Genomic DNA, 56,846 nt, shown 5'->3' with positions numbered 1-56,846 from the left:
AGCTGAATTACTTCGTGTCGAAGACGGTGACGCTCTACCTGGCGGCCGGCTACGCGCACCGCGCCGCACTCGATTTCGACAACGACAACTACAGCTTTCTGCACTACTCGCTCGCCGCCGGCCGCACCGGCAGCACAGGCGTCGCGCTCGGCCTGCGCAAGGCGTTCTGACGCCGCCCCCTGTCCCCGCACCTGAAAACTTCGGAGTCCATCGCCATGAATCGCCGCCATTTCCTTTCCGCACTGACCGGCGCCGTCGTCGCGCTGCCGCTCGCTCGCGCCCACGGCGCCGAGGCCGCCTCGGCCACCCCGGCTGTCGACAACCGGGCCGGCCGGCCCGAACTTGCCCGGCAGCTCGCCGACTACGCGGCCGGGCTGCAGTATCGCGACCTCGATACCGCGACCGTCGAAACGATCAAGGCGCATCTGATCGACGCACTGGGCTGCGCGATCGCCGCGCACGACGAGGCCCCCGTACGCATCGCGCGCGACGCGGCGCTCGCGTCGGGCAGCGGCACCGCCACCGTGATCGGGACGAACCAGCGCACGAGCCCCGGTCTCGCCGCGTTCGCGACCGGCACGGCGCTGCGCTACTTCGATTTCAACGACGCGTATGCCGGCAAGGAGACCGGCCATCCGAGCGACAACGTCGCCGCGTGTCTCGCGGTTGCCGAAGCGCAGCACGCGACCGGCCGCGACCTGATCCTGTCGATTGCGATTGCGTACGAAATCGCGTGCCGGCTGATGGACGCCGCCGCGATCAGCCCGCGCGGCTGGGATCACACGTGCTACAGCCTGCCCGCCGTCGCACTCGCCGCCGGCAAGCTGATGCGCCTGCCCGCGCCGCAACTCGTGCAGGCGGTCAACCTGTCGATCAACAGCCATCTCGCGCTGAACCAGACGCGGGTGCAACAGTTGTCCAACTGGAAGGCGCTCGCCGACGCCGACGCGGCGCGCAACGCGGTGTTTTCGACCGAACTCGCCCGCGCCGGCCTCACCGGCCCCGCGCCGATCTTCGAGGGGACGGCCGGGTTCTTCGAGCAGGTGTCCGGGCCGTTCACGCTCGACACCGGAGCATTCGGCGGGCGCGGCGGCACGTTCCGGATCGGCAAATGCTTCGTGAAGTTCTACCCGGCGCAGGGGCTTACGCAAACGGCGATTCCGGCCGCGCTCGCGGTCGCCGCGCAGGTCGGCGACCTGCGGCGCATTCGCCGCATCGAGATCCACACGACCGAGGTCGGCTACGTGACGGCCGGCCGCGACCGGGAGAAATGGGCACCGTCGACGCACGAGACCGCCGATCACAGCCTGCCCTACATCGTCGCGCGGGCGATGCTCGACGGCGACATCACGACCCGCAGCTATACGAGCGCCGCGCTGCGCGACCCGGCACTGCGCGCGCTGATCGGCAAGATCACGGTCAGTGCCGATCCCGCGCTGACGGCGCGCTATCCCGCGCATGCGCCGAATCGCGTGACGGCCGTGTGCGACGACGATTCGATTCATGCGAAGCAGGTGGACGACCTGCCGGGTTCGCCGACGCAACCGATGCGGCGCGACGACTACGAAGCGAAGTTCACGAAGAATTGCCAGCCGCACTGGAGCGCGGCGCGCACGCGTGCCGCGCTCGACTACCTGTGGCGGCTCGATGAACAGACCGACGTCGCGACGCTGCCGCCGCTGTTCGTCGTCGGCTGACCCGTGCGCGGCCAGCGACCAGCGGCCGGCAACACACGGCATCGCACTCAGCCGACAACGCACGCGTCCGCCGTGACGTCGTCCGCGAGGAACTCCGCCGCCGCGATGATCGCGCGGCGCATCCAGCCGTGCGCGTTGCTCGCATCGTACCGTTGGTGCCAGTACAGCGACCACGTGACCGGCTCCATCGCGAGCGGCAGTTCGCGGATCACGAGACGCGAATCGCCGACGCTCAGCGCGTGCCGCTCCGACATGATCACTGCATACGGCAGCGCATCGAGCATGTTCGGTACGACGAGCCAGTGCGGCACGTTGAGCACGATGCGGCGCTTGCAGCCCATGTTCGCGAGCAGGTTGTCGATCAGGCTGTGGTCGACCGGGTTGATCGACACGTTGAGGAAGTCGAGCGCGAGGAAGCGTTCGAGCGTCAGCGGCTTGTCCGCATCGGGATGGTGGCGGCTCAGCACGCAGACCATCCGGTCGTGAAACACGGTTTCCGACGACAGCGTGCCGGCATGCTCGAGACCCGCGCTGATCGCCATGTCGAGCCGCCCCGCCTCGAGCGCCTCGGTCGTCTTGGCCGCGCTCGGGTGCACGACGTCCAGGCTGATGTTCGGCGCCGCCGTGCGCATGCGTCGCAGCAATGCGGGCAGCAAAAGCAATTCGGTGAGATCCGACATGCGGATCGTAAAATGCCGCTCCGATGTAAAAGGGTTGAATTGGTAATCCGATTCAAATAATTCTTCGATTTGTTGCACGATTTGCCGGACCGGCGCGATCAGCGCCTGGGCACGCGGCGTCAATTCCATCCCGATCGTGCTGCGCGCGAGGATCTCGTCCTTGAACAGATACCGCAGGCGCGACAGCGCATTGCTGACGGCCGGCTGCGTCAGGCCGACCTTCAGGCCGGCCCGCGTCACCTGTCTCTCCGTCAGGAGCGCATCGAGTATGACCAGCAGGTTCAGGTCGATCGAACGTAGATTCATGATTGTGACCATCCACTAAACGGGTTAATCGCCTCCCCGGTTCACGATTATCGCAATGGGGAAATCCCCCGATATTTAGTGCAATAACCGAGAATAGTCCAATCTTGACGTGCCTATATTTTTTCTATACCTGACGCCATTGAATCTGTTTCTGATTTAAATGACTCGATTTTCAGGTTTTTTTCCAAAAAACGAGTCAATCGAAATCGGAAATCGACGGGTGGAAACGGTTCACCCCGGCAATCGCACGCCGGCCCGCTCCACCCGTGCGTCAGACCGTCGCGACCGGATTCACCGGCGCACCGACCAGGCCCCGGATATGCAACGGCGGCGCGGTCAGCAGGAACCGGTTTCGCCGATGCGCACGCAACCAGTTCGCGAGCGGCGTCAGATGCCACAGCTCGCCGAGGTGGATGCCGAGCTTGAACAGGCACAGCTCGTGCAACGGCATCAGCGCACCCGGCTGCGCGAGCGGCTGCACATGCTGCGGCCGCTCCTCGATCGCATGGTTGTCGGCCACGAGCGCCGCGAGCTTCGACTCGTCGATCCACTGCAGCAGCCGGGCGTCGCTGCTGTCCAGCACGCACGCGCTCGCGACGGTCGCGGGCGACCCGCTCTCGTCGTTCAGCAGCAGATCGGCGAAACCGGTGTGAATGCAGACGATGTCGCCCTGCTCGACGTGCACGTCGTCTTCTTCCATCACGCGCATCAACTGCGCGAAGCCGACTTTCGTGCGGCCGTCGCCGAAGTGATGCCGCAGATCGATCAGCACGCCGCGCCCCTGCACGCCCGTCTGCGCCATCACCTCGATGCCGAGCGCCCGCGCGCCGCCGGTGGCGTCGCCTTCCTGCGGCACCCGCAGATGCTCGCCCATCCGGAAGCCGTTGTAGAACACGATTTCGGGCACGCCGTCGCCATCCGCATCGAATACGCCGCCGACATGGGAAAGACCGTCCCATTGCGTCGAGAACTGCGAATGCATGCAGAAGGAATCGTCGCAGACCACGTCGGTGGCGTTCGCCACCTGTTCGTCCGCGCGATAGCCGAAGTACGGCTTGTCGCCCAGCAGCGCGGGCATGATCGCCGGCGGCCGGCGGCGCGCGTTCAGCCCGCCGCCGCGCGGCACGTCGAGCGGCAGGCTCAGCGAGAACGACAGGCCTTCGCGCACCTCGGCGGTGCCTTGCCGCACTTTGTCGGCGGTCAGCCAGTTCAGCCGTCCCTTCTGGTCGTCCGGACCGAAATCGCCCCAGTTCGAGCCGGGCGGCCGCTTGTTCCAGCGTGGTGTGCTCAAGATGGATCTCCTCCTTTCGGGTTCGGATGCACGGCGGACGTCAACGCCGCCAGTGCATCGAGCGGCGCGTCGTCGGCGAGCGCCTGCACCGCGTCGCGCAGTTCGAGCGCGCGCGGCAAGCCGAGCGCCGAGCTCGCCGCGAGCACGAACTTCGCGACGAGTTCCTGTTCGGTCAGCGGCCGTGAATTGGTGCCCTTGCTCGACTCGACGCGCGCCTCGCGCACCTGTCCGTCGCGCAGCTCCACCCGCAGCACGGCGGGCAGGAAATGCGGGAATCGCGCGTCGCACCACGGATCGGCGACGCAGCGCACCTTCGCGGCCAGCGCGCGGCGCGCGGGATCGTGCACGAGCGTATCGTCGAAATCGTCGAACCAGACGCCGAGCCCGCCGCCGCCGAGCAGCGCGGCCGCGACGGTGTACGGCCCCGAGAACGCCGCCGCATAGCCGTTCGGCGGATTGGCCTTCAGCGCCGCGGGCTCGCCGATCGTGCGCAGCGTCGACGTCGCGACCCGCAGTTCGGCGGACACCACGTCGTCGGCCGTCACGCCCTGCGCCCTCAACTGCAACGCCGCGTCGATGCCCGGATGCGTGAAGTGGTTGCACGGATACGGCTTGAAGATGATCCGGCTCGTCTCCCAGTCGACACCGAGTTCGCGCAGCACCGCGTCGACGTCGGCCAGCTCGCCGCACCACGCGTGGAAAAAGCCGAAGCGGCCTTCGAGCGCAGTCGGCGGCGCGGTCACGCCCGCGCCCGCCAGTTCCGCCGCGCTCACGCCCGCATGCGCCGCCCAGCCGCAATGGATCCGCTTCACGGAGCCGCCGGTGCGGTTCGCTTCGAGCAGGCCCGCGCCCATGCTCGCGGCAATCCCGAGCGCGGCGGCGATCTGCGGGGCGTCGAGCCCGAGCAGCATCGCCGCAGCCGCGGCCGCACCGACCGTCCCGCAGATCGACGTCGCATGCTGGCCGCGCTCGAAGAACACCGAATTGCCGATCTCCTCGTTGTACGCGGCCACGCCGAGCCGGATGCAGATCTCGGTGCCGACCGTGATCGCATCGAGCAACGCCGCGCCCGACGCGCCGCTCGCCTGGGCGGCAGCGAGCGCGGCCGGAATCACCGACGCGCTCGGATGCAGCACCGACAGCATGTGCGAATCGTCGAAATCCATCGCATGCGCAAGCGTGCCGTTGACGAGCGCGGCGCTCGCGGCCGGCAGCCGGTCGGGCGCGCCGATCACGCTCGCGCGGCCGTTGCCGGCCCAGCGCCGCACGACCTGCAGCACGGACTGCGCGACCGGTTCATCGTGCGCGATCAGGCTGTTGCCGACCAGGTCGAGCACGCGGGCGGCCGCCTCGACGCGCAGCCTGCGGTCGAGCCCGTCGGCGCGTACCGCCGCCGCGAAGCGGCCGAGCGCGCCGACGATGCCGTCCGGGCTCGCGGGCCTGACGGCAGCGGCCGATGCCGAAAGCGTGGCGGGCGCGCTCATGCCGCCACTCCGTCGCGCCGGAGATGCGTCGCGAGCGCGAGCGTCACGCGTGCATTCGCGATCAGCGGCGGCGCCACCACGCGGCCGTCGGGCAGCACGAACACCGACGATTCGCTGTCCGCCGCGCCGACCGCCTCCAGCACGCGTTCGGCCGCGCGGATTTCCTCGTCCGACGGCGTGAACACCGCGTTGATGACCGGAAGCTGCGACGGATGGATCGCGAAGCGGCCGACGAACCCCATCGATTTCGCGCGCAACGTCGATTCCTTCAGGCCGTCGAGATCGCCCAGCGTGTGATAGACCGTCTGGATTGGCCCGTTCAGCCCGGCCGCGCGCGACGCCACCACGCAGCGCGCGCGACACACCTCGAGCGTGAAATTGTCGACGCCGATCCGCAGGTCGGCGCGCAGGTCGCTTTCGCCGAGCCCGATCCGTTCCAGCCGCGGCGACGCGGTCGCGAGCTGGTAAGCCGTCTCCACGCCATACGCCGATTCGATCAGGATCTGGATCCCCGCCTCGCTGCCGAGCGCATCGAGCCAGCCCGCGACCTCCTGGATATGCGCGGGGAAATCGCATTTCGGCAAACGCAGCGCCTGCAGCGCGGGCAGTGCGATCGCCTCGACGTCGTCGCGGCACCACGGGCTCCCGATCGGGTTGACGCGCACGTAGGTCGGCTTCGGCGGGCCGCCCGCGAGGATCGCGGCGGCGGCCTTGCGGGCCTCGACCTTGTGGCTCGCCGGCACGGCATCCTCGAGATCCAGCACGATCGCATCGGCCTCGCTCGCGTAGGCCTTCTCGACCACCTGCGTCTTGTGCACAGGCACGTACAGGTAACTGCGGCAGGTTGCGCTCTGTTTCAAATTACACCTCGTTCGGTCAGGTCGGCGAGGTCCTGCGGTTCCAGTCCCAATGCGCCGAATACTTCATCGTTGTGCGCGCCGCGCGACGGCCCGCCCCAGCGGATCTCGCCGGGGGTGTCGGACAGCCGGAACGGCACGTTGTGCGTGCGGAACGCGCCCAGTTCGGCGTCGGGCACCGAGACGACCGAACCGAGCGCCGCGTACTGCGGATCGTGCAGCACGTCGGCGACGTCGTAGATCGGCGCGATGGCCGCTTCCGCGCGTTCGAACGCGTCGATCACCTCGGCACGCGTGCGCTGCCCGATCCAGCCACCGACCGCCGCGTCCAGCTCGTCCGCGTGCTTCGCGCGCTCGACGCCGTTCGCGAACCACGGCTGGTCGATCAGGTCCGCGCGGCCGACGAGCCGCATCACGCGCTCCGCGATGCTGTGCGCCGACGTCGACAGCGCGACCCACTTGCCGTCCGACGTGCGATACACGCCGCGCGGCGAATTGTTCGGCGAGCGGTTGCCGGTGCGCTCGGGCACGCGCCCCGTCTGGTCGTAGCTCGCGATCTGTGCGCCCATCGCCGCGAGCATCGTCTCGATGATCGCGAGATCGACCACCTGCCCGCGTCCGGTGCGGTCGCGCGCCTTCAGCGCCGTCATGATCGCGAACGCGGCGGTCAGCCCCGCCACCGTGTCCGCCAGCGGAAACGACGGCAGCAGCGGCGGCCCGTCCGCCTCGCCGGTGGCGGCCGCCAGCCCGCTCATCGCCTCCGCGAGCGTGCCGAAGCCGGGCCGGCGCGCATACGGGCCGAACTGGCCGAAGCCCGTCACCCGGACGAGCACGAGCCGCGGATTGATCGCGGACAGCACGTCGTAGCCGAGCCCCCAGCGCTCCAGCGTGCCGGGCCGGAAATTCTCGACCACCACGTCGGCCTGCGCCGCCAGTTCGCGAAAGATCCGCTGGCCGTCGGCCGCGCCGAGATTCAGCGTGACCGCCCGCTTGTTGCGTGCGACCACCTTCCACCACAACGGCACGTCATCGCGGCGCGCGCCGTACTTGCGCGCCGGATCGCCCGTCGGATGTTCCACCTTGATCACGTCGGCGCCGTAGTCGGCAAGCATCGTCGCCGCGAGCGGGCCGGCAAACAGCGTCGCGGCGTCGATCACGCGGATGCCGTCGAGCGGCGCGCGGCTGGAGCGGTCCGACGCCGTGCCGGCGTCGACTTCCCCGGTTTCCACAGAGCTCATGGCGTTCTCCTGCCAGATAGGTTGCACGGCGCGCCGCACGCCGCTATCGTCTGCATGACTAAACGTTGCGGGACGATGCGGGTGCGGCGCGCGTCACGCGGCTCAGACCGCGTTGATCCGATAGATCGGGAAATACGTCTCGATCTTCCCGTTCAGGTAGTCGGACGCCAGCTTCGGCACGTCGTCGAAATCGAAGATCTCGGTCGGTTCCTGGCCGATCCAGCCGGTCGACTCCTGGAAGTCGCGGATCGTGATGCTGTCGTCGTAGCGCCACGCGTGCGTGTGGATGTGCAGGCGGCGGTTGATGCACTCCGTCGCGCGCAGGTTCCACAGGCGCATCCCGGTTTTCCAGCCGACCGTCGCGACGATGCCGGTGCGGCCCGTCACGCGCATCGTCGCGCGGTACAGCGCACCGCCGAGATTGTCGAGGAAGATCGAGACGCCGCGGCCGCCGCTCAGCTCGGCGATCGTCTCGGCGAATACGCGCTCCGACTCGCGGTAGCGCGCCTGGTATTCCGGATCGGAACGGTAGCGCGCCTCGTCATACGCGAGATCGGGAAACTTGCGGCGGTCCACCGGCGTGATGCCGAGCTTCGCGAGCTCCTCGAGCCTGCGGTCGTTGCTCGCCGTCATCGCGACGCGAAAGCCTTCGCGCTTCGCCAGCTGCAGTTCGGCGAGCGTCGTGCCGCCGCCCCAGCCGAACACCAGGTTGTCGGCCGGATCGACGTCCGGCAACTGCGAGCGCCAGCACGTCGACGCGACCTTCCAGTTGTCCCACGCGGTGAAGTAACGGCCGTAGGTCGCCCATTGCAGCAGCGAGTGGCGGCTGTCGGTCGGCACCGGCACCAGGTTGTCGGCGCGCATCTTGGTGCGCTGCGCCATCACGCCGATCGTGCCCGGCGCGTCGTACGCGTAGACGAGCTCGGCGAACCCGTATTCGTCGCGCTTGCCGAACGGCATCACCATGCAGATCTCGCCGTCCGTCAGTGTCTTGACCGCACTGCCGCGCTCCACGACGCGCACGAGCGCGCCGTTGCCCAGCACGATCTTGTCTTCGCGGCGCTGGCGGCAGATATCGACCGGATTGCGCGACAGCGCATGGTCGAGGTTCGCTTCCCACGATCCGTACAGCGGCTCGACGAGCACCTCGTCGGCTTCGAGACTGGAAAACTGGAAGGCTTCGCGGCGCAGTTCGCCCGCGACGGGCGGCTGCTGCCGGGTCGGTTCGGGTCCTGCGTAGAGAACCCATGCATCGGTCTTGATCATCGTCATTCCTCGGTAAACGACAGATATTTGAAAATGCGCGCCGAACGGATCGCCGGCTTCAGCGCGATTGAGCCTGCTCCAGTGCCGCCTCCACGTCTGCCGCCGCGGCGACCTGCCCGAGCTTCGGGAAGATCTGGGTCAGCGCGAACGTCTGCGCATCGGCCGACGAGGTGCTGACCGCGTCGCTCACGATGACGACGTTGTAGTTGTTTTCGTACGCCTGGCGCGCCGTCGATTCGACGCCGATGTTGGTCGCGATCCCCGTCAGCACGATGTCGGTGATGCCGCGGCGGCGCAGCTGCACGTCCAGGTCGGTGCCGGTGAACGCGCCCCACTGATGCTTCGTCACGACGATGTCGGACGGCTGCACGCCGAGCGCCGGCGCGAACGCGCTCCATTCGGGATCGAGATTCGGCGGCGACGACGGCACATCCGTCTTCACCTTCAGGGCGACGCCGCCGTCAGGCTGGTAGCTCGTGTGCACGTAGATGACGGGCAGCCCCAGCGCGCGGAACGCCGCCGCCAGCTCGACCGTCTTCGCGACGACCTGCGCGCCGGTATAGGGCGTGACGGGCAGCGAGACGATGCCGTTCTGCAGATCGATGGCGACGAGCGCGGCGGTGCGATTGAGCGTCGGAATGGACATGTAAAACCCTCACTTTTGTTGTGGAACGGAAGAAACGGCGGCGTCGAGGTGCCGGCTCGATACGGCATTGAGCAACAGCAGCACACTGATGACCGCCAGGACGACGGCGAGCTCGCGCAGGCCGTGATCGCTCGCCGGATGGCCGAGCGCGAGACCGACGAGTGCGAACGACAGGCTGCCGCCGACGTACTGCGCGGTGCGGTACAGCCCCGAGGCCGTGCCGATCCGGTCGTGCGGCGTGCTCTGGTAGAGCGTGGCCTGATTGCCGAGATTGTTGAAACCATTAGGAATACCGAACACGATGGACAGCAGGACGATCGCCGCGATCGGCAAGCTGCTCGTCATCAGGCTCATCACGAGGCTGCCGATGCAGAGCAGCGCGGAACCGATGACCAGCACCGGGCGCGCGCCGTGACGGTGCACGATGCGGGTCGCGAGCATTGTCGTGACCGTGCCGATGCCGGCGACCGGCAGCATCACGAGGCCGGCATCGGCGGCCGACAGCCCCCTCGCCTCCTGCAGCCACATCGGCAGCGCGTAGAAAATCGCGTAGAACACCGCATAGGTGCCGATGCAGCGCAGATACGTGCCGAGCAGCGGACGGTTGTCAGCCAGCATGCGAATGTCGATCAGCGGCGCCGCGGCCTGGCGCTCGCGGAGGATCAGCAGCGGCACCAGCACGAGCGTCGCGGCCAGCAGCAGCCAGTCGGGTTCGCGCGACACCGATTGCAGGAACAGCAGCAGGCCCGCCAGCGTCAGCACGAACAACGCGACACCCGGAAGATCCAGTTCCTTCAGCGTGCCGCGCAGCGTGCTGCGTGCCTGCGCGCCGCGATAGGCGGGATCGGCCGGGATCCACAGCCATGCGAACAGGAACGCGGCCAGCACGATCGGCACGTTGATCCAGAAGATCGCGCGCCAGCCGGCGAACTGCACGAGCGCGCCGCCGAGCGGCGGGCCGAACGCGACGGCCACCTGCGCCGCGATCGAAATCGCGCCCAGGCCGCCCGTCGGCGTCGCGCCGTTCGCGTGCTGCTGCGACCATCTACGAATCATCGCCATGCCGGCCGGATACGCGGCCGACGTGCCGATGCCGAGCGCGACGCGCGAGGCGATCAGCCAGCCGAGCGTCGGCGCGAACGGCGCGAGCGCCGATGCCAGCAGCACGATCGCGAGGCCGATGCAGAAGATCCGCTTCGCGCCGAAGCGATCGGCGAGGCGCCCCATCGTCGGCTGGCCGGCGGCCGTCGCGAGATAGAGGCCCGACACGAGCCACAGCGTATCGATGCGTTCCTGCGCGGCGCCGTGCGGCGCGAAGGCCTGCTGGATGCTGACGAGCGCGACCGCGATCATCGACGAGTTCAGCGCGTTGAGCAGCGTGCCGAGCACGATCGGACCCACCAGCTTCGCCGGCAGGCGCAGGCCTGCATCGCGTCGGTCGCCGCCGCCTTCGGGCGGGCCGCCGGCGGTTGGACGTGTCGCGTGACCGAGTCGATCGTGAGTCGTTTTCATGGCGTCTTCGCGTGATGGATGTGCGTCGGTCGATGAATATCGAACGTGCGTTCACCATACCGCTCCGGTCGCCGCGGATGAAATGGATTGTTGCGATGCACACATTCGCAACTTGAATGGGGGACGTGCGCGCGGCGCATCGGAACGGCAGCCGCCGATCAGGCGGCGCGCCATGAGAAACGCCCGTCAGCCTTGCGTGACGGGCGTATGAGGAGAATTCGGGGGGATGACTTCGATTGCATCCGGCAAGCCGCGTGCACCGTCGTCGCGCACGCGGGATGACCGTTTTATGCCGCAGTGCGATGCGAAATCAGAAGGCGGCCTCTACTGGAATCGCATTCGTGCCACTGGCGTGCAGCGGATGTCGCGGGCGGCATCGCAACGATGCGACACGCTGCGCGAGCTGTCGAAGCAGGCTCGACGCAGCGTCGCGGATTTCGCCGCCGCTGCGGCCGGTGCGGTGTTATCCGGTCAGTGAAGGCCGCCGCTCGCGACGAGGCGCTCGCCGGTCAGCCAGCGTGCATCGTCCGATGCGAGAAACACGGCAACCGACGCAATGTCGTCCGGCTCGCCGAGGCGGCCGAGCGGCGTCTCGCTGCGCACCTGCTTGTCGAGATCGGAGCCGATGATGCCCGCGCTGTGCGTGCCCTCGGTCACGATCATCCCCGGGTTGATCGCGTTCACGCGGATCTTGCGCGGGCCGAGCTCGAGTGCGAGCACGCCGGTGATCGCGTCGACCGCGCCCTTGGTGCCGCTGTACACGGCGCTGGCCGGCGGCGTGATGCTGGTCACCACCGAGCTGATGTTGATGATGCTCGCGCCTTCGCCGAGATGCTTGACGGCCGCCTGAGTGGTCAGCAGCACGCCGAACACGTTCGTGTCGAACTGCCGACGGTAGTGTTCTTCGGTGATCGCTTCGATCGGCGCGAATTCGTACACGCCGGAATTGTTGACGAGCACGTCGAGACGGCCGTACGTGTCGATCGCGGTATCGACGATGCGTTGCGCATCCGCCGCCTTCGACACGTCGCCGCCGACCGCGACCGCACGGCCGCCCGCTTCGGCGATCGCGCTCACGACCGCATCGGCGCCCGCCTTGCTGCTCGCATAGTTGACGACGACCGCCGCGCCTTCCGCGGCCAGTGCCTTGGCGATGGCCGCGCCGATGCCCTTCGAGGCGCCCGTGACGATCGCTACCTTGCCTGCCAGCTTGCTCATGATTTCATTCCTCAGTCAGAAGACCTTCGATGGATGGCGCCGGTTGCCGCGGCGATGCATTGATGCGCTGCTGCGGCAACCGGCCTGACTGGAAATTTACTGTGCGGCGCCGCAGCGATAAAGCGGCTCCAAACGAATTGACTGGCGGAGTTTGACGAACAATCGATCTCGCGCCGTCAGCCGGCGCTCAACCATGCGTTGGCGACCTCGCCGCCCAGGCCGTCCAGCGCGCCGTCATAGACGATCTGTCCGCGCCCCATCACCGCGACGCGCCGCGCGAGCCGCGGCGCGAACTGCAGCCGCTGCTCGATCAGCACGATCGCGACGCCGTCGGCCTGCAGCGCGGCGAGGCACACGCCGACTTCGTCGACCGCGAGCGGCGCGAGCCCTTCGGCCGGCTCGTCGACGATCAGCACGCGCGGGCTGCCGGCCAGCGCACGCACCAGCGCGAGCACCTGCTGCTCGCCGCCCGACAGCCGCCCGGCTTTCACGTCCGCACGCGCGGCCAGCAGCGGAAAGCGGTCGAGCAGGCGCTCGAGCGCCGCGCGCTCGGCCGATCCGCTCACGCCGCGCAATCCGAGCCGCAGGTTGTCACGGACCGTCAGCAGCGGGAATACATCGCGGCTTTCGGCCACGTAAGCGACGCCGCGCCGCGCGATCTCGAACGTGCGCGCGCCCACGCACTCGGTGCCGGCGATACGCACCGAGCCTGCCGTGCGAACGAGCCCCATCACGGCCTTCGCAAGCGTAGAGCGCCCCGAGCCATTGCGGCCGAGCAACGCGAGCGTCTCGCCCGGCGCGAGCGCGAGATCGACGCCGTCGAGCACGGGCTGCATCCCGTACCACGCGCGCAGGCCGCGGATGTCGAGCAGTGCGCTCATGTGCGGCCCTCGCCCAGATACGCGGCGCGCACGCGCGGATCGGCGCGGATCGCATCGGGCGCCCCGGTCGCGACCACCGTGCCGCGCACGAGCACCGTGATGCGTTCGGCGAAGCCGAACACCGCGTCCATGTCGTGCTCGATCATCAGCACCGTGCGGCCCTGCGTCGTCGCGCGGATCAGCGCGATCATCCGCGCGGCCTGCGCACGGCTCATGCCGGCCGTCGGTTCGTCGAGCAGCAGCGTGCGTGCACCGCTCGCGAGCGCGATCCCGAGATCGAGCGCGCGCTGCTCCGCATAGCTCAGTTCGCCGGCCGGCGTGTCGCGCCGCGCGTCGAGACCGATGTCGTGCAGCACGCGCGCGGCCGCGAGATCGACCGATGCCGATTCGCGCAGCCGGTTCCACCAGCGGCGCCGCTCGGCCGGCGCATGCAGTGCCGCGCAGCGCAGGTTGTCGAATACGGTCAGTCGCGCGAACGCGCTCGTCTGCTGGAAGCTGCGGCCGATGCCGAGGCGGCTCGCGACGACCGGCCCGCGTCCGCGCAGCTCGACGCCGTGCAGCACGACACGCCCGCGCGTCGGCCGCGTCGCACCGGCAATCACGCCGAACAGCGTCGACTTGCCCGCGCCGTTCGGCCCGATCAGCGCATGACGCTCGCCGGCCGCGATGCTCAGCTCGACACCGTCGAGCACCGTCTGCGCACCGAAGCGCTGCACGACACCGTGAAGCGCGATCGCATTGCCGTTCATCGCGCGTCCTCCCGCTTGCCGGCCTGCCCGCCGGACAGGAACCGCGCGCGCCAGCCCCACAGCAGCGTGCCGATGCCGGCCGCCGAACACGCGACGGCCCAGCCGGCCGGCGTATCGGCGTCGATGCCCCATGCGCCGAACGCAAGGCCCGTGCCGTCGTCCTGCGCGAAGCGCCACGCATAGCCGAGCTCGGCCGCGCAGACGAGCGCGACGGCCCAGAACACGCACGCGCCGATCGCGCACAGCATGCGCCACCGCTCGACGGCCGGTGCGCCGCGCCGCATCGCCTGCGCGATGCCCGCGATCCCGCGCGGCGCGGCCACGACGATCGCGACGAACAGCACGCCGAGATACAGCGCCCACGCGCGCGACACGCCCGCGACGACGATGCTCAGCGCGGTCAGCACGGCAGCGCCGGCCGCGGGCCCGAAGAACGCGCCGGTGCCGCCGATCACCGCGGCGATCAGCACGGTCGCCGAGCGCGCCATCGATACGCTGTCGGGCGTCGCGATCTCGACGTCGATCAGCGTCAGCGTGCCGGCGACGCCGGCGAAGAACGACGCGCAGGTGACCATCGCGAGCCGCACGCGGCGCGGATCGGTGCCGAGCGCCGCGACCCGCGCCGGGTTGTCGCGCACCGCGTTCGCGAGCCGCGCGAGCGGCGTGCGCGTCAGCGCGTGCATCGCCCACGCGGACACGACGCACCACGCGGCGATCACCGCATACGCGTGCACCGGCGCACCGAAATGCCAGTTGCCCCACGGCGTGCCGCTCGCGCGGTCGATCGGTACGCCGCCGAGGCCGCCGAACCACGCGGGCACGCTCCACGCGGCCGCCGCGACGCATTCGCCGAGCCCGAGCGTGATCATCGCGAACGCGGTGCCGGAACGGCGCGTCGCGAGCAGCCCCGCGACGAACCCGAATCCCGCGCCGGCCACGCCGCCGACGAGCGGCAGCAGCGGCAACGGGCCGCCGAGATGGTTGAACCAGTGCGCGGCCGCGAACGCGCCGAGCCCCGCGAACGCCGCGTGCCCGAACGACAGCAGCCCGGTCGTGCCGAGCTGCAGGTTGTACGACAGCGCGAGCACGACGAGCGCGGCCGTCTGCGCGAGATAGCCGAGCACCGCGCCATGCGGCCACAGCCACGCGGGCAGCACGAAGCATGCGGCGAACAGCGCCCAGCGCGCGCATCCGGCCAGCGCGCGGCTACGCATCGACACGCTCGCCGAACAGCCCCCGCGGCCGCGCGACCAGCACCGCGACGAGCAGCAGGTACGGCACCAGCGGCGCCAGTTGCGCGATCGACACCGCGGCGACGCTGTCGGGCAGCGCGATGCCGGCCCATTGCGCGAGGTCGCGCAGCGACGTGTCGCTCGCGGCCGCGAAGGTCTGCGCGAAGCCGACCGCGAGCGACGCGACGAACGCGCCGCCGAGCGAGCCGAGCCCGCCGATCACGACGACCGCGAACACGACCGACCCGACGGTCTCGGCCAGCGCGGGTTCGATCACCGCGAGCGGCGCGCCGATCACGCCGGCCAGCGCCGCGAGCGCGGTGCCCGCGCCGAACAGCGCCGTCATCACGCGCGGCACGTCGTAGCCGAGCGCCTCGACGGCCGCGCGATGCGTGAGCGACGCCCGCACGACGAGCCCGATGCGCGACACGCGCAGCAGCGCGCCGAGCGCGACCAGCATCGTCGCGGACATCGCCATCATGAACAGCCGGTAACGCGGCAACGCGAGACCGAAGACGGTCACGGGCCCGCCGTCGAACAGCGACGGCACGGGCGCCGGCAACGGCGCGAGACCCCACACGAGTTTCGCGCCCTCGCCGATCAGGTAGGCAAGACCGAACGTCAGCAGCAGCTCGCTCGTATGGCCGCGCGCCTGCACGCGACGCAGCAGCACGCGTTCGCAGCCGGCGCCGAGCAGCCCGACCGTGAGCGGCGCGAGCACGAGCGCCGGCCAGAAGCCCGCACCGGCCGCGATGCTGTAGCCGACATACGCGCCGAGCATGTAGAAGCTCGCGTGCGCGAAGTTGAGCACGCCCTGCACGCTGAAGATCAGCGTGAGTCCGGCCGACAGCATGAACAGCAGCAAGCCGTAGCTGAGGCCGTTGAAGGCCTGGAGCGCGAACGCGTGCACTGCGTAGCGTCAGGCCGTGAGCGGGTCGAGCGCGGCGCGCAGCGCGTCGGGCAGCGGCACCGGGCGGCGCGTGCCGCGATCGACGTACACGTGCACGAAATGCCCCTGCGCGGCCGGCGCCGCGTCGCCTTGCGCGAACAGCCCGACCTCGTAGCGCACGCTCGACGTGCCGAGCTTCACGACCCGCAGCCCCGCGTCGACCGATTGCGGAAACACGAGCGGCGCGAAGTAGTTGCACTGCGTCTCGACCACCAGCCCGATCGTCTGCCCGTGCTCGACGTCGAGCACGCCCGCGCGGATCAGGTACGCGTTCACGACGGTATCGAAGTAGCTGTAGTAGACGACGTTGTTCACGTGCCCGTAGACGTCGTTGTCCATCCAGCGGGTCGTGATCGGCAGGAAGTGGCGATAGGCGTCGCGCGGACGCGGCTGCGGCTTGTCGGACATGGCGATGGCGGTCAGGTCGATGGGAGCGATGGGAACGGTGAGGACGACACGCGGCGGCCGTGCAGCACGGCACGCCGGCAAGAGGCGGAACGCCGCGTCGCGATCGCTCGCGGCGCGGCGGACGACACCCTGCGGGCAGGCCGGCCCGTCACTGCCCCGGCCGGTCGACGAATTCGAAATCGAGGCCGCGCGCGCGCATCCAGTCGGCGAGCGCGACACCGGTGCCGGCGCGCCACGGGCGCAGCAGCGGCGGATCGACGAGTTTGTATTCGAGCAGTTCCGGCGACAGCGACACCGTGCCCGATGCGCGCACGTGGTACGCAATGATCAGCTCGTTCTTGCGGATGAATTCGTACACGCCGACGAGCGATACATGCTCGGCTTTCAGCGCGGTTTCCTCGAACACCTCGCGTGCGATGCCGTCCTCGGGCGTCTCGCCGTTTTCGAGGAAACCGGTGATCAGCGCAAACATGCCTTCGGGCCAGGCCGCGTTGCGTGCAAGCAGGATCTTGCCGTCGAGTTCGACGATCGCGGCGACGACGGGCAGCGGGTTGTTCCAGTGCACGTAGCCGCACACATCGTCCGGGCATGCCTGCCGGATGCGGCCGCCTTCATGTTCGGGATCGGCGCGCTCGGTCAGCGGGCTCGCGCAGCGCGGGCAAAAGCGGTAGTCGGCGGTGGTCATCGATGGGGATCTGGCGAGCGCCGGACGGCCGCCTGCCGGCTGCCCGCGCACCCGCTCGGCGCGGGAAAGGCTTCATTCTAGCGAGTTTGACCGCACCGCAGACGATCCGGCCCCGCCGATCTCAGGATGGCCGGCGTCCGTATGCGGCCGTTGCCGCGAAGCCGGCGGCGCCGATCAGCAGCGCGACCACCGCGACCCACAGCGCGGGCGTAAACGACCCGAAGCGCGCGGCCAGCGGCGCCGCGACGAGCGGCCCGAGTATCTGACCGACGCCGTACGAGGCGGTTGCATAGCCCATCAGCCCGGCCGCGCGCTCGCCGTGCAGGCGCCGTGCCTCGCGCATCGCGAACAGCGTGATCGCGGTGAACGGCAGCCCGAGCAGCGCGCTGCCGATCGAGAAACCGGCCGCGTTCGGCCACACGATCCCGGCCGCGATGCCGAGCGCCTGCGTCGCGCAGCCGGCCGCCAGCAACAGCCGGTTGTCCCAGTGCCCGGGCAGCCGCGCGGCGGTGATCGCGCCGACGATCAGCGCCGCGCCGAACATCGGCCAGAACAGGTCGGGCCACGGCGAACCGGCCGGCAGCGCGGCGCGCGCGATCACCGGCAGGAACGTCGCGGTGATGATGTAGCCGAAGCCCGGCGCGCCGTACAGCACGACGAGCCACGCGGCATCCGCGCGATGGTTTCGCTTGCCGGCCGGTGCCGTCGGAGCGGCCGGCGCGCCGGTCGCCGCGTGCGGGGCAGCAGCAGCCGACGGTGCCGCATGCGCCGGCGCCGCACCGAACGTGCGCCAGATCGCGACCGTCAGCACGGCCGACAGCGCCGCGAAGCCGAGCCAGCCCGCCGCCGCATGCTGGCCGGCCAGCGCACTGCCGATCAGCCCCGTCACGACGATGCCGACGCCCGGCCCTGCATAGATCACCCCGCTCCACTCCGGTGCGTACAGCTCGGCCAGGCGCCGCAAGCCCCATTGCGACACGAACACGAACGTCCAGGCACTGACGACGCCCGCGACGAAGCGCACTGCGAGCCACACCGGCAGCAGGTGGCCGACGCCCATCGCCGCGGTCAGCAGCACGGTGGCCACGAGCCCGAAGCGGACCATCCGCGCGGGCGCGACGCGCAGCGCCGCGCAACTGACCGCACCGACGAAGTAGCCCGCATAGTTCGCCGACGCAAGCCAGCTTCCGGCCTTCAGGCCGATCGAGCCGTCGGCGAGCATCAACGGCAATAAGGGCGTGAACGCGAAGCGGCCGACGCCGAGCACGACGGCGAGGCCGACCATGCAGGCCAGCGCGGCCGCGCGGGCACGGCGGTCGGCCTGATCGGACGAAAGCACGCCGGCAGTGGCGGTCGGGGCATCGAAGCGGGACATGGCAGCAGCAGCCGGCGCTCGACGCGCCGGCCGGATCGGAAATCGGAATGTTTCCATCCTAGCTTGACCAAACGTTCTCGAAAAATGAATAATTAAGAATCAATCCATCCCATGGAGAGAATCATGGATCTGGCGGCGCTGGCGATATTCCGGGCGGTCGTGCGAGAGAACGGCGTGACGCGCGCGGCGGCCAAGCTCAATCGCGTGCAGTCGAACGTCACGACGCGCATCAAGCAGCTCGAGGAGGAACTCGGTGCGGCGCTGTTCGTGCGCGACGGCCGCCGGCTCGTGCTGACGCCGGCCGGGCATACGCTGCTGCCGTATGCGGAGCGCCTGCTCGCGCTCGCCGACGAGGCCCGCGACGCGGTGCGCGAGGACACGCCGCGCGGCCGGCTGCGGCTCGGCACGATGGAGAGCACGGCCGCGAGCCGGCTGCCGACCATCCTCGCGCACTATCACCACGCGTGGCCCGACGTGTCGCTCGAACTGCTGACGGGCACGACGGGCTGGCTGATCGACCGGGTGCGCGACTTCGAGATCGACGCCGCGCTGTTCGCGCGCCCGCCCGAGCCGGATGCCCTGCCCGACACGTTCGAGACGGTGCCGATCTTCCGCGAGGATCTCGTGCTGTTGACGCCGCGCGGCCATCCGCCGGTGCGCACGCCGCGCGACGTGATCCTGCCGTCGCTGATCGCGTTCGAGCGCGGCTGCACGTATCGCAAATACGTCGAGCAGTGGTATGCGGCGCATGGCGTCAAGCCGGCGCGTGTGCTCGAACTCGGCTCGTATCACGCGATCGTCGCGTGCGTCGCGGCCGGCGCGGGCATCGCGGTCGCGCCGCGTTCGGTGCTCGATCTGCAGCCCCAGACCGGCAACATCGCCGCGCACACGATCCCCGAACTGGAAGGCATCGACACGCTGCTCGCGTGGCGGCAGGGCTATGCATCGGCGGCCCTCGCCGCGCTGCGCGATGCGCTCACGGAAGCCGCGCGGCAGCCTGGCGACGCGGCTAAACCGCCGGTGACCGTGCCGGCCTGACCGGTGTTCGCGCGCGGCCGCATCGATCGACGCGTACAAACGAAACGCCCCGACCGGCATCTGCCGATTCGGGGCGTTTTTCGATGCGTGCGATGCGCTCAGCGAGACGGCATCGCATCGGTCATGACGATCAGAGCCGCTCTTCGACCCAGCCCTTCACGCCGGCCAGCGCGCCCGGCAGGTTGGCCGGCTCGGTGCCGCCAGCCTGCGCCATGTCCGGACGGCCGCCGCCCTTGCCGCCGACCTGCTGCGCGACGAAGTTCACGAGCTCGCCGGCCTTGACCTTCTTGCTCGCGTCGGGCGTGACGCCCGCGATCAGGCTGACCTTGCCGCCTTCGACGGCCGCCAGCACGATCGCCGCACTCTTCAGCTTGTCCTTCAGCTTGTCGACCGTTTCGCGCAGCGTCTTCGCGTCGGCGCCGTCGAGCGTTGCGGCCAGCACGTACACGCCGCCGATTTCGACGGCCTGCTGCGCGAGCTCGTCGCCCTGGCTCGATGCGAGCTTCGACTTCAGCGCACCCAGCTCCTTCTCGAGCGACTTCACCTGGTCCTGCACCTGCGCGATGCGTTGCGTGAGTTCCGACGGCTGCGCCTTCAGCGCGGCGGCCGCTTCGTTCACGCATGCGTCGAGATCCTGCACGAAGCGCACCGCGTTGTCGCCGGTGATCGCCTCGACGCGGCGGATGCCGGCCGCGACGCCGCCTTCGACGACGATCTTGAAGAAGCCGATGTCGCCGGTGCGGTGCACGTGCGTGCCGCCGCAGAGTTCGCGCGAGAAGCCGAGGTCGAGCACGCGCACTTCATCGCCGTACTTCTCGCCGAACAGCGCCATCGCGCCGCCCTTCACCGCTTCGTCGTACGGCATCACGCGCACGATGCCCGGCGCGTTCGCGAGGATTTCGTTGTTGACGATCTGCTCGACGCGACGGATTTCGTCGTCGGTCATCGGCGCGTTGTGCGCGAAGTCGAAACGGGTCTTCTCCGCGTCGACCAGCGAACCCTTCTGCTGCACGTGCGCGCCGAGCACTTCGCGCAGCGCCTTGTGCATCAGGTGGGTGGCCGAGTGGTTGCGCTGCGTGCGGGCACGGCGATGCGCGTCGATTTCCGCGCGCAGCACGTCGCCGACCTTAAGCGTGCCCTGCTCGAGCGTGCCGTGGTGGCCGATCACGTCGGCCTGCACCTTCAGCGTGTCGGCCACCGCGAAGCGCGTCGCGGCGTTCGCGAGCACGCCCTGGTCGCCGACCTGGCCGCCCGATTCCGCGTAGAACGGCGTGTGATCGAGCACGACGACCGCATCCTGGCCGGCCTTCGCTTCGCTGACCGACGAGCCGTCGACGTACAGCGCGACGACCTTCGCGTCGTCGAACGCGATTTCCTCGTAGCCGTGGAAGGTGGTCTTCGCGCCCGTGTATTCGAGGCCTTGCGCCGCCTTGAACTTGCCGGCCGCGCGCGCCTGTTCGCGCTGGCGCGCCATCGCGTCGTCGAATGCCGGCTCGTCGACCGTCATCCCGCGCTCGCGGCACACGTCGGCCGTGAGGTCGAGCGGGAAGCCGTACGTATCGTGCAGCTTGAATGCGAGTTCGCCGTCGAGCACCTTGCCGCCCTTCGCCTCGACGTCGGCCAGCGCGGCTTCGAGGATCGACATCCCGTGCTCGATCGTCTCGAAGAAGCGCTCCTCTTCCTGGCGCAGCACGTCGGTCACGCGCCGTTCGGCTTCCTTCAGCTCCGGATACGCGCCCCCCATCTCGGCGACGAGGTCGGCCACCAGCTTGTGGAAGAACGAACCCTTGCGGCCGAGCTTGTAGCCGTGGCGGATCGCGCGGCGCACGATCCGGCGCAGCACGTAGCCGCGGCCTTCGTTGCCGGGGATCACGCCGTCGACGATCAGGAACGAGCAGGCGCGGATGTGATCGGCGATCACCTTCAGCGAGTTGTTCGTGAGGTCGCTGATCTCGGTCACGCGCGCGGCGGCCTTGATCAGGTTCTGGAACAGGTCGATCTCGTAGTTGCTGTGCACGTGCTGCAGCACCGCGGCGAGACGCTCGAGGCCCATGCCGGTGTCGACCGACTGCTTCGGCAGGCGCGTCATGTTGCCCTGCGCGTCGCGGTTGAACTGCATGAACACGAGGTTCCAGATCTCGATGTAGCGGTCGCCGTCTTCTTCAGGCGATCCCGGCGGGCCGCCCCACACGTCCGGGCCGTGGTCGTAGAAGATTTCGGTACACGGGCCGCACGGGCCGGTATCGCCCATCGTCCAGAAGTTGTCCGACGCGTAGCGCGCGCCCTTGTTGTCGCCGATGCGGATGATGCGCTCGGTCGGCACGCCGACTTCCTTCGCCCAGATGTCGTATGCCTCGTCGTCTTCCTGGTAGACGGTGACCCACAGCTTGTCCTTCGGCAGCTGGTAGACCGTGGTCAGCAGCTCCCACGCGAACTTGATCGCGTCGTGCTTGAAGTAGTCGCCGAACGAGAAGTTGCCGAGCATCTCGAAGAACGTGTGGTGGCGTGCCGTGTAGCCGACGTTCTCGAGGTCGTTGTGCTTGCCGCCCGCACGCACGCTGCGCTGCGCGGTCGTGGCGCGCGAATACGGGCGCGGGTCCGTGCCGAGGAAGACGTCCTTGAACTGGACCATGCCCGAGTTCGTGAACATCAGCGTCGGGTCGTTACCGGGCACGAGGCTCGACGAGCGGACGATCGTGTGGCCCTTCGATTCGAAGAATTTGAGGAATTTCTCGCGGATTTCGGCAGCTTTCATGGCGTGCGGGGACAGTCTGGCAAAGACGGCTTCAAACGCCGGCGCCCTTGGTGGGCGCGCGACGGCATGGATTCGGAAACGATCGATTATACGGGATCGGGGGCGGCTGCCGGGCAAAGCGCCGGCAAAGCGGCTCGGCCCTCCGGACGGCACGGCTGGGCCACCCGGATGGCCGATTCGCCTTAAGATGCTCGGCATGCCAATCGGCCTTGCCCGGCAAGGCAGGCCCGCCATGAAAGGAGACGAATCGACGATGGGTGCCCTGAGCCATATCCGCGTGCTGGACCTCACCCGCGTGCTCGCGGGCCCGTGGTGCGCGCAGACGCTTGCCGATTTCGGCGCGGACGTGATCAAGGTCGAGCGCCCGGGCGCCGGCGACGACACGCGCCACTGGGGGCCGCCGTACCTGAAGGACACGGACGGCGCGGATACCGCCGAAGCCGCGTACTACCTCGCGGCGAACCGCAACAAGCGCTCGGTGACGATCGACATCGCGACGCCCGAGGGCCAGCAGATCGTGCGCGAACTCGCCGCGCAAAGCGACGTCGTGCTCGAGAACTACAAGGTCGGCCAGCTGAAGAAATACGGGCTCGACTACGACTCGCTGCGCGCGGTGAAGCCCGACCTCGTTTACTGCTCGGTCACCGGTTTCGGCCAGACCGGCCCGTACGCGCACCGCGCGGGCTACGACTTCATCGTGCAGGGGATCGGCGGCTTCATGAGCATCACCGGCGAGCGCGACGGCGAGCCGGGCGGCGGCCCGCAGAAGGCCGGCGTCGCGATCGCCGACCTCGCGACCGGCCTCTATTCGACGATCGCCGTGCTCGCGGCGCTCGCGCACCGCGACCGCACGGGCGAAGGCCAGTACATCGACATGGCGCTGCTCGACGTGCAGGTCGCGCTGCTCGCGAACATGAACACCAACTTCCTCGCGAGCGGCAAGCCGCCGGTGCGCTGGGGCAATGCACATCCGAACATCGTGCCGTACCAGACGTTCCAGACGAGCGACGGCTGGATCATCGTCGCGGTCGGCAACGACGGGCAGTTCCGCAAGTTCGTCGAGGCCGGCGGCCGGCCCGAGCTGGCCGCCGACGAGCGCTTCACGACGAACCCGTCGCGCGTGCGCCACCGCGACACGCTGGTGCCGATCCTCGCGGAGATGGTGAAGGCGCGCGGCAAGGCCGACTGGATCGCCGCGCTCGAAGCGGCCGGCGTGCCGTGCGGGCCGATCAACGATCTCGACGAGGTGTTCGACAACGAGCAGGTGGTCGCGCGCGGCATGCAGGTATCGCTGCCGCACCCGTGCGGCGCGGACGTGAAGCTCGTGCGCAACCCGATCCGGATGAGCGCGACGCCGCCCGACGCACGCACGGCCCCGCCGCTGCTCGGCGAACAGACCGCCGACGTGCTGCGCGACATGCTCGGTTACGACGATGCGCGGATTGCGGCGCTGAAGGCGAAGCAGGCGATCTGAGGCGCCGGGCTCGCGCTGTGGCGGGCGCCCCGCCTACCGCGCGAGTGCGTCGAGCCAGCCGCGTGCGGCCGGCCAGTCGCCGAGCCCGCTGTCCGCGTTGATGTGACCGCGCGGGCCGATGTCGCGGAATTCACTGCCCCACGCGTGCGCGCAGCCGCGCGCGAACGCGACCGACCCGTACGGATCGTCGCTGCTCGCGACCACGCAGGTCGGAAACGGCAGCCGCTCGTGCGGCACCGGGCCGAAGCCATGGGCGTCGACGGGAAACGCCGGCCCGGCCGGATCGGGCAGCGCGACGAGCAACGCGCCGCGCACCTTCGCGAGCGCGGCCGGGCGCGCATAGCGCGTCGCCCACCATGCGGTGGTCAGCGTGCCGAGGCTGTGGCCGGCGATCAGCACCGGCCCGCGCGCGGCTTCGACCGCACGATCGAGCGCGAGACACCAGCCGTTGCGGAACGCACGGTCCCAGTCGGGCATCGCGACCCGCGAGAAGCGCGCATCGGCGCGCTCCCAGCGGCTCTGCCAGTGCAGCGGGCCCGAATTGGCATAGCCCGGCAGGACGAAAACGAGAGGGTCGCTCATGGAAGGGGGCGTCGACGAATGGAATCGTGAGGTGGCGTCGACGCAGTGTCGCACACCCGCCTCTCCCTGATGCTGCCTGTCGAAAACCGGGGGGATGTGCGTGGAATTCATGAAGGTCGTGACGCGTTCGATGCGGCGTCACGCCCGGCCGGCGTCAGGCACCCGCCACGCGGGCGCCGGCCGGCATCGATCAGCGTACGCCGGCGCCGACCAGGCCGCCTGCGGCCGCGCCGGCCACCGTGCCGACCGGGCCGCCCGTGATCAGGTAGCCGAGCGCGCCGCCTGCGGCCGCGCCGATACCGGCATTGCGTTGCGTATGTGTCATCGCGCAGGCGCCGAGTTGCGACAGGGCCGCGACGATCACCGCGGTACGAACGAGAAAAGTGGTCTTCTTCATCATGGTTGTTGGCTTCCTTCCGCCCGGAAAAAAATACGACTGGCGGCGTTGTATCGGTAAAGCCATCATAGGAAAACCCGAATGACGCGGGCAATCCGATTTACGTCGTGTTACAGCCGACACACAATCGATATATTGCGGTACGCATCGCGAACGCGCGGTGCCGGAGCCGCAAGCCGCGCGGGACGGACCCCGGTCAGGTAGAATTGCAGGATTAAACCGGCGCGACGCGCCGACACAACCTGACGCCATCCGCATGAGCACCGAACGCAACGACGCCCCCGCGGCTTCCAATTTCATCCGCAACATCATCGACGACGACAACCGCACCGGCAAATGGGGCGGCCGCGTCGAGACGCGCTTCCCGCCCGAGCCGAACGGCTATCTGCACATCGGCCACGCGAAGAGCATCTGCCTGAACTTCAGCGTCGCGCGCGACTACGGCGGCGTGTGTCACCTGCGCTTCGACGACACGAACCCGGAAAAGGAAAGCGTCGAATACGTCGACTCGATCGTCGACGCGGTGCGCTGGCTCGGCTTCGACTGGCGCAAGGACGCGGTCGACCATCAGTATTTCGCGAGCGACTACTACGACAAGCTGTACGAGTTCGCCGAGCTGCTGATCAAGCGCGGCCGTGCGTACGTCGACAGCCAGAGCGCCGACGACATGCGCGCGAACCGCGGCTCGCTGACCGAAGGCGGCAAGCCGTCGCCGTTCCGCGAGCGCACGCCGGAAGAAAACCTCGACCTGTTCCGCCGCATGAAGGCCGGCGAGTTCAAGGAAGGCGAGCACGTGCTGCGCGCGAAGATCGACATGGCTTCGCCGAACATGAACATGCGCGACCCGGTGATCTACCGGATCCGCTATGCGCACCACTACCGCACCGGCGACGCATGGTGCGTGTATCCGATGTACGACTACACGCATTGCATCTCGGATGCGCTCGAAGGCATCACGCATTCGCTGTGCACGCTCGAATTCGAGGATCACCGCCCGCTGTACGACTGGGTGCTGAACGAACTCGCGGAAGCCGGCATGTTCACGCGCCCGCTGCCGCAACAGATCGAATTCTCGCGCCTGAACCTCACGTACGCGATCACCAGCAAGCGCAAGCTGCTGCAGCTCGTCACCGAAGGCCACGTCGACGGCTGGGACGACCCGCGGATGCCGACGATCGTCGGCGTGCGCCGCCGCGGCTTCACGCCGGAGAGCATCCACCTGTTCTGCGAGCGGATCGGCGTGACGAAGATCGATTCGTGGATCGACATGAGCATCTTCGAAGGCGCGCTGCGCGACGACCTCGACGACAAGGCCGCACGTACCGTTGCCGTGCTCGATCCGCTGAAGCTCGTGATCGACAACTATCCGGAAGACCTCGAGGAAGCGTGCACGGCGCCCGTGCACCCGCACCACCCGGATCGCGGCGTGCGCACGTTCCCGATCTCGCGCGAGCTGTGGATCGAGCGCGAGGACTTCGTCGAGAACCCGCCGAAGGGCTATTTCCGCCTGTTCCCGGGCAACAAGGTGCGCCTGCGCTACGGCTACGTGATCGAGTGCACGGGCTTCGACAAGGACGCCGACGGCAACGTGACGGCCGTGCACTGCAACTACTTCCCGGACAGCAAGTCGGGCACCGAAGGCGCGAACACGTACAAGGTCAAGGGCAACATCCACTGGGTCAGCGCGAAGCATGCGCAGCCGGCCGAAGTGCGCATCTACGACCGCCTGTTCAAGGAGCCGCATCCGGACGCGGGCGGCGCGAACTTCCTCGAAGCGCTGAATCCCGATTCGAAGAAGATCGTGCAGGCGTACGTCGAACCGGGCAACAGCGACATCGCACCGGAAACGCGCCTGCAGTTCGAGCGCCACGGCTACTTCGTGGCCGACCGTGTCGATTCGAAGCCGGGCAAGCCGGTGTTCAACCGGATCGTCGGGCTGCGCGACAGCTGGGGCAAGCCGGCCTGACGGCTTGCGCCGCGCGCGGCGGCGGCTTCGAAGGCCGCTGTCGCGTGATCATGAAAAAACCGGCCCTCTGGCCGGTTTTTTTATTGCGCGTACCGAAGCGGAACGCAGCGGCGGAAACCGCCGCGCACGGTCACCCGCCCGACAAGCGCCGATGCAGGTCCGCCAGCGACAGCTTCGTGCGAAACAGCCGCGCGAGGCTGCGGCTCGCATACGCATCGATGTCGCCCGGCACGGTCCAGCGGTATGCATCCATCTCGGGAATCATCGAGCCGTCGCGACGGCTCGGGAACAGCGACGTACAGGTGCAGCGCGCGGGATCGACCTCGCCTTCCGCCACCCGCACCGCGAACAGGTGCAGGTCCTTGTCGTGCCGGTAAGCAAAGCGGCCCAGATCGAGCAGCCGGGCCGGCGCGAATGCGATGCCGGTTTCCTCGAGCAGCTCGCGCAGCGCGGCGTCGGCCGGCGTTTCGCCCGGCTCGCCCTGCCCCTTCGGGATGTCCCAGTGCGTGGTATCCGTCGCGTGCGCGAGAAACACGCGGCCGGCCCCATCGAGGATCACGACGCCGCACGATACCGTGCGCGGCGCGCCGCCCCGCTTCATCACCCGCGTGCTCAGCGCTTCTGCAGCTGCCACTTGCCCGCGGCCGTCTTGCAGTAGACAGGCTTGAGCGTCATCGTCTGGCCCTTCGCGGTGATGTCGGTGGTGATTTCGCGGCAGGTCTTGCCGTCTGTCTCGGTCGTGGCGGGCGTGAGCTTCGCGTCGATCTGCGTGCCGCGGCCGCTGCTCTGCCACGTCGTGACTTCGCCGTCCTTGCCTTCGTCGCGCACCTGCACGACCGCCTTGGAGAGCGACGCACGGTCGGTCTTGCTGAAATAGCTGATCGGCGTGTCGTTCAGGAAGTTCAGGTTGTTCTGCGCATGGGCAGGCAGCATCGCGGCTGCGCACGCGGCGCCGGCCAGCACGCGCGTGACGACGGAAAGGGATGCACGCATCGACATGTTGTTCTCCTTGGATGTTCGATCGAACGGCGCGGTGCATGCCGGCGAACCGGCACGCACACTGCGCCTGTCAGCGAGCGAGGATAGCATGCGTGCCGTCGGCACCGCCTTCTAGTGGCCGGCCGGTGCGGCCGTTTGCTGATATCCGTCAGTCAGCGTCCCCAGGAACGCGATCACGTCCTTGATCTCGGCCTCGTTCAGCGCCGGCTGCTCGCCGCGCTTGCGGTCGAACGGCGCTTCGCGGTTGATGTTCGGCCAGTAGTGCTTCGGCAAATCGTCATAGATCTGCACCTTGCCGTGCACGACCGGATAGAACTTCTCCGGATGGATGTCGCGCTCGACGTAAAAGCGCATCACGTCCTCGAGCGTGTGATACACGCCGTTGTGGAAGAAGGTCTTGCGCAGCGCGACGTTGCGCAGCGACGGCGTGCGGAACAGCCCGCAGAATTCGTCGCGGCCCTTCAGGTCGGTGCGCTCGGGGCCGCATGCGCCGAGATCGTAAAAGCGCGGGTCGCGATTGACCGGCAGCGCGCGGTTGCGCGGCACCGCGATCGCGATCAGCCCGAAATCGCTGAACTGCGGCGGCGTGCCGTCGAGCGCGCGCTGGCTGATGTGGCAGCTCGCGCAATTACCCTTCTTCTCGTCGTTGAACAGCTGCAACCCGCGCAGTTCGGCCGGCGTGAGCTGCGCATGGCCCGCGAGATACGCGTCGTATTTGCTCGTGTACGGCGAGAACAGTTCGGGCGTCTGTTCGAACGTTTCGAGCGCGCGCAGCACGGCCTTGAACGTGGCCGCGTCGTCGTCGAGCACCTTCACGCCGAATACCGAACGAAACTCGTCCGCATACGGCGCGGCCTTCACGGCCTGCGCCACCTTCGCGGGCGAGCTGTTCATCTCGAACGGCGACGTGAGCGGAATGCGCGCCTGCTCGGCGCCCGTGTCGACGCGGCCGTCCCACGTGAGGCCGCCCGTCGGACCGGCGTCGACGCTCTCGTCGCCTTCGTCGTCGGAATCGTGGAAGTGCTCGGTGAACTGCGGCACGCCCTGCAGGTACTTCAGCGACGGCACCGCGCGAAAACCCTGGCGCTTCATGTCGTCGCCGCCGAGCTGCACGGCCAGCGCATTGGGCGGTCCGAACGCATGATCGGGGCTGTGACACGACGCGCACGCCAGCTTGCCGGAACCTGACAGCGTAGGGTCAAAGAAAAGTTGCTTGCCGAGCGCCGTCATCCGGCGCACGCCTTCGTAAACTTGTGCCCGCGTCTGCGGCTGGTTCGTCGCGACTACGGCGCCGCTCGCGGCAACCGTTGCGGACGCAACCAGGTTCGCGGCGCCCGGGGCACTCGCCGCGCTTGCGGCCTGCGTATCCGTACCCGGCTGTCCGTCACAGCCGGCAAGGGTTACGAGCGTGGTGGCCAGCGCGAATGCGCCGGTCAGATGCAGCCACGAACGCGCGAACGCGCCGGCTGTCGGTTGGCGAGGCTTCATCGATTCGTCGGAAAGTGGGTTCATGAGCGGCCGGAGTTTATGTCAGCCGCATGACCGTTACATGACGACCAATCGACAGGTAAACGAAAGGACGCCTACACCTGCCTGTCAAATCGCGCCCTCAAAATGCGTGCTGCCGGACATGCCACGGTCACCCTCGCGAACCGGTGGGACACGCATGCGCCGGTTCCCCACGCGACGAGAGAGAGATAGAGAGTACAACGGATGAAAAACCACGCCTGGATTCGCTTTACGCCGATCGCCGTTGCCGCGGCCGCCGCCCTCACCGCCTGCGGCGGCGACGACGTGCAGCAGCAAGGCCTGTCGACGGTGAAGAACGTCGTCGTCATCTACGCGGAAAACCGCAGCTTCGACAACCTGTACGGCAACTTCCCGGGCGCGAACGGCCTGCAGAACGTGACCGCCGCCAGCGCACAGCAGAAGGACCGCAACGGCCAGCCGCTCGCGACGCTGCCGAAGGTCTGGGGCGGCCTGACCGCGAAGGGCGTCACGCCGGCCGTGACCGAGGCAATGACGGCTAACCTGCCGAACGCGCCGTTCGCGATCGACGACCCGAACGGTTTCAACACGTCGATGAGCGTGACGACGCGCGACCTGTATCACCGCTTCTACGAGAACCAGATGCAGATCAACGGCGGCAAGAACGACATGTTCGCCGCCTGGGCCGACTCGGGCGGCCTCGTGATGGGCCACTACACGCCCGACGCGACGAAGCTGCCGCTGTGGAAGATCGCGCAGCAGTTCACGCTGGCCGACAACTTCTTCATGGGCGCGTTCGGCGGCTCGTTCCTGAACCACCAGTACCTGATCTGCGCGTGCGCACCGTTCTACGCGAACGCGGACAAGAGCCCGGCCGCCGGTTCGATCTCGGCCGTCGCCGCCGACGGCAAGTCGCTGCAGCTCGCGAGCAACTCGCCGGCTTCCGCGCTCGACGGCATTCCGAAGTTCGTGAACTCGGGCAACCTGACGCCGGACTTCTACGCGATCAACACGATGCAGCCGCCGTACCAGCCGAGCGGCAACAAGGCCGCGTCGGGCGGCGATCCGAACCTCGCCGATCCGTCGGCCGCATCGACGCTGCCGCCGCAGACGCAACAGAACATCGGCGACCTGCTGACCGGCGCGGGCGTGTCGTGGGCATGGTACGGCGGTGCGTGGAACCAGGCGCTGCAGGCCGCGCAAAGCGGGACGGCGAACGTGATCTACGGCCCGAACATGACGGCGCCGAACTTCCAGCCGCACCACCAGCCGTTCAACTACTACGCGAATCAGGCACCGGGCAGCACGAGCCGCGCGCAGCACTTGCTCGACGGCGGCACCGACGGCAGCGAGTTCCTCAAGGCGATCGACGCGGGCACGCTGCCGCAAGTCTCGTTCTACAAGCCGCAGGGCAACCTGAACGAACACGCGGGCTACACGGACGTGTCGAGCGGCGACCAGCACATCGCGAACCTGATCGCGCACCTGCAGGCGAGCCCGCAGTGGAAGAACATGGTCGTGGTCGTCACGTACGACGAAAACGGCGGCTTCTGGGATCACGTGTCGCCGCCGAAGGGCGATCGCTGGGGCCCGGGCACGCGGATTCCGGCACTGATCGTGTCGCCGTTCTCGAAGAAGGGTTTCGTCGACCACACGCAGTACGACACCGCGTCGATCCTGCGCTTCATCACGCGCCGCTTCTCGCTGCCGCGCCTCACGGGCCTGCAGCAACGCGACGACGCACTGAAGGCGAACGGCGGGCAGCCGATGGGCGACCTGACGAACGCGCTCGCGCTGTCGCCGAACCTGTAACGGCATCGCGACGAACGGGCCGGCCGCGTTTGCCGGCTCGAACGAACGAAGGGCGGCCTCCCGGCCGCCCTTTTTCATGCAGGCGCGCGTTCGTTACCAGCCGTACTTCAGCTCGACGCCGACATAGTCGGCGTTGTGCCCGCCCGCCTGCCGGATCGCATCGCCGACCTGGAAATGCACCGCCTCGATCGCACCGATCAGGTTCGCGGCGATCGTCCAGTCCGCCCGCAGCTGCACGTACATTCCCGTCCACAACCCGCCCTTTCCCGCCGTACCCGGCACCACCGCGTTGCCCTGCTGGTAGACCGCGTCACCGGTCGTCTCGCGCCACTGGAAGCCGAGCGCGCCGAGCAGCGACAGGTTCGGCGACGGCTTCAGCGTGACGGACGGCTTCACGTGGATCAGGTTCGAATACCCGGTGTAGCCCGCGAGCGTGAAGTAATAGCCGTTCGGAAACAGCGGGTTGAAGGTTTCGACGCGGCCGTCGTTCGGGTGTCGGTCACCCGATGCCGCATCGACCTGAAGCGCGATACGCGGCGACCACGGCGCGTCGAGCCGGTAGCCGGCGATCGAACCCACCGCCCACGCGCGGATCGTGCTGCTGCCGACCGTGCCCGTCTGCAGCATCGTTTCGAGATCCCAGTCGAAGCGGCCCTGCGTGCCCGTATAGCGCAGGTCCCACACGTCGCGCCGCTCGGCGCCGCTCGCATCGAGAAAGCGCGCGTTGCTGCGGTTGTAGCGCGACCAGTAGCCCGACAGGTCGCCCGGCCCGACCGACTGCCGCTCGAAGCGCACGCCGCTGAACGTGAGGTCGCGGTTCGACACGTCGTCGAACGCGGACACGGTGCGGTTCTGCACGGGTTGCGTCGCGTACGCGATGAAGCGCCACTTCCGGTACTCGTAGTCGGCCCATACCGCATCGAACGCCTGCCGCACGTTCGGGCCGTCGCGCGCGGCGATGAAACGCTGCAGGTCGAACGCCATCTCCTGTCGGCCGACGCGGAACTTGAACGTGCCGCCGCCGAGTGCGCCCGTGTAGGTCGCGAACGCCTGTTCGAGATCGAGCGGATTCCTGTCGACGGGCGAGATCGTGTTCTTGCCGAACGCACGTGCATCCTGCAACTGCACGAAGAACTGCCAGTGCTGGCCGAGATGCGCATCGGCATGCACTTCGACGCGCTGGATCAGGTACGTATCCGATTGCGCGGAGCCGATCCCGAACAACGGCGCGTCGTTGGTCTCGAGGCGCTCGCGCAGGTTCACGCCGAGCGACAGATAGGATGCCGGATCCCGGCCGAGCGGCAGGTATTTCAACCCGTCGAACGGCGCGCGCGGCACGCACGGATTCGCGAGCACCGACCAGTCCTCCTGCCAGCGGTTGAACAGCACGGCCGGCCGCCTGGCCGTGCACGTCGATGCACTGCCCTCGGCGGCGGATGCCGGTGCAGCAGTCGCCGCCTGCGCAAACGCAGCGTCGGTGCCCGCAAGCAGCAACCCCGCGACGATCGATGCACGCGCCGTACGATCGAAGCGGCGACTGCCATGCGGTCCTGCCTGCTCCCGCGTCATGCATGCTCCTGCTTGACCGTGCCGGCCGCTTGCGACGCACCCAGCGCAAGCACGGCCAGCGCACCGACGGGGACGAGCAGCGCCAGGAACCCGACGGAGCGGAACCCGAGCGCACCGCACGCCGCGCCGAGCGCGAACGCGACGATTGCCGGCAGCATCTTCGCGAAGCGCGCACGTGCCGCGGCGCGCACGCTGTCGGCCGTGCCGGCGGACAGCAAGTCGACGACGTCGAGAATCGCCTGCGTGACGTTGCCGGTCATCACCGTGTTCGGCACACCGGCGCGCGGGATCACGCGCGGATGCGCGTTCTGCACGCCCATCGCGAACGTGCCGACGATGCCGGCCACGAGCGCCGGCAGGCTGTCGGGCTGCGTGACGGGCGTCGCCCACACGCCGGCCGCGCAAAAGCCGAGCAGCAGCACGGCCTGCACCGCATGCAGCGCCCGCGTGCCCTGCCACGCGGGCCGCGCTGACATCGACCGTGCGATCAGGCTGCTCGCGATCACGCCGCACACGAATGCGGGAAACACGCTGAGCTTCAGTACGACGCCCTGGCCGAAGCCCGCGATGCCCGCACCGATCAGCACGAAGTTGCCCGTCACGTGCGCGGTGAACAAGCCGAACAGCGCGACGAAGCTCAGCGTGTCGACGAAGCCGGCCACCGCGGCAAGGATCGTGTCCTCGTGCTTCATCGCGCCGCGCTCGCGTGAATCTCGGCGACGTAGCCGCCCGGGAACTGCACGAGCGCCGCGTCGCGGCCATCCGACGTGAATGCCGGCACGAGCACCGTCACGCCCGCGGCCTGCGCCTGCTTCAGCGTCGCGGCGAGATCGGGCACTTCGTAGCCGGTCATCTCGCGGCCGAACGGGTAAGGCAGATGGCCGTCGGTCGCGAGCACCGTCATCCTGCCGAAACCCGATTCGATGCGGATGCGGCGGTACGTGTCGTTCGGGCGGCCGATCTCGACACCCGGTGCACGGCGCACATCGGACACGACCTTGCCGTGCGAGAACGCGACGAAGTCGCGCACGAGCCGGTCGGCGCTTTCCGGCGACACGTACACGCGGTTCTCGGGCACCGTCTCCAGCGCGTCATAGTGCGGCGCGTCGGTGTGCCAGTACAGCTGCATGTTCACGCCGCCCGGCCAGCGGATGATCGCGTCGCGGCCGATCGGATCGGGGAACGTGTCGACGACCACGTCCGCGCCGTGCGCACGCGCCGATTTCATCGCGACGTCGAGATCGGTGACGAGATAACCGGTGCGCTCCGCGCAGAACGGATACGGAATCGGCGTCTTGAAGCCGAACACCGAGATCGTGCCGACCGGCGTGAGCACGAGCTGCGACATCGTCTGGCTCGGCGTGGGCGTGACCTGGAACACGCCCTGCTTCGACTTCTTGCCGCCGAACGTCGCGACGAAGCTGTCGGTGAAGCGGTCGAAGTCGTCGGGCGACACACATACATGCGTCGTGTCGTACTGCGGGCCGACCGCCACGGCCGGCGTCGCGACGGCCTTCGCGGCCGGCGTCTTCGCAAAGGCGACGGGTGCGACGGCGAGACCGCCCGCGACCATCGCGACGAGCAACACGGAACGAATCGTTTTCATGAAAGGCTTTCCTGGTGGGTTCATCGTCATCGGGTGTCGCGGCCGTCACCGGCCGCGTGCTGCGCATCGGCGAGCCGCGTCGCGAGCACGAGTGCCGCGATCAGCCCGAGATGCTCGAAAAAGCTGTTGAGCGCCATGAAATGTTCGGCGCCCGTACGGTTCCAGAAGTCGTTCGCCACCGCCATCGCGACCAGCGTCAGCATGCCGAGGCTGCCGGCGCCGAGCCACGTGAAGCGATTGAACGCCACGCACAGCGAGCCGGCGATCTCGACCGCGATCGCGAGCGCCGCCCACAGCGCGGCCGGCTGCAAGCCGAAATGCGCCTGCTCCGCGACGGCGCCGTCGAAATCCAGCGCCTTCGCGACGCCGCCGATCAGGTACGCGGACACCAGCGCCAGGCGTACCAGCGGCAGGACCCACGGACGAGCCAGCAGCGCGCGGACCCATGCCGGGTTGTCAAAGCCGCCGGAGCGGATCGGGGCCGCCATGTCAGACCGCCCAGCACGAACAGCCGAACGCGCCCCAGAAGCCCTTCGCATCCGACGTCGGCAACGCGCGGCCCCACGCGCCCGCATGCGCATGCCCGTGCACGTTGCACGCGCTCGAACAGCCGCACGCGGCGGCCGCCGCTGCCGTGCGCTGCAGCGGTGCGCCGTTGCGCTGCGTCGCCCCCCAGCCGCCATAGCCGCCGTACTCGCGCACCGGCGACCAGTCGGGCATCGCGGGCGGGATCGGCGCATCGTGCGACGCGAACGGCCCCGCGCCCCACACGATCTTGCCGCCGACCACCGTCAGCAGCGCGGACGTGTCCACGATATCGTCCTCCGCACACGTGAAGAAATCGCGATCCGGGACCATCAGGTCGGCGAGCTGCCCGACCGCGATGCGCCCTTTCTTCCCTTCCTCGTTCGAGAACCACGTCACGTACTCGGTCCACATGCGCAGCGCGGTCTCGCGATCGAGCAGGTTGCGCTGCGGATACATCCGCAGGCCGCCGACCGTCTTGCCCGTCACGAGCCACGCGAGCGACACCCACGGGTTGTACGACGCGACGCGCGTCGCGTCGGTGCCGGCCGACACCTTGAGCCCCTTGTCGAGCATCTTCGCCACCGGCGGCGTCGCTTCGGCCGCCTGCGCACCGTAACGCTCGACGAAGTATTCGCCCTGGTACGCCATCCGGTGCTGCACCGCGATGCCGCCGCCGAGCGCGGCGATCCGGTCCATCGATTTTTCGGAGACCGTCTCCGCATGATCGAAGAACCAGTTCAGCCCGTCGAGCGGAACGTCGCGGTTCACCTTCTCGAACACGTCGAGCGCGCGGCTGATCGTTTCGTCATACGTTGCGTGCATGCGCCACGGCCAGCGGTTCTGCGCGAGCACGCGCACGACGCCTTCGAGATCGTCTTCCATCTGCGCGGGCAGATCCGGCCGCGCGACGCGGAAATCCTCGAAATCGGCGGCGGAGAACACCAGCATCTCGCCCGCGCCGTTGTGGCGGAAATAGTCGGTGCCGTCGTGATACTTCACGCTCTTCGTCCAGTTCACGAAGTCTTCCTTCTCCGCATCCGGCTTCTGCGTGAACAGGTTGTAGGCGATCCGCACCGTCATCTCGCCCGCATCGTGCAGCTTGCGGATCACTTCGTAATCGTCGGGATAATTCTGCGAGCCGCCGCCCGCATCGATCACGCCCGTCACGCCGAGCCGGTTCAGCTCGCGCATGAAGTGGCGCGTCGAGTTGTACTGGTAGTCGAACGGCAGCTTCGGCCCTTTGGCGAGCGTCGCATAGAGGATCGTCGCGTTCGGGTTCGCGAGCAGCAGCCCGGTCGGGTTGCCTGCGTCGTCGCGCAGGATCGTGCCGCCCGGCGGCTCGGGCGTGTCCTTCGTGTAGCCGACCACCCGCAGCGCGGCCGCGTTCAGCAGCGCGCGGTCGTACAGGTGCAGGATGAACACTGGCGTATCGGGCGCCGCGGCGTTGAGTTCGTCGATCGTCGGCAGGCGCTTCTCGGCGAACTGGTGTTCGGTGAAGCCGCCGACCACGCGCACCCACTGCGGCGCGGGCGTGATCGCGACCTGGCGCTTCAGCATCTCCATCGCGACCGCGAGCGAACGCACGCCGTCCCAGCGCAGTTCGAGGTTGTAGTTCAGGCCGCCGCGAATCACGTGCGTATGGTTGTCGATCAGGCCCGGCAGCACGGTGCGGCCGTCGAGATCGACGACCCGCGTCGCGCGGCCCGCGAGCGGCACGATGTCCGCATTGCCGCCGACCGCGACGAAGCGGCCGTCCTTGATCGCCACCGCCGTGGCGACGGGGTTCGCACGATCGAGCGTCGTGATGCGCCCGTTGTGCAGGATGAGATCGGGTTGAATATCGGTTGCGCTCATGAAGTGTCCTCGATGCGGTCAGAAGCCGAGCCAGTGACGAACCGGCGCGATCGCCCGTGCGCCGACCAGCATGCCGGCGAGGCCGACCAGCGCGATCAGCGGCGGTGCGGGCGAGCGCACCTTGATCACGCTGTACACGACGCCGATCAGCACGCCGGCGCCCAACGAAAGTAGATAAGATTCCATAACGATTTTTCTCCCGGCCGGATTAGAATCACCTGCATCGCGTGCCCGCCTTCGCGGCGCATCGCATCCGTATCGCTTCCCTGCCCTTCATGCCGACCATGCAACACCTTCCTGATCTCGAAGCCTGGGCCATCTTTGCGCGCGTCGCGGAGACCGGCTCGTTCGCGAAAGCCGCCGATCTGCTCGGCGTGTCGCAGCCGACCGTGTCGAAAGCGATCGCCCGCCTCGAAAAGCGCCTCGGCGCGATGCTGCTGTACCGCACGTCGCGCAAGCTGTCGCTCACGCCGACCGGCGAGCTGCTGCGCGACCGCGCGATCCGCCTGCTCGCCGACGCGGAGCTGATCGAGAACGAAGCATCCGCGCAGGCGCTCGAACCGCACGGCCTCGTGCGCGTGAACGCGCCGATGTCGTTCGGGCTGCGCCACCTGTCGCCGGTGCTGCCCGTCTTTCTCGAACGCTATCCGCGCGTCGACATCGACCTCGTGCTCACCGATCACATCGTCGACATCGTGTCGGGCGGCTTCGACGTCGCGATCCGCATCGCCGAGCTGAGCGATTCGTCGCTGCGCTCGCGCAAGCTGTGCGCGGTCCGCCGGCCGCTCGTCGCGGCGCCGTCCTACCTCGACCGGCGCGGCCGCCCCGCGCATCCGGGCGACATCGAACAGCACGTGTGCCTCACCTACACGAACCTGCCGACACCCGAGCACTGGCGCTTCCGCCATCCGGCGTCGGGCGACGAAGTCGGCGTGTCCGTACACGGACGCATCCGCACCAACAACGCGGACGTGATCCTTCCCGCACTCGTCGCCGGTCACGGCCTTGCCCTGCAGCCCGAGTTCCTCGTATGGGAAGCGATGCAGCGCGGCGAGCTCGAGGAAGTGATGAGCGACTGGAAGATCGCGGACATCAACGTGAACCTCGTCACGCCGCCCGGCATGCTGCGCGCCGCGCGCGTGACGGTGCTGCTCGACTTCCTCGCGGAACACTTCGCCCACGCGCCGTGGGCGCTGCCCGTCGCCTGAATGCACGACGGCCGATGGCCGGGAACAGGCGATCGCCGCATCCGTCGCGACGATCGCGGCCGGCGATGCGTTACTTCGCCGGCACGGCCGCGAGCGATTCGTGCGGCGTCGCGGTGCGCTGCGCGGCCTTGTGGACCATCGTGTATGCGTAGTCGACCCCCATCCCGTACGCACCCGAGTGCTCGCGCACGAGCGACATCACCGCGTCGTACGTCTCGCGGCGCGCCCAGTCGCGCTGCCACTCGAGCACGACCTGCTGCCACGTGACGGGCACCGCACCGGCCTGCACCATCCGCTGCATCGCGAAATCGTGCGCATCCTTCGACGTGCCGCCCGATGCGTCGGCCACCATGTAGATCTCGTAGCCGCCTTCGAGCATCGCGCACAGCGCGAACGTCGTATTGCAGACTTCGGTCCACAGGCCCGAGACGATTACCTTCTTGCGGCCGTTCGCGGCGAGCGCGTCGCGCACCTTCTGGTCGTCCCACGAATTCATCGACGTGCGTTCGAGCAACGGCTGGTTCGGGAACACGTCGAGCAGCTCGGGGAACGTATGGCCGGAGAAGCTCTCGGTCTCGACCGTCGTGATCGTGGTCGGCACGTTGAACGCCTTCGCGGCCTTCGCGAGCCCGACGACGTTGTTCTTCAGCGTCTGGCGATCGATCGACTGCACGCCGAACGCCATTTGCGGTTGCTGGTCGATGAAGATCAGCTGGCTGTTCTGCGGCGTCAGTACTTCAAGTTTCGGATTGCTCATGGCGCTAGGTGTCCTGTGAACGAAAAAAGGGGGGCCTGCCTCGACCGTGAAAACGGGAGGAGCCTGGGGTGGGTCGGCGCCGGACCGTCATCCGGCTCGAAATATTTAAGCCGCAAACGCGCGGCGCGAACATCCAAGAAACGGAATCGATGTCATTCCGGAATCGATGCCCGATCGGGCCCGCCCGCCCTTTTTTTCTTCACGCAAACCCGATACGCTTTCACGACCCTGACGACGCGCACCGCGCCGCTCGTCGCCCATCACGGAACACCCACCATGAAACCGTATGTCCTGTCGCTGTTCGCCGGCATCCTCGCCGGCGTCATCTACGGCGCAATCGGCGTGAACTCGCCGGCGCCGCCGATCATTGCGCTCACCGGTCTGCTCGGCATGCTGGCCGGCGAACAGATCCTGCCCGTCGTGCGCCGGATGCTGGCGGGCCACCGGTTGAACACCGCCTGGCGCGACGCGCAGTGCAGCCAGCACATGTTCGGCGCGCTGCCGGGCGGCACCGCGAACGAACGCAAGCCTTCGTGACGCCATCGATCGCCGCCGGCCGCGCATGACCAACGTCGAACTGTTCCATTACCTGCTGCTCCTGATCTGCGGCGCGGGCGCACTCACGTGGCTCGCCGAGCGGATCTCGATTCCGCCGGCCGTCGTGCTGCTGCTCGGCGGCTGCGTGGTCGCCGTCGCCGGCAAGCGCGTGCCCGACATGGATCCGGCGCTGCTGCTCGCGGCCGTGTTGCCGCCGCTGCTGATGTCGAGCGGCTTCTACACCGCATGGAAGGAGTTCCGGCAGGAGCTGGCGTCGATCGCGTCGCTGGCGCTCGGCGCGGTGGTGTTCACGACCGTTGCGGTCGCGCTCGCCGTGCATGCCGCGAATCCCGCGCTGCCGTGGGCCGCGTGCTTCACGCTCGGCGCGATCGTGTCGCCGCCCGACGCGGTCGCCGCGAAGGCGATCCTGCAGCGCCACCCGCTGCCCGCGCGGCTCGTCGCGGTGCTCGAAGGCGAAAGCCTCATCAACGATGCGTCCGGCCTGCTGCTGTACCAGATGGCCGTATCGGCCGCGCTCGCCGCGTCGATCACGGCCGCGAGCGCCACCGGCCTGTTCTTTTCGCTCACGCTGATCGGCATCGCGGTCGGCCTCGCCTGCGGCCATGCGATGAGCTGGGTGCTGCCGCGCCTGCGCGACCCGATGCTCGGCATCGTCGTGACCTTCGCGATGGCATGGGGCAGCTACGGGATCGCGGAAGCCGTCGACGGCTCGGGCGTGCTGTCGGTCGTGACCTGCGGCCTCGTGCTCGGCGTGCGCCAGCATCGCGTGTTCGACGCCGACATGCGGATCAAGGCGAAGGCGACATGGGAAGCGATCGTGTTCGTGCTCGACGCGCTCGTGTTCATCCTGATCGGGCTCGCACTGCATGCGATCCTCGCGCGGGTGAACCATGAAGGCGCGGTGCTGATGGCCGGCCTGCGCGTCGCGTTGCCGGCGACGGCCGCCGCGATCGGTGCGCGCGTGGTGTGGGTGTTCGTCGCGATGTGGCTGCCGGGCCGCCTGCGTGCACCGCGCGCGGGCCACACGCCGTGGTCGTGGCGCGAAGCGGTCGTGCTCGGCTGGTCGGGCATGCGCGGCGTCGTGAGCCTCGCGGCCGCGATCGCCTTGCCGGCCGGTTTCCCCGGCCGCGACCTGATCCTGTTCAGCACGTTCCTGCTGATCATCGCGACGCTCGTCGTGCAGGGCGGCACGCTCGCGCCGCTGATCCGCGTGCTGAAGCTGCGCCCGGCCACGCGCCACACGATGTCCGAACACGCGGTGCGCGCACACACGTTCGGCGCGGCGCTCGCCGAGCTCGACGCACGCGAGCAACGCGGGTCGGACCTCGAACGCCCGTCGCTCGACCGCCTGCTCGCCGAATACCGCAACCGCGTCAGTTTCAACGAAAACGCGCACCGGCAAGGCGCCGAACCGGCCGGCGTGCGGGCCCGCATGCTGCGCGTCGAACTCGATCTTGTCGGTGTCTCGCGCCGCGCGCTGCTCGACCTGCATCGCGACGGCAAGGTCGACGACGCGGTGCTGCACCGCATAGAATCGGAACTCGATTTCGAGGAACTGCGGCTGCAGCGCCTGCTCGAACCGTAACGCCCGGCCCCGCCGCCGGCCCGCCCCTTCCCCACCTGGAACTGCAATGAGCGAACTGTCCGTCGAAGCGAGCATCGGCTCGGTCGATTATCTCGTCCACTTCAGCGATGGCGTCCACCAGTGGCGCGCCGACGAACCGGCGTCGCTCGGCGGCGGCGATGCCGCGCCGACGCCCGTCGCGCTGCTGCTGTCGAGCCTCGGTGCGTGTACCGCGATCACGCTGAAGATGTACGCTCAACGAAAAGGCTGGCCGCTCGCCGAAGTGCACGTGAAGCTCGCGCACGAATCCGGCAGCGCGGGCAGCACGATCGTGCGCCGCATCACGCTCGACGGCGACCTGACCGACGAGCAGCGCGAACGCCTGCTGCAGATCGCGAACGCATGCCCGGTGCACAAGATCCTCACGCACCCGATCACGATCGACACGGCGATCGCCTGACGCGTTGCGCATCGACCACGAGATTCCCATCATGTCCGCCCCGATCAGGACCCTGCTCACGCCGCGCGAAAGCGACATCGGCAACCTCGTCGTACGTCGCGTGCTGCCTGCGCGCGCCGCCCGCCTCGTCGGCCCGTTCATCTTCTTCGACGAAATGGGCCCGGCCGTGCTGCCGGCCGGCAGCGGCATCGACGTGCTGCCGCATCCGCACATCGGGCTCGCGACCGTCACCTACCTGTTCGACGGCTCGCTGATGCATCACGACAGCCTCGGTTTCCGGCAGAAGATCGTGCCGGGCGACGTGAACTGGATGACGGCCGGCCGCGGCATCGTGCATTCGGAGCGCTCGCCCGACGAGGATCGGCCGCGCGAGCAGCCGGTGCATGGAATCCAGACCTGGGTTGCGCTGCCGGTCGAGCATGAAGACGCCGCACCGGCGTTCGTTCACCATGCGGCCGACACGCTGCCGTCGTTCACCCGCGACGGCGCGAGCGTGCGCGTGATCGCGGGCACCGCGTTCGGGCTCGAGTCGCCGGTCGCCGTGTTTTCGCCGACGCTCTACGCGGTGGCGGAATTCGCGTCGAACGGCCGGCTGGCGCTCGATGCGGAGCATGAGGAACGCGGCGTGTATCTCGTCGACGGCGACCTGAGCATCGACGGCGTGCCGCTCGCCCCCGCGACGATGGCCGTGCTCGAACCGGGCGCGACCGTGGCGCTCGCGAGCGCGAACGGCGCACGCGCGATGCTGCTCGGCGGCGCACACCTGCCGGGCGAGCGTTTCATCGAATGGAATTTCGTGTCGAGCGATCGCGCGAAGATCGACGCGGCGCGTGCCGCGTGGGCCGACCAGACCTTCGGCAAGGTGCCCGGCGAAGAAGACGCCTGGACGCGTCAGCCGGAACGCAAGGCGCAGTAAGCGGGTTCGCCCGCCCCATCGGAAACGGCCGGCGCTCACGCCGGCCGTCGTCCGTTTACCGCTTCAACCCCATCAGCTTCGCGAGCGTCGGCCAGCGGTCGATCGACTCGTCGAACGCGCGGCGCGCCTGTTCGTCGACGTAACGCTCGGGATCAAGCGCGGGCAGATGCCGCGCAAGGCCGATCACGTCGTTCGGTTGCGACAGGCGATCGTCGTCGCCTTCGCCCGGCAGAATTACTGTTCGTCGATCCATACGCCGTCCGGAGTTTTCACCGCGTAGCCCGCGGCCGTCTGCATCGTCACCGTGCCTTCGTTCTCGCCGACCATCCGCGTGCGCGGCAAGTCGGCCGCGTATTGCGCGAGCGTCGTGCCCGGCTTGAACGGGCTGTTCGACACCAGGTTCGACAGCAACTGCGAAAGCGCGAGGAAGCTGGTCGGCTGGTCGATCACGGTCGTGGCGCCATGGTTGCCCGCAAAGCCGACGAGCCGCACGCCGACCGGCCCGTGCACGATGCGCGGCGTCGGGATCTCGCGCAGGCCGGCGACCTGGTTCTTGTCGCCGCGCAGCGCGGCGCCGTGCTCGGGCACGAACACGATCACCGCGCGGCGGCCCGATTGCGCGATCAGGTCCGCGAGACGATCGAAGTCGTTCATCAGCTTCGTCGCGCGCTGCGGATACGAGTCGATGCTCGTCAGCGAGCTGCCGACGATGCGGTTGCCGTCGTGCAGGCTGATCGTGTTGTAGTACAGCGCGACCGGCCCCGGCACCGACGCACGCTGCGTGTACCAGTTCGCGAGCGTCGAGTAGTCGTCCTTGATCGCCGAGCCGTCGAACGCGTGCATCGCGACGGGCGCGGCCGCGTTCGAGATCATCGGCGCGTCGGGCACGCCGATGTTGTCGTGGATCACCTGCAGGAAGTTGTCGAAATGGCCGTCGTGGTTCAGCAGCGACTGCACCGAGTAGCCGGCGCTCGCCAGTTGCGAGAACAGGTAGCACTGCTGCGGCGCGGGCTTGTACAGGTCGGCATGCGCTTCCTGCCCGCAGCTCGCGCGCAGCACGCGGATCGCCGCCGGGCCGCTGTAGCTCGCGGCCGTGCTGAAGTTGGTGAACAGGTAGTCGAAGTGACTGAGCATCGGGTGGTTGCGCACTTTCGCCGCATCGAGGTCGTCCCACGACAGCGAGCAGATGTGCAGCACGATCACGTCGAACTGCGCGGCCGGATCGTTGCCGAGATGGCCGAACGCCACCTGCCGCTGCGACTCCTGGGCACGGAACGTCGCGAGCGCAGCGTTGTGATCCTCGGGCTGGTCGGTGCGCGTGGCGCCTGTCGCGTTCGCCTGCTGCTGGGCCGGCGCGACGACGCGCGCCATCAGCCCGCTGCCGGCCTGCCACAGCGGCATCACGATCAGCACGGCCACCACGAACGTCGCGACGCGCAGCCAGCGGTTGACGATGAAATAGACGATCAGCGCGCCGATCACCGTCAGCACGAGCACGGGCGGCAGCAGGCGCGGCAGCAGCTCCATCCAGTAGTCGAAGCGGAACGTGCTCACTTCGCGCGCGGCCTCCGCGAGACGGGCGAGCGGCGGCGCATGCATTTCGCGTGCGAGCAGCGGTACCGCGATCACGATCGCCACGACCTGCCGGACGATCCGCCACACGCGCGACCGGATCGGCGCGCTCGCGACGAGCGCCACCGCGAACGCGAGGTTCGCAAGCCAGAACGGCTGCAGGCGCCCGGTCGCGAACAGCGCGAACTTCAGGATGAAATACAGATTCCAGAACGTCATCTAACCCACTCCATGATGAGCGCCGCGTCAGTCGCGCGCCCGATCGAGTTTCGGCGCCAGCATCGCCTGCAGGCCGCGCGCCGCACCCTTCCACATCCGTACGTAACCGTCCAGCCCGATCCGCAGCACTTCCTTCAGCCCCCCGAGCGGCGTGTCGAGCCGCTCGCCCTCATGCCAGTCGAGCCACGCATCCGCACGGCCGAACGTGCACTGCACGAGCTGACGCTCCTGTTCGAGCGAGAGCGCCTCGAAGCTCACGCCGACGTGGGTCGGCGTCGCGCGGGTCACGCGTATCGGGAACGGGAACGCGCGGTCGCCGCGCGTCACGCACACCGTCAGCGTGTCGCCGACGGCGAGCGGCAGCCCCGGCACCGCTTCGAGCCCGAGGCCGCCGGTCGAATAGTCGCTTGTGAAGCACGCGGCCGTCGAACCGTCGGCGAGCAGCAGCATCGCCGGCACCCGCATCGCGATCCGGTGCGTGACGCGCACCTGCTTGGTTTCGCGCGCAACGGCCAGCGCCGCGCCGAGCATCGCGAGGTTGTACACGGTCCAGCCGAGCGTGATCAGGATCGTCGACGCCTCGTCGCCCTGGTCGGCCACGAGCCGCCACAGGCCGGCGAGGATCGCGAGCACGTTCAGCCCGAACAGCACCAGATACGGTTTCGACGTCGACCAGTCCACGTAGCCTTCGTCGATCTTGCCGCCCTTGTCAGTCACGTTGAACTTGCCGTGCTTCGGGCTGAAGAACGCGACGGTGGTCGGCAGCGCGATGTACCACGCAAGCACCGATTCGTAGACCTCGGCCCAGAACGAATGGCGGTAGCGCCCCTGCATCCGCGAGTTCGCGACGTTCGCGAGCACGAGGTACGGGATCACGTAGCTCGCGAGCGCGAGCGACGACGCGTTAATGAAGTACAGGTGGAAGAACAGGTAGGCGAGCGGGATCGTCAGGAACACCAGCCGCGGAATCCCGTAGAAGAAGTGCAGCATCGCGTTGCCGTAGCAGATCCGCTGGATCAGGCCGAGCCCGCGCCCGAAGAACGGGTTGTCGATGCGGAAGATCTGCGCCATCCCGCGCGCCCAGCGCGTGCGCTGCTTCACGTGGCCCGCGAGGCTTTCGGTCGCGAGGCCGGCCGCCTGCACGGTCGGCAGGTACGCCGACGTATAGCCGCGCCGGTGCAGCTTGAGCGCCGTGTGCGCATCCTCGGTCACCGTCTCGACCGCGACGCCGCCGACCTCTTCCAGCGCGCTGCGCTTGAGCACCGCGCACGAGCCGCAGAAGAACGTCGCGTTCCACAGGTCGTTGCCCGACTGCACGAGGCCGTAGAACAGGTTGCCCTCGTTCGGGATCTCGCGGAACGTGCCGAGGTTGCGCTCGAACGGATCGGGCGAGAAGAAATGGTGCGGCGTCTGCACGAGCGCGCACTTCGGGTCGTGCAGGAACACGCCCATCGTCGTCTGCAGGAACGAGCGCGTCGGCACGTGATCGCAGTCGAAGATCGCGATGTATTCGCCGTGGGTCTTCGGCAGCGCGCGGTTGATGTTGCCGGCTTTCGCGTGACGGTTGTCGTCGCGCGTCAGGTAGTCGATGCCGGCTTCGGCCGCGAACGCCGCGAACTCGGGGCGCCGGCCGTCGTCCAGCAGGTACACGCGCAGCTTCGCCGACGGCCAGTCGATGCTCTGCGCGGCGAACACCGTCGGCTTCACGACCGACAGCGGTTCGTTGTAGGTCGGGATGTAGATGTCGACGGTCGGCCAGGTGTCGGGGTCGTCGGGCAGCGGCACGATCGGCCGGTCGAGCGGCCATGCGGTCTGGACGAAGCCGAGCAGCAGGATCATCCACGTATAGGCTTCCGCGCCGTACAGCAGGTAGCCCGCGACGGCCTCGACCGGGCCGCGGAAATCGAGCGTCTGCGTCGTGCGCCACCACACGTAGCGCACCGTCGCGAGCAGCGCAAGCGATGCGAGCGCGAGTGTCGGCAGATGGCCCGGCAGGCGACGCAGCGTGAGCGCCAGCACCGCGACGATCGCGAAGAATGCGAACTGTGCGCTCGGCATCAACGGCGACATCCCGGCCGCGGCCCACAGCACCGCGCCGGCCAGCAGCAGCAGCGGCGCGAGCCAGCGGTGCCGCCCCACGCCGTTCGCGCGCGCGTCGAGCCAGCCGCCCCAGCGCGCCCACGGCAGGCGCTCGAGCACCGCGTCGATGCGTCGGGCAACCGCGCGCCCGGCCACGTAGACGGGTACGACGTATTTGTCGAACCACGCAAGCGGATCGCGCACGGGCCGGCCGTCGGCCGCGCGCGGTGCACGCACGATCGCGCGCCACAGCCATTCGCGCACGCTCAGCGGCTGCAGCACGCCCCACTCGTGCGCGAGACGCAGGAACCCGACGCGCACCCAGCGGCGCACGTAATCGGGCCGGCCGGGCGGCGGTGCGTGGAACAACAGCCGCACGAACCAGTCGGCCAGCGTGCGTTCCGCCGGCAGCCCGATGCCGCGCGCGCACCAGTCGGCCGCCCGGCGGCCGAACGTGCGCAGTCGCGACGCGAACGCGGCGTTCATCGCGTCGCTCCGGCACGGCCGGCGGCGGCCGTCAGCCACGTATCGACCCAGTTCGCGACGCCGTTCAGGTCATGCGACGCCTGCGAATACGGCGCGTCGTCGAAGATCCAGCTGCCGCGTGCGAGCGCTTCGGGCACGGCAGCGTCGACATGGATGCGCTGCTCGAGCATCGCCCCCGGCCCCGCGACCGCGCGCAGCATCGCGAGCGCGTCGCGCTGCATGTCGCGCGCCGGATTCAGCCGGTTCACGATGATCTGCAGTTCGCCGCCGCCCGCCCGGAGCGCGCCGAGCCGCGCGGCCGTCGTCGCGCAGGCAATCGGCTCCGGCGGCACGACGACGAGCGTCAGGTCCGCGCGGCGAACCGCCTGCTCGGCCTGCGGCGACGGGTAGCGTGCGGTGTCGACCAGCACGACGCCGTCGGCCGGCAGCGCGATCTCGTCGAGCGCGCGCGACAGCCATGCGGGATCGGCCACGAGCCGCGCATCGCACGCGGCGGCGCCGGCCGCATCGACCTGCCCGTACGGCACGAACAGCACGCCATCGGCATTGCGCCACGTATGCGCATGCCACGCCTCGGCGCCGCCGAGCACGGTCTGCGCGAGGCCGTGCTCGGCCAGCGTGTCGAGGCCGAGCGTCGCGCCCATCAGGTTCTGCGCATCGAATTCGACGGCGACGACCGGGCGGCCGCGGCGCGCGAGCAGCACCGCGAGCGCGGCGGCCAGCGTCGTGCGGCCCGCGCCGCCCGTCGTCGACGTCATGGCGATCGTCTTCATCGCACCGCCTTGTCGCCGCCGGCGCCGGGCAGCAAGCGGCCGCGCAGCGCGACGGGCACGAGCTCGCACGGCACCGCATCGCGCCGGTCGAGGCCGCGCGGCGCATGGAAGCCGCGGCCGATGCCGAGGTGTTGCGCGACGATCCACACCGGCACCGCAACCACGATGCCGACGATGAAACCGATGACGAGTACGGCGATCATGCGCCCCCCTGCTTGCGCAGCGGCATCGCGCTGCGGGTAGCGCCGCGCGCACGCGCGGCGGGAATGACGGGATGCGGCGCCGGCGGCGCAGCGATCGCATCGAGTGCGACGATCGCATCGATGGCGTCGATCGCGTCGATCGCGTCGCTCACCTGGCTCGTGTCGACTACCGGCGCGCGCGCGGCGCCCCCCGGGTGCGTCGCCGCGAACAGGTCGCTGTAGTCGGCGATCGGTGCGCGCCGGTTCTCGGCCTTCAGCGCATCGAGCTCAGTGTCGATGCTGCCCTGCCCGAGACACACGACGCGGTCGGACAGCGTATCGACCGGCACGTCGAAGATGCGCGCGAGCGCGTCGTCGGCGTCGGCCGGCTCGCATGCGAACAGGAACACGAACAGGTGCCCGGGATCGGCCGTCACGACGTCGCCCGCGCGGCGCGGGCGGCAGTGCCGCAACGCGTCGACGTGCGACACGCCCGGCAGCAGCGTGATCTTCACGAGCGTGTGCGGCAGCGCGAGTACCGCGCCGCGATCGAGCACCGCGCGAATGCGCAGGCAGAACGCGCCGACCGGCAGATAGCCGAGCACCGAATCGCCGAGCGCGGCCGCAAGCGCCGCACGATAGTCGGGCGCGACGGGCCGCGCGTAGAGCTGGCCGCGCAGCGCGTGCACGGCGGCCTGCATCCGCGAGACCGGCAAGTCGCGCGCGACGACGCGGTTCGCGCCGACGCTCAGCACGAGCATTTCGAACTGCTGGCGCAGCACTTCGCCGCGCTCGACCACGGCGATCTTCAGCGCGCCGCCGCACTGCCGGCGCAGCGCGTGCACGTCCGCGCACAACCCTTCGAGCTGCGCATGCGAGCGGAACGCAAGCACCGCGGTCGCGGCCTGGGCGTGCGCGCACGCCGCGACGACGGCCGCATTGTCTTCGACGATTTCCCAGTCGCCGGGCATGCGATTGGTGCCTTCGAGCACCGCGCGGCTGACGACCACGCGATCCTCGTCGCTCGCGAGCTTCATCCGGTGCGCCGGCTCGGTCGCACCGCCGTCGATGCTCGCCGACAGCCGGCCGCCGGGCGCAAAGCGCAGCGGTCGCACCTCGCCGGCCGCAAGCGTGTCGCCCGCGCGCCAGAAATCGACGACCCACAACAGCTCGCCGTGCGTACGCTGCAACTGCGCGACGCCCGAGCAGATGCCGTGGAAGCCGCTGCGCGGCGTGCGATCCGCATCGCGCACGAGCGGTGCATCGTCGGTGCGCGCGTCGTCGCCAGCACGCGCCGCTTCGGGATCGAGCAGCAGCACGAGTGCGATCCGGCGCGTGCGGCACCAGTCGGCCAGCGCATGCGCTTCTTCCGCGAGTGCGGCCGGATCGTCCCAGCTGAACCAGCGCTGCGCACCCTCGACGAAATACAGCGAACGGGCCCGAAAACCATAGCGCTTCATCGCACGCAGGCCGCCGGTCAGCCGCGCGAACGGGCCCGGCGCCGTGCGACGCGGCGCACCGCCGGTCGCGCCGCCGCCGATATCGTCGGCGGCCGGCTCGGCTGCCGGCGGCATTGCCAGCACGTTCAGGTTGCGCGGCCAGCCGGCCGGCTGTGCGCCGCCCGCGAAACCGAGCGACGCCATCTGGTCGGCGACGCGTGCCGCATCGCGGGCAAGCACGACCGTCACGTCGCGCGTGCGCGCCTGGCGCGCGCTTTCCCATACCAGCGCATCGCACGCGGGCGTGGCGCCGGCCGCGTAGATCGCGTACAGGCCGCCCGCTTCGAGTTGCGTCCACGCATCGGGCAAGCCGTCGATCGCGAGCCGGCTCAGTACGCCGACACGGCCGCCGGCCGGCCCCGTGCGAAGCAGCGCACGCAGGCGGCCCAGCAGGCCGGCGGCGCCGAGCGCGGGGCGGGTGGCATCGATTTCCGTATTCACGACGTTCCCCTAGTAATCCGAATAGAGCCGAACCGGCGTCGGCGTGACGAGCCAGCTGCGTTGCGCACGGGCTTCGAACGCATAGCGCAGGTACACGAGCGCCGAGCTCGGCGCGTAGTCGTGCGACCGGTCGACCTGCAGTTGCGCGCCGATGCTCAGGTGCGGGTTCACGCGGTACTCGACGATGCCGTTGATGCCGTACGAGAACGACACGCCGCGCGTCGAGCTGCCCGCGTACACGAACCCGGCCGCCACCTGCGCCGCCCGCTGGTCCGAGAACGTCGGGTAGTACAGCGAATCCTTCTCGTAGCTGTTCGAGATCCCGCCCGTGAAGGTCAGGTCCCACGACAGCGCATCGTGCCGCCCCGCCCATTCGATCGGCACGCCGAGCGACAGGTAGCGCTGCGGGCTGTAGTAACCGCCCTGCCCGTACGTGTAGTAGCGCAGGTTCTCCGCGTAGTGCCACGCGTTGCCGACGAGCCCGGTGCTGACCTTCATCGTCGCGCGTTCGTACACGGGCACCGTGAAGCCGGTGCGCAGCGTGACTTCCGCGTTGCGCTCGACGTTGCGGCCGGACAGCACGCCCGCGCCGAGTTCCGCGAACAGGTTCGTGCGGCCGACGTCGACGGACGCACGCAGGTTCACGCCGTCGCGACGCACGCCGCCCCAGACGGCGCCCGACCACGGATCGCGCATCCCCGCGTACGACAGCACGCTGCTCGTTTCCGGGCGCCGCGACGCATTCACGCTGAAGCTCGCCGGGCCCGCGTCGAAGCGATAGCGCACGCCGCCGACGAGGTAGTGCACCGGGAACCCGAGCGGCGACGTGCCGAGATCGAAGCGCCACGCATCCGACAGGTAGCCGGCGCCGAGCGCGACGCCCGTCATCGACTGGTGCAGCGAACCCGGCGGATTGGCGATCAGCGCGGCGGCCGGCTGGGTCAGGTGGAACGGCGGCGGCAGCCCGTTCAGCGCCTTGAGCGCCGCGTAGGTGCCGAACGTCTGCAGCGAATACGCATTCGGGTCGCTCGTATCGAGCGTGCCCGGGTCGAGATGCACGGTGTCGATCTGCGCGAACACGTGCCCGTCGTAACGGATCGGCATCTGCATGTAGATCGGCACCTGCTGCGCGCGATACGACGAGATGCCTTCGTCGCCCGACTTGTACGCGGGCGTCCAGCCGGTTTCGATCTCGGGATTGCGGCGCTGCTCGAGATCCGCGAACGCGGCCTGCGCGGGCGTGAGCCCGTCGCGCCCCGGGCTCACGCCCGTCGCGCGCTCCTGCGACTGCGACATCCGGTACAGCGACGCCGCATCGTCATAACGGCCGCGCGCCTCGGCCACGCGCCCGGCGGCGACCGTCACGTCGGCGCGCTCCGGATACGCGGCATGCAGCCGGTCGGTCACCTGCGCGGCCTCCTCCGGACGGCGCAGCGCGTTCAGGCGGCGTACGGCCGACAGTTGCGTATCGACGTCGTCGTCCGGCGTGCGTGCCAGCACGGCCTGCACGCGGGCGAGCGCGGCGGCCCGGTTGCCGCTGTCCTCGTCGATCCGCGCGAGCGCGAGCTGCGTATCGGCATCGTCGGGCGACCGCGCCACGACTGGCGCGAGCGCGTCGCGCGCCGCGCCGTAGTGGCCCTGCGCGCGCTCGAGATCGGCCAGTTCGAGCGCATAGCGCTTGTCCGCCCGGCCGGCCGGGCTCGCGCGATCGAGCAGCTGGCGCGCCCGTGCGTAATCCTGTTGCGTGATCGCGTCGTCGGTCTGCCGCAGCACGAGCCGCAGCGACTGATCCTCGAGCCGCGTCGTCTGCGCCGGTGTCAGCGACGGTTCGCGGCGCAGCGTGTCGAGCCACGCGGCGAGCGCGTCGTCGCGCCCCGCGCTGCCGAGCAGGTCGCCATAGCGCAACCGCACGTCCGCATCGGCTTCGCGCGGATGCGCGGCGATCCAGTCGTGCAGCGGCGCGAGGCCGCGATCGGGTTCGCCCGCGTCGATCCACTGCGCGCCGATCGCGGCGAGCATGTCGGGATCGTCGGGCGCGCTCGCCTGCGCCTGGGCGAGCGCGGAGGCAAATGCCGTGCGGTCGCCGCGCGCGAGGGCCCCGCGTGCATCGGCCAGCGCGCGCTCGGCATCGAGCTTGCGCGCCAGCGCCCGCATGCCGTCCGAACGGTGCGCGTCGTCGACCGGGGCAAGCGCGGCCTGCGCGCCCGCGACATCGTCGAGCGAGTTGCGGTACAGCGCGGTCGCGTAGCGCATCTCGGGCGTATCGCTCTGCGCGAGCCCGTCGTCCATCACCGTGCGGCCGAGCTGCGGCAACCCCATGTCGCGATAGAGGCGCGCGAGCGCGAAGCGTGTCCACGCCGCGTCGGGCGCTGCGCGCACGGCCGCTTCATAGCGTTGCGCAGCCGGCCCACGCTCGCCCTTGTCGGCCAGCGCACGCGCCTGCCCCGCGAGCAGGTCGGCCCGCAGGCCGTCGAGCGCGCGGCGATCGTCGTGCCCGGTCACGCGCCCTTGCAGCGCGTCGAGCAGCGGGCCGATCCGGTCCGCGCGGCCGGTGTTTTCATACAGCGTGGCCGTGCCGCGTATCGCCGACAGGTTCGGCGAACGCGCCGCCAGCAATTCGCGCAACAACGGCTCCGCGTGCGCCCAGTCGCGCTGGGCGAGCAGCGCATCGGCAAGCTGCAGCTTCGCGTCCGGGTTGCCCGGCTGCATCGCGAGCGCCGCACGTGCCGCGCGCTCCGCATCCTGCGGCCGCCCCGCGTTGGCCGCCTCGCGGCCTTGCGCGAGCAGCCCCCAGAACTGCGCGGTGCGCGCGAGGCCTTGCCATTTGCCGCGCTGGTCGGACGAAAGCGACGCAGCCCGCGTGAACAGCGCACGCGCTTCGTCATGCCGGCCTTCGCGCAGGCGCAGCAGGCCGAGCCCGCCGACCGCATCGGCATCGTCCGCACGCGCACGCGCGGCGCGCGTGAGCAGCGGATCGGCAGCGGCCAGGTCGCCGCGCGACAGTGCCTGCAGCCCGCGCTGCTGTGCGATGTAGTCGGGATCGCGTTCGAGCCGGCGCTGTGCGTCGCGCTGCTGATCCAGTGCCGCGACGCGGTCGCGAAATTCGGTGTCGTCCGGCACGAGCGCGAGATACGCGTGCAAGGCATCGAGATACGCGGGATCGCTGCCGGCCGACTGCAGCACGCGCCGCCACAGCGCCATCGCTTCCGTATGGTCGGCGTCGGTGCGCTTCGCGAGCGACCATGCGATCCGGTTCGCTTCCGGACGCGTATCGGCGCGCTGGTTCAGCAACCGCGCGAGCGCGATCGACGCGCTCGTATCCTGCGGATCGGCCGCGACCGAGCGACGCAACGCGGCGATCGCCGGCTCGCGTCCGCCCGGCGCATTCGACACGATCTGGTAATACTCGGCGCCGAGCGCACCCGACGGCGCGCCGTTCGGGAACAGCGCGACGATCCGCCGTGCCGCCTCGTCGGTGCGACCGCTGCGCGCGAGCAGCCGGATCTGCGCCATCTCGCCGCGCCCGCTCGTCGCGACGCGGTATTCGTCGGCCACCCGCCGCGTCGCGGGCGCATTCGGCGACTGTGCCTGCAGCCGCGCGAGCGATGCCTGCGCGCCTTTCGCGTCGCCCAGCCGCAGCAGTACGCGAACCTGTTCGGCCAGCAGCTCGGGATCGCCCGGCGCGATCAGCAGCCCCTTGCGCAGCGCATCGCGCGCCAGGTCGTCGCGATGCTTGACGCCCCACATCCGCGCGGTGTCGAGCTGGCGCTGCGCATCGGCGGAAGCGGAAGTCGCCGGCGTCGCGGGGCTCGCCATCGCCGTGCCGGATACCGTGCCCGGCGCCGCCGCGCACACCGACGACGCGAGCCACGCGAATCCCGCGACGTGCGGCACGGCGCGCTTCAGCGGGCGGCGCACGAGCGGCCTCCCCAGCGGGCGTCGAGCGTGCCGTCCGCACCGAACCGGTAACGTCCGTCGCGCCAGCCGAGGCCGAACAGCGTCAGCACGCTGGTGTAGTAACCGGGCGCCGACTGGCCCGCGAGCGTATCGACGCGGGCGGCCTGCGCATCGGCGAGCGCGCGCTGGCCGCGCGCGTCGAGGAACGGAACGGCCGCCGCCGAGAACCCGCCGTTGCCGTCGTTCGGCCCGGCGACGCCCGTCGTCGTATCGACCTTCTCCGGCGGCGCGCCATGCGCGGCGATGTAGTCGGCGAACGGCGCGAAGCGCGCGAGCAGCGGCGCGGCGAGCGGATCGGCGCGATCGAGCATGCCGGCCCACAGGTACACGCGGATCGCGTTGTACGCACTCTCCGCGTGGGTCTCCGGATCGGGCCCGAAGCCGGTGCCCGCGCGATACAGCGCCCAGTCGGGCGAAAAGCCCTTCGGCGCCGTGTCGAGCAGCACGCGCCCGGTGCTGGATACCAGCGCGGCCCAGCGGCGGTCGTCGGGCAGGCGCGCGCCGAGCGCGCGGATCACCTGCGGCGGCGAATAGCTCGGATTCACGCGGAACTGGCCGTTGGCGAGCCTGAATCCGGTCGGCCCCGGCAGCAGCGTGAGGCCGAGCCCCGGCACGGTCGCCGTCTCGTCGTCGAGCACGCGCTTCGCGAGCAGCGCGCCGCGCGCCGTATAGCTGCGCTCGTGCCACAGCCGCCCGGCTTCGACGAGCGCATACGCGATCCACAGATCGGCGTCCGATGCCGCATTCGCGTCGAGCACGCGCCACGCGCCGTCGGGCGCACGACCCCACAGCCACGCCGGCAGATGTGCGCTCAGGTCGCCCTGCGCGAGGTTGTTCTCGGTCCATGCGAGGATCGTGTCGAACATGCGCCGGTCGTTCGCGACCAGCGCGAAGAAAAGTCCATACGCCTGCCCCTCCGACACCGTGCGCGAATCGGCCGAGCCGACGTCGATCACACGGCCGTCGGCCGAGATGAAATCGCGCTTGAACGCGTCCCAGCGCGGCCAGGCCGCGCTGCATCCCGCGGTGCCCGCATCGGTCGCGGCGGCCCCCGCGGCGTGCGCACGCGTGGCCATGCCGGCCGCCGCGCACGTCACCGCAACCGCCAGCGCGAGTGTCGCGCCGACACGCCGCGCCGGCTGCGCTGCCCGTCGCTTCGTCATTGCCCGCGCCATCCGTTACATCCCCCGTCGACGCGCGGCGATTCTCTGCAGCACGCTGAACACGCCGAGCGCGAGCAGCAGCCCCGCGACCACGCCGACCGCGCCGAGCACGACCGGATGCCGCGCCGCATGGGTCCACACGCGCGCATACCACGGCACGAAGCCGACCACGTAGGGCTCGCCGACCCGCAGGCTGTCGACCTGCCCCGGCCGCACGACCGCGAGGTCGCCCTGCAGCTGCGACACGAGGCCGCCGTTCTCGAACACGTCGAGCAGATCGCCGAGACGCGGCTGGTCGGTCGCCGTCAGCGCGACGACGCTGCGGCCGCGACTGCCCGGCAGCTCGAACCCGGCGAGCGCCGCGAGCGGGCCCGTCTGTTCGATATGCGCGCCGCCGTCGGCGAGACCGACGCCGTTGCGCCAGCGCTCCTTCACCGTGAACGCGACGCGCGTCGCGCCGCCGCCCGCACCGCCCTGCTCGCCGATCGCGAGCGGCAGCGCCGAGCGCCAGCGCGCGAGCAGCGGCGACGTGGGCGAGCCGTCGATCACGAGCAGATCCTTGCTGCCCGACAGCGCGGCGACGTCGCCGGGGCGCGCGACCTGCACGCGCAGCGCCGGGTAGCCGGTCCATTCGCCCATGTGGCCGAGCATCGTCAGGTAGGCCTCGAGTTCCTGCGGCGACGGCCGGTCGGGCAGCACGACGGCGGTCTGCGACAGGTCGGCGAAACGCGTGAACGGGAAACCGCTGTTCGCGAAGAACGCGAGGTTCGGCAGTTGCGCGTAGTGGACGAAGTGCGAGAAGTCGATCGTCGAATCGGGATCGATCGCCGCACGCTGCGGCTCGGTGGCCGTGCTCGAGCAGAGGCCCGTCTTCTGCGAGTCGAGCGTGAAGCGGAACTGCAGCTGGTTGCCGCTGCCGACGCGGAACGCGGGAATGTCGACGTCGCTCGTCACGCGCCCTTCCGGCACCGACAGCAGCGGCAGCTGCATGCGGCCGTGCGCGTCCTCGGCATGGGCCGGCCCGAGCCGGTACGACTTCACGAGCTGGTCGTTGATCTCGACGGCGAGCGTCGAGTTGTCCTGCACGGTCGGCGCCGTGTAGCGGTAGCGCAGCGTGATCGGCACGCCCGCGCCGTTCCACGAATGCAGATCGGCCGGCACGCGCAGGTTCAGCCGGATCGCGTCGGGCGTCGTGCCGCGCACTTCCAGCTGGCGCGGATCGTTCACGAGCTCGCGGAACGTGATCGGCCGGTTCACGGGCAGCCAGCGCGGCGCGTCGTACGGCTTGCGCGGCGCGCCGAGATCGACGTGCGCGACCGTCGCCGCCGGCCCCGACAGCACCGCACGGCCGAGCACGAGCGCCGCGACCGCGTCGTCGACCTCGGCCGCCGTGCGGCCCGTGACGACCAGCAGCTTGCGCCCCGGCGCGGCCGGGTTGTCGGCCACCGCGAGCAGCGGGCCGTTGACCGGCGGCAGCGCGAGGCCGGCCGGCAGCGTCGCGGCCGTGCCGACCACCACCGCCTGGTCGTCGGCCGGCAGCGCGGACGACACCGGGAAGCGCGCATGACGGTAGTCGGCCAGCGCGCCGAACCACGACGCGAGCACGCCCGCGCTGCGCAGCGTCGCCGAATCGGGCGTGGCCGGCAGCACGAACGGCAGCCGCACGCGGCCGTTGTCGCGCCGGTCGAAGAACGGCGCGGGCAGCAGCGCGAGATCGTTCGGCAGGCGCACCGGCGATTCGTCGAGGATCAGTTCGCTCGTCGGGCTCACGTCGGCCCACAGCGCCGAGTTCGCCGGATCCTCGCAATGGTCGAGCGTGTAATGCGCGATCAGGCGCAGGCCGATCTGGTTGAAATCGGAGAAGTAGCGCGGATCGATCGGGATCTCTTGCGTGACCGTGCGGCCCGCGCGCGCGGCGTCGAACGGGACGGTCGCGATCACCTCGCCGTTCACCGACACCTTCAGGTGCGACATCGGGAACACCAGCGACGGCGAATACGCGTAGGTCAGGCGCAATCGCGCGCCCGTGACCACGCGGTCGAGCCGCACGCCCGCGTTGATCGTGCGCGCGTCGTCGGCGCCGCGCAGGCGCAGCGGATCGAACGCACCGAGCGACGCGAACGGCAGATGCACGGTCGTCGCCGACAGGCCGGCGGCCGGCGTGCTGGCCGCCGCCGGCGCGGTCGCGAGCACCGGCGCGGCTGCGTCGCCTGGCGCCGCCGGACCGGCAGCGGGCGCCGAAGCGGCTGCCGGCACCGCCGGCATCGGCGCGGCCGACAACGCGGCCGCGTGGAAAGCGCCGACCATGGCGACCGACAGGACGAACAACGACGCGGCCGGCTTCATGCGCCGCTCCGTTGCGTCCGGATCTTCCGGATCTTCCGGTGGTCATCAATCGCGTCGAAATCGACGCGCGCAAAGCAGCTATGCCCGTGAGTGAACATCCCCACTGCTTCCCCTCATATATGAC

General features: G+C 69.4%; 49 protein-coding genes (1 of these 49 only partly in view). 11 read left to right on the top strand and 38 right to left on the bottom strand.

All coding sequences use genetic code 11. The features are described 5' to 3' along the window. Both AC5LXK_RS07400 and AC5LXK_RS07395 read left to right on the top strand, forming a co-directional pair. Positions 1-170, top strand: the 3' portion of a protein-coding gene (locus tag AC5LXK_RS07400; RefSeq protein WP_493390991.1) for a porin. The gene continues 913 nt to the left of window position 1, outside the view; the window shows 170 of its 1,083 coding nt (coding positions 914-1,083); its start codon lies beyond the left edge, outside the window; its stop codon occupies positions 168-170. 45 nt (positions 171-215) lie between these two features. Next, positions 216-1,697: an MmgE/PrpD family protein gene (locus tag AC5LXK_RS07395; protein WP_493390990.1), complete on the top strand. Its 1,482-nt coding sequence runs from the start codon at positions 216-218 to the stop codon at positions 1,695-1,697. A gap of 47 nt (positions 1,698-1,744) precedes the next feature. On the opposite strand, the gene AC5LXK_RS07390 is transcribed toward AC5LXK_RS07395, so the two are convergent. The 16 genes from AC5LXK_RS07390 to AC5LXK_RS07315 all read right to left on the bottom strand — a co-directional run bounded on the left by AC5LXK_RS07390 (position 1,745) and on the right by AC5LXK_RS07315 (position 18,474). After that, complete coding sequence (locus tag AC5LXK_RS07390; RefSeq protein WP_493390989.1) at positions 1,745-2,683, bottom strand: LysR family transcriptional regulator; 939 nt, start codon at positions 2,681-2,683, stop codon at positions 1,745-1,747. A gap of 271 nt (positions 2,684-2,954) precedes the next feature. Continuing rightward, complete coding sequence (locus AC5LXK_RS07385) at positions 2,955-3,974, bottom strand: cyclase family protein (protein ID WP_493390988.1); 1,020 nt, start codon at positions 3,972-3,974, stop codon at positions 2,955-2,957. Continuing rightward, complete coding sequence (locus AC5LXK_RS07380) at positions 3,971-5,458, bottom strand: MmgE/PrpD family protein (protein ID WP_493390987.1); 1,488 nt, start codon at positions 5,456-5,458, stop codon at positions 3,971-3,973. Before AC5LXK_RS07380 ends, AC5LXK_RS07385 begins: the two co-directional genes overlap by 4 nt. After that, on the bottom strand, positions 5,455-6,318 hold the full coding sequence (locus AC5LXK_RS07375; RefSeq protein ID WP_493390986.1) for an HpcH/HpaI aldolase/citrate lyase family protein: 864 nt from the start codon (positions 6,316-6,318) through the stop codon (positions 5,455-5,457). Before AC5LXK_RS07375 ends, AC5LXK_RS07380 begins: the two co-directional genes overlap by 4 nt. Continuing rightward, entirely contained in the window at positions 6,315-7,553 is a 1,239-nt protein-coding gene (locus AC5LXK_RS07370) for a CaiB/BaiF CoA transferase family protein (protein ID WP_493390985.1), read from the bottom strand. Before AC5LXK_RS07370 ends, AC5LXK_RS07375 begins: the two co-directional genes overlap by 4 nt. Positions 7,554-7,655: 102 nt before the next feature. After that, complete coding sequence (locus AC5LXK_RS07365) at positions 7,656-8,819, bottom strand: zinc-binding alcohol dehydrogenase family protein (protein ID WP_493390984.1); 1,164 nt, start codon at positions 8,817-8,819, stop codon at positions 7,656-7,658. A gap of 58 nt (positions 8,820-8,877) precedes the next feature. Further along, positions 8,878-9,465, bottom strand: coding sequence for a hydrolase (locus AC5LXK_RS07360; RefSeq protein ID WP_174972545.1), 588 nt, complete (start codon positions 9,463-9,465; stop codon positions 8,878-8,880). A gap of 9 nt (positions 9,466-9,474) precedes the next feature. Next, on the bottom strand, positions 9,475-10,977 hold the full coding sequence (locus tag AC5LXK_RS07355; RefSeq protein ID WP_493390983.1) for an MFS transporter: 1,503 nt from the start codon (positions 10,975-10,977) through the stop codon (positions 9,475-9,477). 471 nt (positions 10,978-11,448) lie between these two features. Continuing rightward, complete coding sequence (locus AC5LXK_RS07350; RefSeq protein WP_493390982.1) at positions 11,449-12,195, bottom strand: glucose 1-dehydrogenase; 747 nt, start codon at positions 12,193-12,195, stop codon at positions 11,449-11,451. Between the two features lie 176 nt (positions 12,196-12,371). After that, on the bottom strand, positions 12,372-13,076 hold the full coding sequence (locus AC5LXK_RS07345; RefSeq protein WP_493390981.1) for an ABC transporter ATP-binding protein: 705 nt from the start codon (positions 13,074-13,076) through the stop codon (positions 12,372-12,374). Beyond that, a complete protein-coding gene (locus AC5LXK_RS07340; protein WP_493390980.1) occupies positions 13,073-13,825 on the bottom strand; it encodes an ABC transporter ATP-binding protein in 753 nt (250 codons plus the stop codon). Before AC5LXK_RS07340 ends, AC5LXK_RS07345 begins: the two co-directional genes overlap by 4 nt. Further along, complete coding sequence (locus AC5LXK_RS07335) at positions 13,822-15,039, bottom strand: branched-chain amino acid ABC transporter permease (protein WP_493390979.1); 1,218 nt, start codon at positions 15,037-15,039, stop codon at positions 13,822-13,824. The genes AC5LXK_RS07340 and AC5LXK_RS07335 overlap by 4 nt, the downstream gene beginning before the upstream one ends. Beyond that, complete coding sequence (locus tag AC5LXK_RS07330) at positions 15,032-15,967, bottom strand: branched-chain amino acid ABC transporter permease (protein WP_493390978.1); 936 nt, start codon at positions 15,965-15,967, stop codon at positions 15,032-15,034. Before AC5LXK_RS07330 ends, AC5LXK_RS07335 begins: the two co-directional genes overlap by 8 nt. Before the next feature lie 9 nt (positions 15,968-15,976). Further along, entirely contained in the window at positions 15,977-16,414 is a 438-nt protein-coding gene (locus tag AC5LXK_RS07325; RefSeq protein ID WP_493390977.1) for an acyl-CoA thioesterase, read from the bottom strand. A gap of 148 nt (positions 16,415-16,562) precedes the next feature. After that, on the bottom strand, positions 16,563-17,099 hold the full coding sequence (locus AC5LXK_RS07320) for an NUDIX domain-containing protein (RefSeq protein ID WP_493390976.1): 537 nt from the start codon (positions 17,097-17,099) through the stop codon (positions 16,563-16,565). Between the two features lie 121 nt (positions 17,100-17,220). Then, the gene (locus tag AC5LXK_RS07315) at positions 17,221-18,474 is read right to left on the bottom strand and encodes a YbfB/YjiJ family MFS transporter (RefSeq protein ID WP_493390975.1); all 1,254 of its coding nucleotides are present in this window, start codon (positions 18,472-18,474) and stop codon (positions 17,221-17,223) included. Between the two features lie 123 nt (positions 18,475-18,597). Here AC5LXK_RS07315 and AC5LXK_RS07310 point away from each other — a divergent pair, with 123 nt between their 5' ends. Further along, the gene (locus tag AC5LXK_RS07310) at positions 18,598-19,512 is read left to right on the top strand and encodes a LysR family transcriptional regulator (RefSeq protein WP_493390974.1); all 915 of its coding nucleotides are present in this window, start codon (positions 18,598-18,600) and stop codon (positions 19,510-19,512) included. A gap of 130 nt (positions 19,513-19,642) precedes the next feature. Here AC5LXK_RS07310 and alaS read toward each other — a convergent pair whose 3' ends face one another. Beyond that, entirely contained in the window at positions 19,643-22,267 is a 2,625-nt protein-coding gene (gene alaS, locus AC5LXK_RS07305; protein ID WP_493390973.1) for an alanine--tRNA ligase, read from the bottom strand. A gap of 253 nt (positions 22,268-22,520) precedes the next feature. On the opposite strand from alaS, the gene AC5LXK_RS07300 reads away from it, so the two are divergent. After that, on the top strand, positions 22,521-23,741 hold the full coding sequence (locus AC5LXK_RS07300; protein ID WP_493391197.1) for a CaiB/BaiF CoA transferase family protein: 1,221 nt from the start codon (positions 22,521-22,523) through the stop codon (positions 23,739-23,741). Between the two features lie 33 nt (positions 23,742-23,774). On the opposite strand, the gene AC5LXK_RS07295 is transcribed toward AC5LXK_RS07300, so the two are convergent. Both AC5LXK_RS07295 and AC5LXK_RS07290 read right to left on the bottom strand, forming a co-directional pair. Continuing rightward, the gene (locus tag AC5LXK_RS07295; RefSeq protein WP_493390972.1) at positions 23,775-24,323 is read right to left on the bottom strand and encodes an RBBP9/YdeN family alpha/beta hydrolase; all 549 of its coding nucleotides are present in this window, start codon (positions 24,321-24,323) and stop codon (positions 23,775-23,777) included. A gap of 190 nt (positions 24,324-24,513) precedes the next feature. Beyond that, a complete protein-coding gene (locus tag AC5LXK_RS07290; RefSeq protein ID WP_006497729.1) occupies positions 24,514-24,723 on the bottom strand; it encodes a YMGG-like glycine zipper-containing protein in 210 nt (69 codons plus the stop codon). A gap of 253 nt (positions 24,724-24,976) precedes the next feature. Here AC5LXK_RS07290 and AC5LXK_RS07285 point away from each other — a divergent pair, with 253 nt between their 5' ends. Then, entirely contained in the window at positions 24,977-26,686 is a 1,710-nt protein-coding gene (locus AC5LXK_RS07285; RefSeq protein WP_493390971.1) for a glutamine--tRNA ligase/YqeY domain fusion protein, read from the top strand. A gap of 130 nt (positions 26,687-26,816) precedes the next feature. Here AC5LXK_RS07285 and AC5LXK_RS07280 read toward each other — a convergent pair whose 3' ends face one another. From AC5LXK_RS07280 to AC5LXK_RS07270, 3 genes are all read right to left on the bottom strand, one after another. Next, positions 26,817-27,287: an NUDIX hydrolase gene (locus AC5LXK_RS07280; protein WP_493391196.1), complete on the bottom strand. Its 471-nt coding sequence runs from the start codon at positions 27,285-27,287 to the stop codon at positions 26,817-26,819. Between the two features lie 11 nt (positions 27,288-27,298). Beyond that, complete coding sequence (locus AC5LXK_RS07275) at positions 27,299-27,685, bottom strand: hypothetical protein (protein ID WP_493390970.1); 387 nt, start codon at positions 27,683-27,685, stop codon at positions 27,299-27,301. A gap of 111 nt (positions 27,686-27,796) precedes the next feature. Continuing rightward, the gene (locus AC5LXK_RS07270) at positions 27,797-29,173 is read right to left on the bottom strand and encodes a cytochrome-c peroxidase (RefSeq protein WP_493390969.1); all 1,377 of its coding nucleotides are present in this window, start codon (positions 29,171-29,173) and stop codon (positions 27,797-27,799) included. A gap of 225 nt (positions 29,174-29,398) precedes the next feature. Between AC5LXK_RS07270 and AC5LXK_RS07265 the strand changes: the two genes are divergently transcribed. Then, the gene (locus tag AC5LXK_RS07265) at positions 29,399-30,985 is read left to right on the top strand and encodes an acid phosphatase (protein WP_493390968.1); all 1,587 of its coding nucleotides are present in this window, start codon (positions 29,399-29,401) and stop codon (positions 30,983-30,985) included. A 93-nt stretch (positions 30,986-31,078) separates the two neighbouring features. Here the strand turns inward: AC5LXK_RS07265 and AC5LXK_RS07260 are convergent, their stop codons facing one another. The 6 genes from AC5LXK_RS07260 to AC5LXK_RS07235 are packed head-to-tail and all read right to left on the bottom strand — an operon-like array spanning position 31,079 to position 36,728. Next, the gene (locus tag AC5LXK_RS07260) at positions 31,079-32,554 is read right to left on the bottom strand and encodes an alginate export family protein (protein WP_493390967.1); all 1,476 of its coding nucleotides are present in this window, start codon (positions 32,552-32,554) and stop codon (positions 31,079-31,081) included. Further along, positions 32,551-33,246 (bottom strand): YoaK family protein, encoded by a 696-nt coding sequence (locus AC5LXK_RS07255; protein WP_493390966.1) that lies wholly within the window; start codon positions 33,244-33,246, stop codon positions 32,551-32,553. Before AC5LXK_RS07255 ends, AC5LXK_RS07260 begins: the two co-directional genes overlap by 4 nt. Next, positions 33,243-34,160 carry a glyoxalase gene (locus AC5LXK_RS07250; RefSeq protein WP_493390965.1) on the bottom strand — a complete coding sequence of 306 codons (918 nt, stop codon included), beginning with the start codon at positions 34,158-34,160 and terminating at the stop codon, positions 33,243-33,245. The genes AC5LXK_RS07255 and AC5LXK_RS07250 overlap by 4 nt, the downstream gene beginning before the upstream one ends. Before the next feature lie 26 nt (positions 34,161-34,186). After that, positions 34,187-34,648, bottom strand: a complete 462-nt coding sequence (locus AC5LXK_RS07245; RefSeq protein ID WP_493390964.1) for a DoxX family protein — start codon at positions 34,646-34,648, stop codon at positions 34,187-34,189. A 1-nt stretch (position 34,649) separates the two neighbouring features. Next, positions 34,650-36,542, bottom strand: a complete 1,893-nt coding sequence (locus tag AC5LXK_RS07240) for an amidohydrolase (protein ID WP_493390963.1) — start codon at positions 36,540-36,542, stop codon at positions 34,650-34,652. Between the two features lie 18 nt (positions 36,543-36,560). Further along, positions 36,561-36,728 carry a DUF1427 family protein gene (locus AC5LXK_RS07235; RefSeq protein ID WP_493390962.1) on the bottom strand — a complete coding sequence of 56 codons (168 nt, stop codon included), beginning with the start codon at positions 36,726-36,728 and terminating at the stop codon, positions 36,561-36,563. Between the two features lie 98 nt (positions 36,729-36,826). Between AC5LXK_RS07235 and AC5LXK_RS07230 the strand changes: the two genes are divergently transcribed. Beyond that, on the top strand, positions 36,827-37,750 hold the full coding sequence (locus tag AC5LXK_RS07230; RefSeq protein WP_493390961.1) for a LysR family transcriptional regulator: 924 nt from the start codon (positions 36,827-36,829) through the stop codon (positions 37,748-37,750). Positions 37,751-37,820: 70 nt separating this feature from the next. Here AC5LXK_RS07230 and AC5LXK_RS07225 read toward each other — a convergent pair whose 3' ends face one another. Then, positions 37,821-38,507: a hydrolase gene (locus AC5LXK_RS07225; RefSeq protein WP_493390960.1), complete on the bottom strand. Its 687-nt coding sequence runs from the start codon at positions 38,505-38,507 to the stop codon at positions 37,821-37,823. A 276-nt stretch (positions 38,508-38,783) separates the two neighbouring features. Here AC5LXK_RS07225 and AC5LXK_RS07220 point away from each other — a divergent pair, with 276 nt between their 5' ends. Genes AC5LXK_RS07220 through AC5LXK_RS07205 form a run of 4 tightly spaced genes read left to right on the top strand, consistent with a single transcriptional unit; the run spans position 38,784 to position 42,005 of the window. Next, positions 38,784-39,044 (top strand): XapX domain-containing protein, encoded by a 261-nt coding sequence (locus AC5LXK_RS07220; protein ID WP_493390959.1) that lies wholly within the window; start codon positions 38,784-38,786, stop codon positions 39,042-39,044. A gap of 25 nt (positions 39,045-39,069) precedes the next feature. After that, positions 39,070-40,650, top strand: a complete 1,581-nt coding sequence (locus AC5LXK_RS07215) for a cation:proton antiporter (protein WP_493390958.1) — start codon at positions 39,070-39,072, stop codon at positions 40,648-40,650. 46 nt (positions 40,651-40,696) lie between these two features. Continuing rightward, on the top strand, positions 40,697-41,089 hold the full coding sequence (locus AC5LXK_RS07210; protein ID WP_059234854.1) for an OsmC family protein: 393 nt from the start codon (positions 40,697-40,699) through the stop codon (positions 41,087-41,089). A gap of 31 nt (positions 41,090-41,120) precedes the next feature. After that, complete coding sequence (locus AC5LXK_RS07205; protein WP_493390957.1) at positions 41,121-42,005, top strand: pirin family protein; 885 nt, start codon at positions 41,121-41,123, stop codon at positions 42,003-42,005. A 55-nt stretch (positions 42,006-42,060) separates the two neighbouring features. Here the strand turns inward: AC5LXK_RS07205 and AC5LXK_RS07200 are convergent, their stop codons facing one another. Genes AC5LXK_RS07200 through bcsB form a run of 9 tightly spaced genes read right to left on the bottom strand, consistent with a single transcriptional unit; the run spans position 42,061 to position 56,722 of the window. After that, complete coding sequence (locus tag AC5LXK_RS07200) at positions 42,061-42,258, bottom strand: hypothetical protein (protein ID WP_493390956.1); 198 nt, start codon at positions 42,256-42,258, stop codon at positions 42,061-42,063. Then, positions 42,240-43,796 carry a cellulose biosynthesis protein BcsG gene (bcsG, locus tag AC5LXK_RS07195; protein WP_493390955.1) on the bottom strand — a complete coding sequence of 519 codons (1,557 nt, stop codon included), beginning with the start codon at positions 43,794-43,796 and terminating at the stop codon, positions 42,240-42,242. The genes AC5LXK_RS07200 and bcsG overlap by 19 nt, the downstream gene beginning before the upstream one ends. Positions 43,797-43,823: 27 nt before the next feature. After that, positions 43,824-46,361, bottom strand: coding sequence for a UDP-forming cellulose synthase catalytic subunit (gene bcsA, locus AC5LXK_RS07190; protein ID WP_493390954.1), 2,538 nt, complete (start codon positions 46,359-46,361; stop codon positions 43,824-43,826). Then, positions 46,358-47,134 carry a cellulose biosynthesis protein BcsQ gene (gene bcsQ, locus AC5LXK_RS07185; protein ID WP_493390953.1) on the bottom strand — a complete coding sequence of 259 codons (777 nt, stop codon included), beginning with the start codon at positions 47,132-47,134 and terminating at the stop codon, positions 46,358-46,360. Before bcsQ ends, bcsA begins: the two co-directional genes overlap by 4 nt. Then, positions 47,131-47,337 carry a hypothetical protein gene (locus AC5LXK_RS07180; protein ID WP_493390952.1) on the bottom strand — a complete coding sequence of 69 codons (207 nt, stop codon included), beginning with the start codon at positions 47,335-47,337 and terminating at the stop codon, positions 47,131-47,133. Before AC5LXK_RS07180 ends, bcsQ begins: the two co-directional genes overlap by 4 nt. Beyond that, positions 47,334-49,256: a cellulose biosynthesis protein BcsE gene (bcsE, locus tag AC5LXK_RS07175; RefSeq protein WP_493390951.1), complete on the bottom strand. Its 1,923-nt coding sequence runs from the start codon at positions 49,254-49,256 to the stop codon at positions 47,334-47,336. Before bcsE ends, AC5LXK_RS07180 begins: the two co-directional genes overlap by 4 nt. Positions 49,257-49,265: 9 nt before the next feature. Continuing rightward, positions 49,266-53,174, bottom strand: a complete 3,909-nt coding sequence (locus tag AC5LXK_RS07170) for a cellulose synthase subunit BcsC-related outer membrane protein (RefSeq protein ID WP_493390950.1) — start codon at positions 53,172-53,174, stop codon at positions 49,266-49,268. Further along, on the bottom strand, positions 53,159-54,388 hold the full coding sequence (gene bcsZ, locus AC5LXK_RS07165) for a cellulose synthase complex periplasmic endoglucanase BcsZ (RefSeq protein WP_493390949.1): 1,230 nt from the start codon (positions 54,386-54,388) through the stop codon (positions 53,159-53,161). The genes AC5LXK_RS07170 and bcsZ overlap by 16 nt, the downstream gene beginning before the upstream one ends. 3 nt (positions 54,389-54,391) lie before the next feature. Then, entirely contained in the window at positions 54,392-56,722 is a 2,331-nt protein-coding gene (gene bcsB, locus AC5LXK_RS07160; protein WP_493390948.1) for a cellulose biosynthesis cyclic di-GMP-binding regulatory protein BcsB, read from the bottom strand. Between the last annotated feature and the right edge of the window lie 124 nt (positions 56,723-56,846).

The organism is Burkholderia pulmonis, from assembly GCF_984667975.1.
The sequence above is the reverse complement of the archived record's forward strand: the minus strand, read 5'-3'. Positions and strand labels throughout refer to the sequence as shown.

What these genes read in the sequence shown, in the direction of transcription:
- AC5LXK_RS07395 (WP_493390990.1), top strand. Translation starts at nt 216, where the DNA reads ATGAATCGCCGCCATTTCCTTTCCGCACTGACCGGCGCCGTCGTCGCG.
- AC5LXK_RS07390 (WP_493390989.1), bottom strand. Translation starts at nt 2,683, where the DNA reads ATGAATCTACGTTCGATCGACCTGAACCTGCTGGTCATACTCGATGCG.
- AC5LXK_RS07380 (WP_493390987.1), bottom strand. Translation starts at nt 5,458, where the DNA reads ATGAGCGCGCCCGCCACGCTTTCGGCATCGGCCGCTGCCGTCAGGCCC.
- AC5LXK_RS07370 (WP_493390985.1), bottom strand. Translation starts at nt 7,553, where the DNA reads ATGAGCTCTGTGGAAACCGGGGAAGTCGACGCCGGCACGGCGTCGGAC.
- AC5LXK_RS07365 (WP_493390984.1), bottom strand. Translation starts at nt 8,819, where the DNA reads ATGATCAAGACCGATGCATGGGTTCTCTACGCAGGACCCGAACCGACC.
- AC5LXK_RS07360 (WP_174972545.1), bottom strand. Translation starts at nt 9,465, where the DNA reads ATGTCCATTCCGACGCTCAATCGCACCGCCGCGCTCGTCGCCATCGAT.
- AC5LXK_RS07355 (WP_493390983.1), bottom strand. Translation starts at nt 10,977, where the DNA reads ATGAAAACGACTCACGATCGACTCGGTCACGCGACACGTCCAACCGCC.
- AC5LXK_RS07350 (WP_493390982.1), bottom strand. Translation starts at nt 12,195, where the DNA reads ATGAGCAAGCTGGCAGGCAAGGTAGCGATCGTCACGGGCGCCTCGAAG.
- AC5LXK_RS07345 (WP_493390981.1), bottom strand. Translation starts at nt 13,076, where the DNA reads ATGAGCGCACTGCTCGACATCCGCGGCCTGCGCGCGTGGTACGGGATG.
- AC5LXK_RS07340 (WP_493390980.1), bottom strand. Translation starts at nt 13,825, where the DNA reads ATGAACGGCAATGCGATCGCGCTTCACGGTGTCGTGCAGCGCTTCGGT.
- AC5LXK_RS07335 (WP_493390979.1), bottom strand. Translation starts at nt 15,039, where the DNA reads ATGCGTAGCCGCGCGCTGGCCGGATGCGCGCGCTGGGCGCTGTTCGCC.
- AC5LXK_RS07325 (WP_493390977.1), bottom strand. Translation starts at nt 16,414, where the DNA reads ATGTCCGACAAGCCGCAGCCGCGTCCGCGCGACGCCTATCGCCACTTC.
- AC5LXK_RS07320 (WP_493390976.1), bottom strand. Translation starts at nt 17,099, where the DNA reads ATGACCACCGCCGACTACCGCTTTTGCCCGCGCTGCGCGAGCCCGCTG.
- AC5LXK_RS07315 (WP_493390975.1), bottom strand. Translation starts at nt 18,474, where the DNA reads ATGTCCCGCTTCGATGCCCCGACCGCCACTGCCGGCGTGCTTTCGTCC.
- AC5LXK_RS07310 (WP_493390974.1), top strand. Translation starts at nt 18,598, where the DNA reads ATGGATCTGGCGGCGCTGGCGATATTCCGGGCGGTCGTGCGAGAGAAC.
- alaS (WP_493390973.1), bottom strand. Translation starts at nt 22,267, where the DNA reads ATGAAAGCTGCCGAAATCCGCGAGAAATTCCTCAAATTCTTCGAATCG.
- AC5LXK_RS07300 (WP_493391197.1), top strand. Translation starts at nt 22,521, where the DNA reads ATGGGTGCCCTGAGCCATATCCGCGTGCTGGACCTCACCCGCGTGCTC.
- AC5LXK_RS07295 (WP_493390972.1), bottom strand. Translation starts at nt 24,323, where the DNA reads ATGAGCGACCCTCTCGTTTTCGTCCTGCCGGGCTATGCCAATTCGGGC.
- AC5LXK_RS07290 (WP_006497729.1), bottom strand. Translation starts at nt 24,723, where the DNA reads ATGATGAAGAAGACCACTTTTCTCGTTCGTACCGCGGTGATCGTCGCG.
- AC5LXK_RS07285 (WP_493390971.1), top strand. Translation starts at nt 24,977, where the DNA reads ATGAGCACCGAACGCAACGACGCCCCCGCGGCTTCCAATTTCATCCGC.
- AC5LXK_RS07280 (WP_493391196.1), bottom strand. Translation starts at nt 27,287, where the DNA reads ATGAAGCGGGGCGGCGCGCCGCGCACGGTATCGTGCGGCGTCGTGATC.
- AC5LXK_RS07275 (WP_493390970.1), bottom strand. Translation starts at nt 27,685, where the DNA reads ATGTCGATGCGTGCATCCCTTTCCGTCGTCACGCGCGTGCTGGCCGGC.
- AC5LXK_RS07270 (WP_493390969.1), bottom strand. Translation starts at nt 29,173, where the DNA reads ATGAAGCCTCGCCAACCGACAGCCGGCGCGTTCGCGCGTTCGTGGCTG.
- AC5LXK_RS07265 (WP_493390968.1), top strand. Translation starts at nt 29,399, where the DNA reads ATGAAAAACCACGCCTGGATTCGCTTTACGCCGATCGCCGTTGCCGCG.
- AC5LXK_RS07260 (WP_493390967.1), bottom strand. Translation starts at nt 32,554, where the DNA reads ATGACGCGGGAGCAGGCAGGACCGCATGGCAGTCGCCGCTTCGATCGT.
- AC5LXK_RS07255 (WP_493390966.1), bottom strand. Translation starts at nt 33,246, where the DNA reads ATGAAGCACGAGGACACGATCCTTGCCGCGGTGGCCGGCTTCGTCGAC.
- AC5LXK_RS07250 (WP_493390965.1), bottom strand. Translation starts at nt 34,160, where the DNA reads ATGAAAACGATTCGTTCCGTGTTGCTCGTCGCGATGGTCGCGGGCGGT.
- AC5LXK_RS07245 (WP_493390964.1), bottom strand. Translation starts at nt 34,648, where the DNA reads ATGGCGGCCCCGATCCGCTCCGGCGGCTTTGACAACCCGGCATGGGTC.
- AC5LXK_RS07240 (WP_493390963.1), bottom strand. Translation starts at nt 36,542, where the DNA reads ATGAGCGCAACCGATATTCAACCCGATCTCATCCTGCACAACGGGCGC.
- AC5LXK_RS07235 (WP_493390962.1), bottom strand. Translation starts at nt 36,728, where the DNA reads ATGGAATCTTATCTACTTTCGTTGGGCGCCGGCGTGCTGATCGGCGTC.
- AC5LXK_RS07230 (WP_493390961.1), top strand. Translation starts at nt 36,827, where the DNA reads ATGCAACACCTTCCTGATCTCGAAGCCTGGGCCATCTTTGCGCGCGTC.
- AC5LXK_RS07225 (WP_493390960.1), bottom strand. Translation starts at nt 38,507, where the DNA reads ATGAGCAATCCGAAACTTGAAGTACTGACGCCGCAGAACAGCCAGCTG.
- AC5LXK_RS07220 (WP_493390959.1), top strand. Translation starts at nt 38,784, where the DNA reads ATGAAACCGTATGTCCTGTCGCTGTTCGCCGGCATCCTCGCCGGCGTC.
- AC5LXK_RS07215 (WP_493390958.1), top strand. Translation starts at nt 39,070, where the DNA reads ATGACCAACGTCGAACTGTTCCATTACCTGCTGCTCCTGATCTGCGGC.
- AC5LXK_RS07210 (WP_059234854.1), top strand. Translation starts at nt 40,697, where the DNA reads ATGAGCGAACTGTCCGTCGAAGCGAGCATCGGCTCGGTCGATTATCTC.
- AC5LXK_RS07205 (WP_493390957.1), top strand. Translation starts at nt 41,121, where the DNA reads ATGTCCGCCCCGATCAGGACCCTGCTCACGCCGCGCGAAAGCGACATC.
- AC5LXK_RS07200 (WP_493390956.1), bottom strand. Translation starts at nt 42,258, where the DNA reads ATGGATCGACGAACAGTAATTCTGCCGGGCGAAGGCGACGACGATCGC.
- bcsG (WP_493390955.1), bottom strand. Translation starts at nt 43,796, where the DNA reads ATGACGTTCTGGAATCTGTATTTCATCCTGAAGTTCGCGCTGTTCGCG.
- bcsA (WP_493390954.1), bottom strand. Translation starts at nt 46,361, where the DNA reads ATGAACGCCGCGTTCGCGTCGCGACTGCGCACGTTCGGCCGCCGGGCG.
- bcsQ (WP_493390953.1), bottom strand. Translation starts at nt 47,134, where the DNA reads ATGAAGACGATCGCCATGACGTCGACGACGGGCGGCGCGGGCCGCACG.
- AC5LXK_RS07180 (WP_493390952.1), bottom strand. Translation starts at nt 47,337, where the DNA reads ATGATCGCCGTACTCGTCATCGGTTTCATCGTCGGCATCGTGGTTGCG.
- bcsZ (WP_493390949.1), bottom strand. Translation starts at nt 54,388, where the DNA reads ATGGCGCGGGCAATGACGAAGCGACGGGCAGCGCAGCCGGCGCGGCGT.
- bcsB (WP_493390948.1), bottom strand. Translation starts at nt 56,722, where the DNA reads ATGAAGCCGGCCGCGTCGTTGTTCGTCCTGTCGGTCGCCATGGTCGGC.